Origin of the sequence: Micromonospora sp. WMMD1155, assembly GCF_029581275.1 — a bacterium.
In the GTDB taxonomy this organism is placed as follows: Bacteria; Actinomycetota; Actinomycetes; order Mycobacteriales; family Micromonosporaceae; genus Micromonospora.
This window is the reverse complement of the sequence record NZ_CP120742.1, coordinates 1,478,541-1,536,211: the sequence shown is the minus strand read 5'-3', so window position 1 is coordinate 1,536,211 and position 57,671 is coordinate 1,478,541. Positions and strand designations below refer to the sequence as shown.

49 protein-coding genes and 3 tRNA genes (2 of these 52 cut by a window edge) are annotated in these 57,671 nt (G+C 71.1%); 27 read left to right on the top strand and 25 right to left on the bottom strand.

All coding sequences use genetic code 11. The annotated features are described in order from the left end of the window. The 9 genes from O7617_RS06735 to rdgB form a co-directional block, all read left to right on the top strand. Window positions 1–127 carry the 3' portion of a DUF2017 domain-containing protein gene (locus O7617_RS06735; protein WP_197699390.1) on the top strand. The gene continues 368 nt to the left of window position 1, outside the view, so only the last 127 of its 495 coding nucleotides appear in the window; its start codon lies beyond the left edge, outside the window; the stop codon is at window positions 125–127. Between the two features lie 52 nt (window positions 128–179). Beyond that, window positions 180–668: a M67 family metallopeptidase gene (locus O7617_RS06730; protein ID WP_088991173.1), complete on the top strand. Its 489-nt coding sequence runs from the start codon at window positions 180–182 to the stop codon at window positions 666–668. Window positions 669–733: 65 nt separating this feature from the next. Next, window positions 734–1,150, top strand: coding sequence for a MoaD family protein (locus O7617_RS06725; RefSeq protein WP_282262243.1), 417 nt, complete (start codon window positions 734–736; stop codon window positions 1,148–1,150). Window positions 1,151–1,161: 11 nt separating this feature from the next. Further along, window positions 1,162–2,127: a pyridoxal-phosphate dependent enzyme gene (locus O7617_RS06720; RefSeq protein WP_282262241.1), complete on the top strand. Its 966-nt coding sequence runs from the start codon at window positions 1,162–1,164 to the stop codon at window positions 2,125–2,127. 221 nt (window positions 2,128–2,348) lie between these two features. After that, window positions 2,349–3,092, top strand: coding sequence for an MBL fold metallo-hydrolase (locus tag O7617_RS06715; protein ID WP_282262240.1), 744 nt, complete (start codon window positions 2,349–2,351; stop codon window positions 3,090–3,092). Window positions 3,093–3,203: 111 nt separating this feature from the next. Continuing rightward, window positions 3,204–4,349, top strand: coding sequence for a glycosyltransferase family 1 protein (locus O7617_RS06710; RefSeq protein ID WP_282262239.1), 1,146 nt, complete (start codon window positions 3,204–3,206; stop codon window positions 4,347–4,349). Next, window positions 4,346–5,515 carry a glycosyltransferase gene (locus O7617_RS06705; RefSeq protein ID WP_282262235.1) on the top strand — a complete coding sequence of 390 codons (1,170 nt, stop codon included), beginning with the start codon at window positions 4,346–4,348 and terminating at the stop codon, window positions 5,513–5,515. Before O7617_RS06710 ends, O7617_RS06705 begins: the two co-directional genes overlap by 4 nt. 9 nt (window positions 5,516–5,524) lie before the next feature. Continuing rightward, window positions 5,525–6,256: a ribonuclease PH gene (rph, locus tag O7617_RS06700; RefSeq protein ID WP_282262234.1), complete on the top strand. Its 732-nt coding sequence runs from the start codon at window positions 5,525–5,527 to the stop codon at window positions 6,254–6,256. 52 nt (window positions 6,257–6,308) lie between these two features. Continuing rightward, window positions 6,309–6,926 carry an RdgB/HAM1 family non-canonical purine NTP pyrophosphatase gene (gene rdgB, locus O7617_RS06695; RefSeq protein WP_282262232.1) on the top strand — a complete coding sequence of 206 codons (618 nt, stop codon included), beginning with the start codon at window positions 6,309–6,311 and terminating at the stop codon, window positions 6,924–6,926. Window positions 6,927–7,019: 93 nt separating this feature from the next. On the opposite strand, the gene hutH is transcribed toward rdgB, so the two are convergent. The 6 genes from hutH to O7617_RS06665 form a co-directional block, all read right to left on the bottom strand. Then, entirely contained in the window at window positions 7,020–8,558 is a 1,539-nt protein-coding gene (gene hutH / locus O7617_RS06690; RefSeq protein WP_282262229.1) for a histidine ammonia-lyase, read from the bottom strand. Continuing rightward, entirely contained in the window at window positions 8,555–9,739 is a 1,185-nt protein-coding gene (gene hutI, locus O7617_RS06685) for an imidazolonepropionase (RefSeq protein ID WP_282262228.1), read from the bottom strand. Before hutI ends, hutH begins: the two co-directional genes overlap by 4 nt. After that, complete coding sequence (locus tag O7617_RS06680; RefSeq protein ID WP_282262227.1) at window positions 9,736–11,097, bottom strand: formimidoylglutamate deiminase; 1,362 nt, start codon at window positions 11,095–11,097, stop codon at window positions 9,736–9,738. The genes hutI and O7617_RS06680 overlap by 4 nt, the downstream gene beginning before the upstream one ends. Before the next feature lie 280 nt (window positions 11,098–11,377). Continuing rightward, on the bottom strand, window positions 11,378–12,580 hold the full coding sequence (locus O7617_RS06675) for an allantoate amidohydrolase (RefSeq protein WP_282262226.1): 1,203 nt from the start codon (window positions 12,578–12,580) through the stop codon (window positions 11,378–11,380). After that, on the bottom strand, window positions 12,577–14,235 hold the full coding sequence (gene hutU, locus O7617_RS06670; RefSeq protein ID WP_282262224.1) for a urocanate hydratase: 1,659 nt from the start codon (window positions 14,233–14,235) through the stop codon (window positions 12,577–12,579). Before hutU ends, O7617_RS06675 begins: the two co-directional genes overlap by 4 nt. Window positions 14,236–14,252: 17 nt before the next feature. Next, window positions 14,253–15,104 (bottom strand): MurR/RpiR family transcriptional regulator, encoded by an 852-nt coding sequence (locus tag O7617_RS06665; protein WP_282262223.1) that lies wholly within the window; start codon window positions 15,102–15,104, stop codon window positions 14,253–14,255. Window positions 15,105–15,235: 131 nt separating this feature from the next. On the opposite strand from O7617_RS06665, the gene O7617_RS06660 reads away from it, so the two are divergent. Next, complete coding sequence (locus tag O7617_RS06660) at window positions 15,236–16,552, top strand: hypothetical protein (RefSeq protein ID WP_282262222.1); 1,317 nt, start codon at window positions 15,236–15,238, stop codon at window positions 16,550–16,552. Window positions 16,553–16,605: 53 nt separating this feature from the next. On the opposite strand, the gene O7617_RS06655 is transcribed toward O7617_RS06660, so the two are convergent. From O7617_RS06655 to O7617_RS06625, 7 genes are all read right to left on the bottom strand, one after another. Next, a complete protein-coding gene (locus tag O7617_RS06655) occupies window positions 16,606–17,742 on the bottom strand; it encodes a glycosyltransferase (RefSeq protein ID WP_282262221.1) in 1,137 nt (378 codons plus the stop codon). Window positions 17,743–17,752: 10 nt separating this feature from the next. Then, a complete protein-coding gene (locus tag O7617_RS06650; protein WP_282262219.1) occupies window positions 17,753–19,012 on the bottom strand; it encodes an acyltransferase in 1,260 nt (419 codons plus the stop codon). 7 nt (window positions 19,013–19,019) lie between these two features. Beyond that, complete coding sequence (locus tag O7617_RS06645; protein WP_282262217.1) at window positions 19,020–20,552, bottom strand: lipid II flippase MurJ; 1,533 nt, start codon at window positions 20,550–20,552, stop codon at window positions 19,020–19,022. A 1-nt stretch (window position 20,553) separates the two neighbouring features. Next, window positions 20,554–21,741 (bottom strand): glycosyltransferase family 4 protein, encoded by a 1,188-nt coding sequence (locus O7617_RS06640; RefSeq protein ID WP_282262215.1) that lies wholly within the window; start codon window positions 21,739–21,741, stop codon window positions 20,554–20,556. Next, window positions 21,738–22,751 carry a glycosyltransferase gene (locus O7617_RS06635; protein ID WP_282262213.1) on the bottom strand — a complete coding sequence of 338 codons (1,014 nt, stop codon included), beginning with the start codon at window positions 22,749–22,751 and terminating at the stop codon, window positions 21,738–21,740. Before O7617_RS06635 ends, O7617_RS06640 begins: the two co-directional genes overlap by 4 nt. Beyond that, window positions 22,714–24,150 (bottom strand): O-antigen ligase family protein, encoded by a 1,437-nt coding sequence (locus tag O7617_RS06630; protein WP_282262211.1) that lies wholly within the window; start codon window positions 24,148–24,150, stop codon window positions 22,714–22,716. The genes O7617_RS06635 and O7617_RS06630 overlap by 38 nt, the downstream gene beginning before the upstream one ends. 64 nt (window positions 24,151–24,214) lie before the next feature. Next, window positions 24,215–25,480: a glycosyltransferase gene (locus O7617_RS06625; RefSeq protein ID WP_282262209.1), complete on the bottom strand. Its 1,266-nt coding sequence runs from the start codon at window positions 25,478–25,480 to the stop codon at window positions 24,215–24,217. Window positions 25,481–25,906: 426 nt separating this feature from the next. On the opposite strand from O7617_RS06625, the gene O7617_RS06620 reads away from it, so the two are divergent. After that, complete coding sequence (locus O7617_RS06620; RefSeq protein ID WP_282262207.1) at window positions 25,907–27,175, top strand: DUF1800 family protein; 1,269 nt, start codon at window positions 25,907–25,909, stop codon at window positions 27,173–27,175. Window positions 27,176–27,194: 19 nt separating this feature from the next. Continuing rightward, window positions 27,195–28,463, top strand: coding sequence for a DUF1501 domain-containing protein (locus O7617_RS06615; protein ID WP_282264658.1), 1,269 nt, complete (start codon window positions 27,195–27,197; stop codon window positions 28,461–28,463). Between the two features lie 3 nt (window positions 28,464–28,466). Here O7617_RS06615 and O7617_RS06610 read toward each other — a convergent pair whose 3' ends face one another. Together O7617_RS06610 and O7617_RS06605 are read right to left on the bottom strand one after the other, a co-directional pair. Further along, entirely contained in the window at window positions 28,467–29,966 is a 1,500-nt protein-coding gene (locus tag O7617_RS06610; RefSeq protein WP_282262206.1) for a sugar transferase, read from the bottom strand. A 113-nt stretch (window positions 29,967–30,079) separates the two neighbouring features. After that, complete coding sequence (locus tag O7617_RS06605; RefSeq protein ID WP_282264657.1) at window positions 30,080–30,994, bottom strand: LCP family protein; 915 nt, start codon at window positions 30,992–30,994, stop codon at window positions 30,080–30,082. 276 nt (window positions 30,995–31,270) lie between these two features. Here O7617_RS06605 and O7617_RS06600 point away from each other — a divergent pair, with 276 nt between their 5' ends. The 5 genes from O7617_RS06600 to O7617_RS06580 all read left to right on the top strand — a co-directional run bounded on the left by O7617_RS06600 (window position 31,271) and on the right by O7617_RS06580 (window position 39,014). Next, window positions 31,271–32,104, top strand: coding sequence for a class I SAM-dependent methyltransferase (locus tag O7617_RS06600; RefSeq protein ID WP_282262205.1), 834 nt, complete (start codon window positions 31,271–31,273; stop codon window positions 32,102–32,104). A gap of 4 nt (window positions 32,105–32,108) precedes the next feature. Beyond that, window positions 32,109–32,927, top strand: coding sequence for an MOSC N-terminal beta barrel domain-containing protein (locus tag O7617_RS06595; RefSeq protein WP_282262204.1), 819 nt, complete (start codon window positions 32,109–32,111; stop codon window positions 32,925–32,927). Window positions 32,928–33,037: 110 nt separating this feature from the next. Next, window positions 33,038–34,018, top strand: a complete 981-nt coding sequence (locus O7617_RS06590) for an expansin EXLX1 family cellulose-binding protein (RefSeq protein WP_282262202.1) — start codon at window positions 33,038–33,040, stop codon at window positions 34,016–34,018. A 407-nt stretch (window positions 34,019–34,425) separates the two neighbouring features. Further along, window positions 34,426–38,514: a polymorphic toxin-type HINT domain-containing protein gene (locus O7617_RS06585; RefSeq protein ID WP_282262201.1), complete on the top strand. Its 4,089-nt coding sequence runs from the start codon at window positions 34,426–34,428 to the stop codon at window positions 38,512–38,514. Between the two features lie 62 nt (window positions 38,515–38,576). Further along, the gene (locus O7617_RS06580; protein WP_282262200.1) at window positions 38,577–39,014 is read left to right on the top strand and encodes a hypothetical protein; all 438 of its coding nucleotides are present in this window, start codon (window positions 38,577–38,579) and stop codon (window positions 39,012–39,014) included. Window positions 39,015–39,140: 126 nt separating this feature from the next. Here the strand turns inward: O7617_RS06580 and O7617_RS06575 are convergent, their stop codons facing one another. The 3 genes from O7617_RS06575 to bcp all read right to left on the bottom strand — a co-directional run bounded on the left by O7617_RS06575 (window position 39,141) and on the right by bcp (window position 40,591). Further along, complete coding sequence (locus O7617_RS06575) at window positions 39,141–39,668, bottom strand: GNAT family N-acetyltransferase (RefSeq protein WP_282262199.1); 528 nt, start codon at window positions 39,666–39,668, stop codon at window positions 39,141–39,143. 104 nt (window positions 39,669–39,772) lie between these two features. Continuing rightward, window positions 39,773–39,846: transfer RNA gene (locus tag O7617_RS06570), tRNA-Leu, on the bottom strand. Window positions 39,847–40,114: 268 nt separating this feature from the next. Then, window positions 40,115–40,591 carry a thioredoxin-dependent thiol peroxidase gene (bcp, locus tag O7617_RS06565; RefSeq protein ID WP_282262198.1) on the bottom strand — a complete coding sequence of 159 codons (477 nt, stop codon included), beginning with the start codon at window positions 40,589–40,591 and terminating at the stop codon, window positions 40,115–40,117. A gap of 184 nt (window positions 40,592–40,775) precedes the next feature. On the opposite strand from bcp, the gene O7617_RS06560 reads away from it, so the two are divergent. Genes O7617_RS06560 through O7617_RS06545 form a run of 4 tightly spaced genes read left to right on the top strand, consistent with a single transcriptional unit; the run spans window position 40,776 to window position 43,479 of the window. Next, window positions 40,776–41,492, top strand: coding sequence for an energy-coupling factor ABC transporter permease (locus O7617_RS06560; protein ID WP_282262197.1), 717 nt, complete (start codon window positions 40,776–40,778; stop codon window positions 41,490–41,492). After that, window positions 41,489–41,935 carry a PDGLE domain-containing protein gene (locus tag O7617_RS06555; RefSeq protein WP_282262196.1) on the top strand — a complete coding sequence of 149 codons (447 nt, stop codon included), beginning with the start codon at window positions 41,489–41,491 and terminating at the stop codon, window positions 41,933–41,935. The genes O7617_RS06560 and O7617_RS06555 overlap by 4 nt, the downstream gene beginning before the upstream one ends. An 18-nt stretch (window positions 41,936–41,953) precedes the next feature. Further along, entirely contained in the window at window positions 41,954–42,724 is a 771-nt protein-coding gene (gene cbiQ / locus O7617_RS06550; protein ID WP_282262195.1) for a cobalt ECF transporter T component CbiQ, read from the top strand. Next, on the top strand, window positions 42,721–43,479 hold the full coding sequence (locus tag O7617_RS06545; protein WP_282262194.1) for an ABC transporter ATP-binding protein: 759 nt from the start codon (window positions 42,721–42,723) through the stop codon (window positions 43,477–43,479). Before cbiQ ends, O7617_RS06545 begins: the two co-directional genes overlap by 4 nt. Here the strand turns inward: O7617_RS06545 and O7617_RS06540 are convergent. From O7617_RS06540 to O7617_RS06525, 4 genes are read right to left on the bottom strand one after another with little or no spacing between them, the layout of a single operon-like run. Then, window positions 43,463–44,587, bottom strand: a complete 1,125-nt coding sequence (locus tag O7617_RS06540) for a hypothetical protein (RefSeq protein WP_282262193.1) — start codon at window positions 44,585–44,587, stop codon at window positions 43,463–43,465. The genes O7617_RS06545 and O7617_RS06540 overlap by 17 nt on opposite strands. Further along, a complete protein-coding gene (locus O7617_RS06535) occupies window positions 44,584–45,300 on the bottom strand; it encodes a thioredoxin domain-containing protein (protein ID WP_282262192.1) in 717 nt (238 codons plus the stop codon). Before O7617_RS06535 ends, O7617_RS06540 begins: the two co-directional genes overlap by 4 nt. Then, window positions 45,293–45,808 (bottom strand): MauE/DoxX family redox-associated membrane protein, encoded by a 516-nt coding sequence (locus O7617_RS06530; protein WP_282262190.1) that lies wholly within the window; start codon window positions 45,806–45,808, stop codon window positions 45,293–45,295. Before O7617_RS06530 ends, O7617_RS06535 begins: the two co-directional genes overlap by 8 nt. A 32-nt stretch (window positions 45,809–45,840) precedes the next feature. Beyond that, complete coding sequence (locus O7617_RS06525; protein ID WP_282262189.1) at window positions 45,841–46,431, bottom strand: sigma-70 family RNA polymerase sigma factor; 591 nt, start codon at window positions 46,429–46,431, stop codon at window positions 45,841–45,843. 202 nt (window positions 46,432–46,633) lie between these two features. Between O7617_RS06525 and O7617_RS06520 the strand changes: the two genes are divergently transcribed. Both O7617_RS06520 and O7617_RS06515 read left to right on the top strand, forming a co-directional pair. Then, on the top strand, window positions 46,634–48,301 hold the full coding sequence (locus O7617_RS06520) for a copper resistance protein CopC (protein ID WP_282262187.1): 1,668 nt from the start codon (window positions 46,634–46,636) through the stop codon (window positions 48,299–48,301). Window positions 48,302–48,318: 17 nt separating this feature from the next. Further along, a complete protein-coding gene (locus O7617_RS06515; RefSeq protein WP_282262185.1) occupies window positions 48,319–49,053 on the top strand; it encodes a YcnI family protein in 735 nt (244 codons plus the stop codon). Window positions 49,054–49,210: 157 nt separating this feature from the next. On the opposite strand, the gene O7617_RS06510 is transcribed toward O7617_RS06515, so the two are convergent. Continuing rightward, window positions 49,211–50,494, bottom strand: a complete 1,284-nt coding sequence (locus O7617_RS06510; protein WP_282262183.1) for a glycosyltransferase 87 family protein — start codon at window positions 50,492–50,494, stop codon at window positions 49,211–49,213. 72 nt (window positions 50,495–50,566) lie between these two features. Between O7617_RS06510 and orn the strand changes: the two genes are divergently transcribed. Both orn and O7617_RS06500 read left to right on the top strand, forming a co-directional pair. Then, window positions 50,567–51,157 (top strand): oligoribonuclease, encoded by a 591-nt coding sequence (gene orn, locus O7617_RS06505; protein ID WP_282262181.1) that lies wholly within the window; start codon window positions 50,567–50,569, stop codon window positions 51,155–51,157. A 105-nt stretch (window positions 51,158–51,262) separates the two neighbouring features. After that, a tRNA-His gene (locus O7617_RS06500) sits at window positions 51,263–51,338 on the top strand. Between the two features lie 126 nt (window positions 51,339–51,464). Here O7617_RS06500 and O7617_RS06495 read toward each other — a convergent pair. Both O7617_RS06495 and O7617_RS06490 read right to left on the bottom strand, forming a co-directional pair. After that, window positions 51,465–52,754, bottom strand: coding sequence for an Ig-like domain-containing protein (locus O7617_RS06495; RefSeq protein ID WP_282264656.1), 1,290 nt, complete (start codon window positions 52,752–52,754; stop codon window positions 51,465–51,467). A gap of 249 nt (window positions 52,755–53,003) precedes the next feature. Beyond that, window positions 53,004–54,278 (bottom strand): Ig-like domain-containing protein, encoded by a 1,275-nt coding sequence (locus tag O7617_RS06490; RefSeq protein ID WP_282262180.1) that lies wholly within the window; start codon window positions 54,276–54,278, stop codon window positions 53,004–53,006. A 187-nt stretch (window positions 54,279–54,465) separates the two neighbouring features. Here O7617_RS06490 and O7617_RS06485 point away from each other — a divergent pair. After that, window positions 54,466–54,541: transfer RNA gene (locus O7617_RS06485), tRNA-Lys, on the top strand. 150 nt (window positions 54,542–54,691) lie between these two features. After that, window positions 54,692–57,671: the 5' portion of a VWD domain-containing protein gene (locus tag O7617_RS06480; protein WP_282262179.1), read on the top strand. Its footprint extends 101 nt past the window's final position; 2,980 of the gene's 3,081 nt are visible here — the first part of the coding sequence; it begins with the start codon at window positions 54,692–54,694; its stop codon lies off the right edge, out of view.

The following is a 57,671-nucleotide window of genomic DNA, read 5'->3' as shown; positions in this document are numbered from 1 at the left end:
GGATCTGGGCGAGGAGTTGGACGACGCGGTCGCCGAGGACCCGGCGTCCAGCCGGGTGTTCCAGCTTTCGGTCTACGCGTACCTCGGATATTTGCAGGAGTCGCTGCTCAACGCCTTGATCGACTAGGCGTGACCGGCACCACTTCGGTGTGTGGTCGTCAGGCGTTAGGCTGGTGCTCGTGCTGAGCATCGACCGGTCGATCATTGACGCGATCGTCGCCCACGCGCGCCGGGATCACCCCGACGAGGCGTGCGGCGTGGTCGCCGGGCCCGTCGGCAGCGACACCCCGACCCGGCACATCCCGATGGACAACGCCGCGCGGTCGATGACCTTCTACGAGTTCGACTCGATGGAGCACCTGCGGGTGTGGCGGGAGATGGACGACCGGGACGAGGAGCCCGTCGTCATCTACCACTCGCACACCGCCACCGAGGCGTACCCGTCGCGGACGGATGTCTCCTTCGCCGGCGAGCCGGGCGCGCACTACCTGCTCGTCTCGACCCGTGAGCCCGACTCGGAGGAGATCCGGTCGTTCCGGATCGTCGACGGTGTGGTCACCGAGGAGCCGGTCCAGGTCGTGGAGGCCGGCGTCGACCCGCATGCCGTCCAGTCCTACATGTTCGGGCAGAGCCCGGCGACGGTCGACTACGAGTGTTCCGGCCGCTGATCCTCAGCGTCCGCATTCGTCTCGTCCCGCCACCGTAGGCACACCCGATCGAGGAGCTCGACATCATGGCCATTGAGGTTCGCATCCCCACCATCCTGCGCAGCTACACCGGCGGCGCCAAGGTCGTCGACGGCACCGGCGACACCCTCGCCGATCTGCTCAACGACCTGGACTCCCGGCACGGCGGCCTGCGCGGCCGACTGATCACCGAGACGGGCACGTTGCACCGCTTCGTCAACGTCTACGTCAACGACGAGGACGTCCGCTTCCTCGGTGCGCTGGACGCCAAGCTGTCCGACGGCGACAGCGTCACCATCCTGCCGGCCGTGGCGGGCGGCGCGTTCGGCTTCGCCGCGGCGGCGGCGATCAGCTCGCACAGCGCCGCGGCAGCGGCGATCAGCTCGCACAGCGCCGCGGCGGCGGCGATCAGCTCGCACGGCGCCGCGGCAGCGGCGGTGCGCGGCGCCGTCGCGGCTCGCTGAGGTCGGCCGCCATGGCGCGGTACGACAGTCTGCTCGACGCGTGCGGGGGCACACCGCTGGTGGGTCTGCCCCGGCTCTCTCCGACGGTGCCCGACGGGGCGCCGCCGGTGCGGCTCTGGGCCAAGCTGGAGGACCGGAATCCGACCGGCAGCATCAAGGACCGCGCGGCGCTGTTCATGGTGCGGGCGGCCGAGGAGGCCGGTCGGCTCCGCACGGGTGACACCATCCTCGAACCGACGAGTGGCAACACCGGCATCTCGTTGGCGATGGTGGCCAAGTTGCGCGGCTACCGGTTGGTCTGCGTGATGCCGGAGAACGTCTCCACCGAGCGGGTGCAGCTGCTCCGCATGTACGGGGCCGAGATCATCTTCTCGCCGGCGGCGGGCGGGTCCAACCAGGCGGTCGCCACGGCCAAGCAGATCGCGCTGGAGCACCCCGACTGGGTGATGCTCTACCAGTACGGCAACGAGGCCAACGCTCGGGCGCACTACGAGACGACCGGGCCGGAGCTGCTGCACGACCTGCCCACCATCACGCATTTCGTGGCCGGGCTCGGCACCACCGGCACGTTGATGGGCACCGGTCGCTACCTGCGGGAGAAGGTCGACGGCATCCAGGTGGTGGCCGCCGAGCCGCGCTACGGCGAGCTGGTCTACGGCCTGCGCAACATCGACGAGGGGTACGTGCCGGAGCTGTACGACGCCTCGGTGCTGTCCCGGCGGTTCTCGGTCGGCACCCGGGACGCGGTGCTGCGGACCCGGCAGCTGGTCGAGGTGGAGGGCATCTTCGCCGGCTTCTCCACCGGTGCCATCCTGCACGCCGCGCTCGCTGTGGCGCACGAGGCGGTCCGGGACGGCCGGCGTGCCGACGTGGCCTTCGTGGTCTGCGACGGCGGGTGGAAGTACCTGTCCACCGGCGCGTACGGTGGCACGCTCGCCGACGCCGAGGACGCCCTGGAGGGGCAGCTCTGGGCCTGACCGGTGGGTTTCTCGTCACGGGCCGTCGACGTGTGTCGGCGGCCCGTACGCTGTCCGCCACGCCGTGAGCGGGTGTCACGTTCGTGACAAGTTCCGTTGGATCATTCTTGCCGCCGGGCCCCCGGGCGTAGGCTGCGCAGCGTGACGCACGCGTCGGTAGAGATCACGGCTGGAGCGTTGGCCGACATGAGTGCTACTGACAGTGACAGCGAGACGACTCGATGCGACTGACAGTCCTTGGCTGCGCCGGCAGCTTCCCCGGCCCCGAGGCACCGTGTTCGGCCTACCTCGTCGAGGCCGACGGTTTCCGGCTCCTGGTCGACTTCGGCTCGGGTTCGCTGTCCAGCCTCCAGCGGTACGCGGGCCTGCACGCCCCGGACGCGATCCTGCTGACCCACCTGCACTGCGACCACATCCTCGACGCCGTCACCTACGTGGTGGTCCGCCGGTACGCCCCGGAGGGCCCCTATCCGCCGTTGCCGGTGTACGCGCCGTCCGGCGCACCGGACCGGCTCAGCGCCGCGTACGGCGACGACGGAACCGTCGAGGACGTCTACCAGTTCTACGCACTCCAGCCCGGCACCTTCCCGATCGGCCCGTTCTCGGTCACCGTCGACCGGGTCAACCACCCGGTCGAGACGTACGGGGTGCGGCTGGAGCACGGTGGCCGGTCGCTGTGTTACTCGTCGGACACCGCGCCCTGCGACGCGTTGCTGCGGTTGGCCCAGAACGCCGACATGTTCCTCTGCGAGGCCAGCTACCTGGACGGGGTGGACAACCCACCGGACCTGCACCTGACCGGCCGGGAGGCCGGCGAGACGGCGACCAAGGCCGCGGTGGGTCGGTTGCTGCTCACCCATCTGGTCGCGGCGTGGGGCAGCGAGGCGCACACGTTGGAGTCGGCGGCAGCGGCGTACGCCGGGCCCATCGACGTGGTTCGTCCCGGCGCCAGTTACGACGTCTGACCCACCCCGTCCCGGTCAGGGTGGGCCGGGCCGCGGTGTTGTGCCGTACTGTTCGCCAACCGGTCAGCGGACGGTCGTCTGACGCACCAGTGGCACCCGCACGGTGTGGGCATGCGGATCGCCATCGTGACCGAGTCGTTCCCACCGGACGTGAACGGCGTCGCGCACTCAGTGGTGCGCACGGCGGAGCACCTGCTCGACCGGGGGCACGAGCCGGTCGTCATCGCGCCCGCCCCGCCCGGTGCCGGTCGGCAGAACACCGACCGTCTGCCGTACCCGGTGGTGCGCATCCCCAGCGTGCCGCTGCCCCGATACCAGGGTTTCCGGTTGGGCGTGCCGACCACCACCCGGCTGACCGGCGCGTTGCTGTCGGCCGAGCCGGACGTGGTCCACCTGGCCAGTCCGTTCGTCCTCGGCGCACGGGCGGCCACGCTGGCCGGCCGGCACGGGCTGCCCATGGTGGCGGTCTACCAGACCGATGTGGCCGCGTACGCGCGGGCGTACCGGGTGAGCTGGGGCGAGGCGGCGGCCTGGCGGCGGATCCGGGAGATCCACAATTCGGCGCAGCGCACCCTCGCCCCGTCCACCCGGGCCGCGGCCGACCTGATCGCGAACGGGGTGCAGCGGATCTGGCTGTGGCGTCGTGGCGTGGACGCCGTGCGCTTCGACCCGGCCAAACGGTGTGCGGCGCTGCGGGAGCGGCTGGCGCCCGACGGTGAGCTGCTGATCGGCTACGTCGGCCGGCTCGCCCCGGAGAAGCGCGTGGAGCTGTTGGCGGCGACGTCGCGGCTGCCCGGTGTGCGGGTGGTGGTGGCCGGTGACGGCCCGGCCCGCCGGCAGTTGGCCCGGGAGTTGCCCGGGGTGACCTTCCTCGGCGTGCAGCAGGGCGACGACCTGGCCCGGCTCTACGCCAGCCTGGATCTGTTCGTGCACACCGGACCGCACGAGACCTTCGGTCAGACCATCCAGGAGGCGTTGGCCTCCGGGGTGCCGGTGGTGGCACCGGCCAGCGGGGGCCCGGTCGACCTCATCGACCCGGGCGTGACCGGGTCGTTGGTGCCGCCGAACGACGGCGCCGCGCTCGCCGCGGCGGTGGCCGACCTGGCCGGCGACGCCGACCGGCGGCGGGCCTACGGGGTGGCCGCCCGCGTCGCGGTCAGTCGCCGTAGCTGGTCGGCCGTCGGCGACGAGTTGATCGGGCACTACCACGCGGTACGCGCCGTGGCCGCCACCGTCGGCCTGCCGGCCGCCTCGTGAACGGGGCTGCGGGCGGTCTGCGGATCGTGCGGCTCGCCAACTTCGTGACCGCCCGCTCGGGTGGTCTGCGGACCGCGCTGCGACACCTCGGCGAGGGCTACCGGGCGGCGGGACACGATCCGGTGCTGGTGATCCCCGGCAGGCGTGCCGCCGACGAGTCGTACCCGTGGGGGCGGGTGATCACCCTGCCGGGCCCGGAGATGCCGGGCAGCGGCGGTTACCGGCTGCTCGCCGGCCGGCGTCGGCTGGCCCGGCTCCTCGCCGATCTGGCACCGGACCGGTTGGAGGTGTCCGACCGGTCGTCGCTGCGTTGGACGGGCCGGTGGGCGCGGGCGCACGGGGTGCCGTCGGTGATGGTCTCGCACGAGTCGCTGACCGGGCTGCTCGGCCAGTGGGGTGTGCCCCACCCGCTGCGCAGGTCGACCGCCGACCGGCTCAACCGGGCGACCGGCCAGGCGTACGACCGGATCGTCTGCACGACCCGCTGGGCGGCCGAGGAGTTCGACCGCATCGGTGCCGGCAACGTCGAGCTGGTGCCACTCGGGGTTGACCTGGACACCTTCTCGCCGGACCGGGCCGACCCGGGGTTGCGCGCCCGGTACGCCGACCCGGGCGAGTTGCTGGTGGTGCACTGCGCTCGGCTGTCCCCGGAGAAGCGGCCGGAGTTGGCCGTCCAGGCCCTCGCCGAGTTGCGTCGGTCCGGCGTACCGGCGGTGCTGGTGATGGTCGGCGACGGCCCGCTGCGCGGCGCGCTCGCCCGGCGGGCGGAAGGTCTGCCGGTCACCTTCACCGGCTTCCTGCCGGACCGTGCCGCGGTGGCCGCGTTGCTCGCGAGCGCCGACGTCGTGCTCGCGCCCGGCCCGGTGGAGACGTTCGGTCTCGCCGGGCTGGAGGCGTTGGCCTGCGGCACCCCGGTCGTCGTCAACGCGGCAAGCGCCCTGCCCGAGGTGATCGGAGCCGCCGGTCTGGCCGCGTACGGCTCGGGGGAGTCGATGGCCGCGGCGGTGACCCGCCTGGCGGGCCGACCGGAGGCGCAGCGGCGACTGGCCGCCCGGGCGCGGGCCGAGGAGTTCGGGTGGCCGGCCGCCGTCGCCGGGTTCCTCCGCGTGCACCGCGCGAACGCGCCCGTGGGCACCCCGAGCGAGGTGGATCCCCGCACCGCATAGGGTGCAGGCATGGCGCGACCTGACGGGCGAGGGCCCTCTCAACTCCGACCGGTGACTCTGACCCGAGGCTGGAGCACCCATCCGGAGGGCTCGGTGCTCGTCGAGTTCGGCAACACCCGGGTGCTCTGCACGGCGAGCGTCACCGAGGGGGTGCCGCGCTGGCGCAAGGGCTCCGGGCTCGGGTGGGTGACCGCCGAGTACGCGATGCTGCCCCGCGCCACCAACACCCGCTCGGACCGGGAGAGCGTCAAGGGCCGCGTCGGTGGACGCACCCACGAGATCTCCCGGCTGATCGGCCGTAGCCTGCGGGCCGGCATCGACCTCAAGGCGCTCGGCGAGAACTCGATCGTGCTCGACTGCGATGTGCTCCAGGCCGACGGTGGCACCCGCACCGCCGCGATCACCGGCGCGTACGTCGCCCTGCACGACGCGGTGGGCTGGCTCGCCGCCCGCAAGGCGTTGGCCGGCAAGCCGGAGAAGGTGATGCACCGGTCGGTGGCCGCGGTGAGCGTCGGGATCGTCGCCGGTGAGGCCCGTCTGGATCTCTGCTACGAGGAGGACGTCGCCGCCGAGGTCGACATGAACGTGGTGTGCACCGGCACGGGTGACTTCGTCGAGGTGCAGGGCACCGGGGAGGCGGGCGTGTTCGCCCGGGACCAGCTCGACAGTCTGCTCGACCTGGCCGTCGCGGGTTGCACCGAATTGGCCGAAGCCCAGCGGAAGGCACTTTTCCTCCCGTGAGCGCGAGGAGTGAGCTTGCGAGCCCCGCAGTCGCGAACAAAGGTGATTCAGCATGAACAAGGTCCTGCTCGCCACCCGTAACCGGAAGAAGCTGGTGGAGCTTCAGCGGATCCTGGACGGCGCGCTCGGCGCGCACCGGATCGCCCTGCTCGGCCTGGACGACGTCGAGCAGTACGCGGAACTGCCGGAGACCGGCCTGACCTTCGGTGAGAACGCCCTGATCAAGGCGCGGGAGGGGTGCCGGCAGACCGGTCTGCCGACCATCGCCGACGACTCCGGGCTGGCGGTGGACGCGCTCAACGGGATGCCGGGGGTGTTCAGCGCCCGCTGGTCCGGTCGGCACGGCGACGACCAGGCCAACCTCCAGCTGGTGCTGGACCAGATCGCCGACGTGCCGGACGAGCAGCGGGCGGCGTCGTTCGTCTGCACCGTGGCGCTGGTCCTGCCCGGCGGCAAGGAGCACCTGGTCGACGGCCGGCAGTCCGGGCAGGTGCTGCGCGCTCCGCGCGGCGACGGCGGGTTCGGCTACGACCCGATCTTCCTGGGTGACGGGCAGGACCGGACCAACGCCGAGCTGACCCCGGCGGAGAAGGACGCGATCAGCCACCGGGGCAAGGCGCTGCGCGAGCTGGCGAAGCTGGTCGCCAAGGTCCTGCCGCCCGCCGCCTGACGGGCGCGAGGTCCTGCCGCCCGCCGCCTGACGGGCGCGAGGTGCTGCCGCCCGCCACCTGACCCGTGGCGGGCGACAGCGACCCGATCCGGGTCAGCCCAGCGGGCCGACCTCCCGTTCGATGGCGGCGCGCAACCCACCTCCGGCGACGACCGCACGGGCCGCCTCCATCACCGGGGCGAGGAACACGTCCGGGCCGGGCTCACCGGCCGCCGGGCCGAGCGCGGTGACGGCGGCACGGCCGGCCGGCGACGGTTGCAGGGGCGCACGCAGTTGCAGACCGCGTACGCCGGCCAGCAACTCCACCGCGAGCAGGCTGGTGAGGTTGTCCAGCACGGTGCGCAGCTTCTTCGCCGCCGCCCAACCCATCGACACGTGGTCCTCCTGCATGCCGCTGGTGGGCAGCGAGTCCACCGAGGCGGGGGCGGCCAGGCGACGGTTCTCGGCGACGATGCCCGCAGCCGTGTACTGGGCGATCATCAGCCCGGAGTTGACCCCGGCGTCGGGGGAGAGGAACGCCGGCAGTTCCCGGGAACGGGTGACGTCGAGCAGCCGGTCCACCCGCCGCTCGGCGATGGCGCCCACCTCGGCGGCGGCGATGGCGAGGAAGTCCGCCGCGAAGCCCAGCGGCGCGCCGTGGAAGTTACCCGTCGACTCGACCCGGCCGTCCGGCAGCACGACCGGGTTGTCCACCACGGACACCAACTCCCGGGCGGCGACGGTGCGGACGAAGTCCAGGGTGTCGCGGGCGGCGCCGGCCACCTGCGGGGCGCAGCGCATCGAGTACGCGTCCTGCACGGCGTGCGCCAGGTCGTCGCGGTGCGAGTCCATCACCCGGGAGTCCTGCAACAGGCGGTGGATGTTCGCCGCCGAGGCGGCCTGGCCGGGGTGCGGCCGGATCGCGTGCAGCTCGGGCAGGAACGGCCGCTCGGAGCCGAGCATCGCCTCGATGGCCAGCGCGGCGGTCACGTCGGCCATGGCGAACAGGTGCTCCGCGTCGTCGATCGCCAGCAACAGCATGCCGAGCATGCCGTCGGTGCCGTTGATCAGCGCGAGCCCCTCCTTGGCGGCCAGCTCGATCGGCTTGAGCCCGGCGGCGGTCAGCGCGTCGGCGGCGTCCAGCCGCTCACCTGCCGGGCCGAGGACCCAGCCCTCACCGAGCAAGGTCAGCGCGCAGTGTGCCAGCGGAGCCAGGTCACCGGAGGCGCCCAGCGAGCCGTGCTCCGGCACCCACGGGGTGATGTCGTTGTTGAGCAGGTCGACCAGGGCCCCGGCGACCAGCGGCCGGACCCCGGAGCGGCCCAGGGCGAGGGACCGGACCCGCAGCAGCATCATGGCCCGGACCACCTCGCGCGGCATCGGGGAACCCACCCCGGCGGCGTGCGAACGGATCAACGCGTGTTGCAGCTCGGCGCGCCGCTCCGGAGCGACGAAGGTGTTGGCCAGCGCCCCGAACCCGGTGGACACCCCATAGACCGGACGGCCGGACGACTCGATGCCGTCCACGATGGCCCGGCTGGTCGCCATCGCGTCGATGGTGGCCGGGTCGAGGACGACAGTGGCGGTGCCGCGGGCCACCGCGAGGACGTCGTCGGCGGAGATTCCGGTGGGCTGGATGGTCACTGTCGTCATGGCGTTACTCCGTTGCGCATTACCTGGCGGATCAAGGGGACACCGGGCCGGTAGGCCAGGTGGAGGTACGACGGCGCGTCCAGGACGACGAGGTCGGCCCGCGCGCCGGGGGCGAGGACACCGATGTCGTCGCGACGCAGCGCCCGCGCGCCACCGGCAGTGGCGGCCCAGACCGCCTCCGCCGGGGTCATCCGCATCTCGCGGACCGCGAGGGCGACGCAGAAGGGCATCGACGAGGTGTACGAAGAGCCGGGGTTGCAGTCCGTCGCCAGCGCCACCGTGACACCGGCGTCGAGCAGCCGGCGCGCGTCCGGGTACGGCGATCGGGTGGAGAACTCCGCGCCCGGCAGCAGGGTCGCCACCGTGCGGGTCCCCGACCCGTCGCTGTGGGCCGTGCCGGCCAGCGCGTCCACGTCGGCGTCGCCCAGGTGGGTGCAGTGGTCGACGCTCGCCGCGTCCAGCTCCACGCCGAGCCGCACCCCCGCTCCGGGGCCGAGTTGGTTCGCGTGGATACGGACGCCCAGCCCGGCAGCCTGCCCGCAGGCCAGGATGGCCCGGGCGTGGTCGACGTCGAAGGCACCCCGCTCGCAGAACACGTCGACCCACTTCGCGTACGGCGTGGCGGCGGCCAGCATCGGGCCGCACACCAGGCTCACGTAGTCGTCGGGGCGGTCGGCGTACTCGGCGGGCACCACGTGCGCCCCGAGGAAGGTGGTCTCGGTGCTGCTCTCGGCGGCGATCCGCAGCGAGCGGGCCTCGTCGGCGACGGTCAGCCCGTACCCACTCTTGATCTCCATGGTCGTGGTGCCCTGGCGCAGCGCCTCCCCGCGCAGCCGGCGCACGGTGGCCCGCAACTCGTTGTCGGTGGCGGCCCGGGTGGCGCCGACGGTGGTCCGGATGCCGCCGCCGGTGTAGGGCTGACCGGCCATCCGGGCGGCGAACTCGGTGGCGCGGTCCCCGGCGAAGACCAGGTGGGCGTGGCTGTCCACGAAGCCGGGCAGCACCGCCGCCCCACCGGCGTCGAGCCGCCGGTCGGCGGCCGGCGCGTACGCGGACGGCCCGACCCAGGCCACCCGACCCTCCTCGACCAGGACGGCCGCGTCGCGGCGGATGCCCAGCGGGCCCTCGCCCGCACCGTTGGTGACCAGCTCTCCGATGTTGTCGACGAGCAGGCTGCTCATGAGGGCGTCACCGCCTCGATGGCCGCCGACAACTCGGCCGACACGTCGACCCTCAGGTGCCGGCCCTCGGCCACCACCAGCCGACCGTCCACCACGACCTGCGTGACGTCCGCGGCGGAGGCCGCGAAGAACGCGCCCACCGGCGGCACCCCGGCGGTACGGGCGCTGTCCAGCCGTACCGTGACCAGGTCGGCACGTTCGCCGACGGCGATCCTCCCGGCGTCGGCCCAGCCCAGCGCGGCGTGCCCGGCGGCGGTGGCCGCCGTCACCAGGTCCACCGGCGTGAAGTGGCCGCGTCGGCGGGTACGCAGCCGCTCGTCCAGCTCCATCGCCCGGGCCTCCTCGAACAGGTCGACCACCGCGTGACTGTCGCTGCCGAGGCTCAGCCGGATGCCCGCGTCGGCCATCAGCCGGGCCGGGCCGATGCCGTCGGCGAGGTCCCGCTCGGTGGTCGGGCAGAGGCACACCCCGGTCCCGCTGTCGGCGAGCACTGTCAGGTCGGCGCTGGTCGGGTGGGTGGTGTGCACGGCTGTGGTGTTGGGACCGAGCACGCCGTGCTCGGCGAGCAGCCCGGTGGGCGAGCGCCCGTGCACGGCCCGGCACTCGTCGTTCTCGGCGGGCTGCTCGGAGAGGTGCACGTGCAGCGGCGCCCGCCGCTGCCCGGCCCACTCGGCCACCGTGCTGAGCTGGTCGGCCGGGACCGCGCGTACCGAGTGCACCGCCGCGCCGACCCGGACGTGCGAGTCCGTCGGCTGGAACGCCTCCGCCCGCTGCGCCCAGCGGGTCGCGTCGCCGTCGCCGAAGCGGCGCTGCGGGCCGGTGAGCGCCTGTCCGTCCACGGTGGACGTCAGATAGCAGGTGTCCAGCAGGGTGAGCCGGATCCCGGCGTATGCGGCGGCCTCGACCAGCGCCGCGCCCATCTCGTTCGGGTCGTCGTACGCGCCGCCGCCGGGGCGGTGGTGCAGGTAGTGGAACTCGCCCACACAGGTGACCCCGGCGAGCGCCATCTCCGCGTACACCGCCCGGGCCAGAGCCAGGTAGGTGTCCGGGTCCAGCCGGTCCGCGACGCCGTACATCTGGTCCCGCCAGGTCCAGAAGTCACCCCGGCCGCCGTGGGTGCGCCCCCGCAGCGCCCGGTGGAAGGCGTGCGAGTGCACGTTGGCCAGACCCGGCAGGGTCAGGCCGGGCAGTGCCACGGCGTCCGCGTACACCTCGACCCCGGCGTCCGGCCCGTGCGCTCCCAGCAGCGGCGTCACCGCGGTGATCCGGCCGTCCTCGACCTCGATCAGCACGTCGGGCGTGGGCTCGGCGTGCTCGGGCAACCAGGCGTACTCCGCCAGCCAGCGGGTGGTGGTCATGCCGCTCGCCTCCTTTGGAGCTGAATCGTCTGCGACATCAGCGGCAGCGTCGGCGCGGGCGTCGGCCCGGGCGCGGTCGTCGGCGCGGGCGCTGGCGTCGGCCCGAGCGCGGGCGCGGGCGCGGTCGTCGGCCCGAAGTCGGGCGTCGGTGCCGAGTCGGGCGTCGGCCCGGGCGTGGGCGTCGGTGCCGGGCCTCGGTCTGATTCGTTTGCGACATCAGCTCCAAAGGACGGCACCACCAGGGGTCGACCCCCGCCGCGTCGGAGCCGCCGTACCTCGCCTACCGGCATGTCAGTTCCTCCAGCACCCGGGCCAGTGCCCGTACCCCGGCGGCGCAGTCGTCGTCGCTCGCGGCCTCGGCGGGGGAGTGCGAGACCCCGGTCGGGTTGCGCACGAAGAGCATCGCGGTGGGCAGATGCCCGGCGAGCACCCCGGCGTCGTGCCCCGCACCGGTCGGCAGCACCGGCGCGTCCAGCAGCGTGGCCAGGCGCTCGGCCAGCCCACCGTCGAAGGCGACCAGCTCGGTGGCCGACTCCTCGGTGACCGTCACCGCCGTGCCGTCGCGGCGGGCCCGCTCGGTGAGCTTGCCGCGTACCGTGTCGACCAGGCCGGCCAGCGTCTCCGGGTCGGCGGCGCGGGCGTCCAGCCAACCGGTCACTTTCGACGGGATGGCGTTGGTGGCGTTGGGTTCGACGGCGACGCGACCCACTGTGGCGTGCGCGCCGCGCAGCCGGGCCTCCTTGTTGGCCGCCAGCACCGCGAACGCGTAGGTGAGCATCGGGTCGCGGCGGTCGGCCATCCGGGTCGTACCCGCGTGGTTGCCCTCCCCGACCACGTCGAAGCGCCACCGGCCGTGCGGCCAGATCGCGCTGGCCACCGCGACCGGCGCGTCGGTGTCGACGAGCGCGCGGCCCTGCTCGACGTGCAGCTCCACGAAGGCGCCGAATCGGCCCAGCACCTCCGGGCGGGCGCCCGCCGGTCGGTCGCCGAGCGCGTCGGCGAAGCTCACCCCGGCCGCGTCCCGCAGGCCGGCCGCGCGCTCCGGCGGCAGCGCCCCGGTGAGCAGCCGAGACCCCAGGCAGGGTACGCCGAAGCGCGCCCCCTCCTCCTCCACGAACGCGCCCAGCACCAGCGGCCGGTCCGGGGTGACCCCGGCGGCGCGTAGTTTGTCCACGGCGAGGAAGGCGCTCACGATGCCGAGAGGACCGTCGTACGCCCCGCCGTGCGGCACCGAGTCGAAGTGGCTGCCGGTCAGCACGGCGTCGGCGCCCTCGGGGTCACCCCAGTGGGCGAAGAGGTTGCCGTTGCCGTCCTCGGTCACCGGCATCGCCCGACGGTCGGCCTGCGCGCGGAACCAGGTCCGCAGCTCCAGCTCCGGCGCTGTCAACGCGTACCGCAGATAGCCACCGCTGTCGGCGTCCCGGCCGATCGGCGCGATCTCGTCCCACAGGGCCCGGAACCGGGCGGAGAGGTCGGCCGTCACGAGTCGACACCCTCGGCCATCGGGACGCGGACCCCGGTGCGCTCGGCGACCTCGCGGGCGCTGTCGTAACCCGCGTCGACGTGCCGGATCACGCCCATCGCCGGGTCGTTGGTGAGCACCCGCTCGATTTTCTGACCGGCCAGGGCGGTGCCGTCGGCCACGCAGACCTGCCCGGCGTGGATCGACCGGCCGATGCCGACGCCACCGCCGTGGTGGATGGACACCCAGGACGCCCCGCTGGCCGTGTTGACCAGGGCGTTGAGCAGCGGCCAGTCGGCGATCGCGTCGGAGCCGTCGGCCATGCCCTCGGTCTCCCGGTACGGGCTGGCGACGCTGCCGGTGTCCAGGTGGTCCCGGCCGATCACCACCGGCGCGGAGAGTTCACCGGAGGCGACCATGTCGTTGAACCGCACCCCCGCCCGGTCCCGTTCGCCCTGGCCGAGCCAGCAGATCCGGGCCGGCAGGCCCTGGAAGGCGACTCGCTCACCGGCGAGCTTGATCCAGCGGGCCAGCGACTCGTTCTCCGGGAACAGGTCCAGGATCGCCCGGTCGGTGGCCGCGATGTCCGCCGGGTCGCCGGAGAGCGCCGCCCACCGGAACGGGCCCCTGCCCTCGCAGAACAACGGCCTGATGTACGCCGGCACGAAGCCGGGGAAGTCGAACGCCCGCTGGTAGCCGCCGAGCTGTGCCTCACCCCGGATCGAGTTGCCGTAGTCGAACACCTCGGCCCCGGCGTCGAGGAAGCCGACCATCGCCTCGACGTGCTTCGCCATCGACGCCCGGGCCCGGTCGGTGAACTCGGTCGGCTTCGCCGCCGCGTAGTCGCGGGCGTCGGCGAGCTCCACCCCCACCGGCAGGTACGCCAGCGGGTCGTGCGCGCTGGTCTGGTCGGTGACGATGTCGATCTCGACGCCCCGACGGAGCAGCTCCGGGAAGACCTCGGCGGCGTTGCCGACCACCCCGACGCTGAGCGCCCGGCGGTCCCGCTTCGCGGCGAGGACCCGCGCGACCGCGTCGTCCAGCGAGTCGGCGACCTCGTCGAGGTAGCGGTCGTGCACCCGGCGGTCGAGCCGGGTGCGGTCCACGTCCACGATCAGGCAGACGCCGTCGTTCATGGTGACCGCCAGGGGTTGCGCGCCACCCATCCCGCCGCAGCCTGCGGTCAACGTCAACGTGCCGGCGAGGGTGCCGGCGAACCGTTTTGCGGCCACCGCCGCGAACGTCTCGTAGGTGCCCTGGAGGATGCCCTGGGTGCCGATGTAGATCCACGAACCGGCGGTCATCTGCCCGTACATGGTCAGGCCGAGCTGTTCCAGGCGGCGGAACTCCGGCCAGGTCGCCCAGTCGCCGACCAGGTTGGAGTTGGCCAGCAGCACCCGGGGCGCCCACTCGTGGGTGCGCATCACCCCGACCGGGCGGCCCGACTGCACCAGCATCGTCTCGTCCTCGCGCAGGTCGGTGAGCGTGCGGACCAACGCGTGGTACGACGGCCAGTCCCGCGCCGCCTTCCCGGTGCCGCCGTAGACCACCAGGTCGTCGGGGCGCTCGGCCACCTCGGGATCGAGGTTGTTCATCAGCATGCGCAGAGCGGCCTCCTGCTGCCACCCGCGGGTGGTGAGCCGGCTGCCCCGTGCGGCACGGATGGGCTTGGTCATCTCTGCTTCTCCTCCGGTCATCTGAGGAACAACTGTCGGCGGGCCGCGGAGGCTTCGAACGCCTCCAGCCGGCGTTGGGTGTCGGCCGGCGCGGCGTCGCAGATCGCCTGCAACAGCACCATGGCCAGGGTCATCGGTGCGGTGTGCAGGTCGAACACGAGCTGCGCGCCGACCGCGGCGGGCAGCACCACGTGGGCGTGCTCGGTGGCCGGGCTGACCGGTGAGTCGGTGATCGCCACCACGGTCAGCCCGGCGGCGCGCGCGTCACGCAGCGCGTCCAGGGTCTCCCGGGGATAGCGGGGCAGGACGAACGCCAGCAGGGCGGACGCTCCGGCCTCGGCCGCCTGCTCCAGCCGGTCGGTGAGCAGGCTGCCGCCGTCGTCGAGCACGCGGACGTCCGGGTGCACCTTCGCCGCGAAATAGGCGAAGTACGCGGCCAGCGGCGCGGCGGCACGCAGACCGAGCACCGGCAGCGGGCGGCTCTCGGCGAGCAGCCGCCCGGTCTCGGCGATCCGGTCCCGGTCGGCGAGCTGACCGGCGAGCCGGTCCAGGTTGCCCATCTCCGCGCGTACCGCCTGCTGGAGTTCGTTGCCGGCGTCCGTCGACCCGCCGGGTGTCCCGGCGGTGAGATCACGCAGCCGACGGCGTAGGGCCGGGTAACCGTCGTGCCCGAGCGCGACGGCGAACCGGGTGACCGACGGCTGGCTGACCCCGGCGAGATCGGCGACCTCGGCGGCCGACAGGTACGCCACGGCGGGGGCGTGCTGCACGAGGCAGTGCGCGATCCGGCGCTGCGTGGGGGTGAGCCGCACACCCTGGAACAGGTCGAGCACCCGGTCAGCGGGTGCCTCGACAGCTCCTTCATTCATGAGCTGACTCTATGCATAGAAACTTTCACGAGGCAAGCAGTGGTCCCCCGCATCGAAGGGTGCCAACCGGGGCCGGGAGCGCTGGACGGCGGTCGGTACTATCCGCACGGCGGTTCAACGGAGGAGTGCGCATGCAGCCGGAAGGCCCCTACAGGTTCACCCACGCTCTCGGCGGGTCACCAGTGGGCAAGGCATGGGCAGCCATCGACGAGCAGGGCCGGTTCGTCACGGTGGCGGTGCTCGACGCCACCGTCGCCGCCACCGCCGGATGGCGCGAAGCCTTCTCCGGGGCAGCCGACCTGCTGGCGCGCTCGGCCGACCCGACCCCCTACACGTACGCCGACTTCTCCGCCGCCGCCCCCTGGGTGGCCTATGCGGCGGACGTCGGCCCCGGCGCGGAGAAGCTGTTCCGGGCCCTCGGTGTCGACTACACCCCCGCCCCGACGACGGCCCCGCCGACCTCCGCCCCACCGTCCTCCGCGCCGCCGTCGTCCGGCCCACCGTTCTCCGCGCCGCCTGCGGTGTCCGCGCCTCCCGTGTCGGCCCCGCCGCAGCCCGTCTCCGGTGGACCGCCTGCCCCGTGGGCGGTGCAGGCCGCGCCGATCCCCAGCCAACTGGTATCCGCAGCCCCGCACCCGGTCTCCGGCGCACCCACCTCACCAGGTGCGGTGACCTCCGCGCCGCCGGCCATCCCCGTTCCGACGAGTGGGCCGGGCGGCGACGCGTTCACCTCACCGGTCCGCCGCATCGCCCCGTCCGCGCCCAAGCCCCAGCGGACCGGCCTCTGGATCGGGATCGCCGCGCTGGTCCTGGTGGTGCTCGCCGGTGCCGGCGGCCTGGCACTGTGGAGGGGCTCGGGCGACAAGCCCACGGACGTTGCCGGCGGCAGCAGCAGCCCCGCACCGCCGCCGATGCCCGCCACGCCACCACAGTCACCCGGCATCGAACCGCCGCAGGGCGGTAAGTGGCCGACCCAGTGGCCGACGTTCACCGAGCGGGACAACGTACGCACGTTGGCGAACCTCGACGGGCTCGGCTTCCCGGTCAAGGTTCCGCTGGACTGGAACTGCACCATCGCCGGTCAGGCCGAGGGCTTCGCCAAGTACAACTGCGGCCGGGCGGCCTCGGGGGAATCCACGATGGGCGGTGAGCTGATCGTCCGGAACTGTCCTCAGCCGTGCGACGAGCGCCGCCAGACCGCCATGCGGATGGCTGAGGAGGCGTGGGGCGCGCGGTGGATCCGCACCGGTCAGTCCACCACCCTCGGCGAGACGTTGCTCAACGTCGACGGTGAGCAGCGACACGCTCTGGTCGTCGTCGCCTACTACCGTGGTGGCCCGGACGGCGTCGTCGATCGACAGATCGTCCTGCGGCTGACCGGTCCGATGCAGGAGGCGAATCAGCTGCGTCGCATCGCCACCTACCTGCGGGGCGTGCTCGTCTTCTAGGCCCGGCGCGGATGTGCGTGCCCTGCGGCACGCACATCCGTCGCCGGTGACGCTCAGACTCCGGCGTCGGCGATCCAGGCCGTCATCCGCGCCGCGAACTGCTGTTCCGAGAACCCGTTGGCGTGTGACCGGACACGGTCCTGCGACAGCTCCGTCAACCGGTGCACCAGCGGAACGAAGCTACGCGGCTCCCGGGAGTCGATGAGGAAGCCGGTCTCCCCGTCGACGACGGTCTCCAGCAGGCCACCTCGGCGCAGACCCACGACCGGGGTCCCGCACGCCTGAGCCTCGACCGGGATGATGCCGAAGTCCTCGTGCACGGGGAACAACAGCGCCCTCGCACCCCAGTAGAGCTGGCGCAGACGCTCCTTCGACGGACGCACCTCGAACGTCACCGGCACCCTGACCCGCTCGGCCGCACGTCGCAGAGCGGCCTCTTCCGGACCGGAACCGGCGATCACCACCGGCAGCCCGGCCTCCTCGGCGATCTGGATGATCAGGTCGAAGTTCTTGTACGGGATCCACCGCCCCACCCCGAGCAGGTAGTCGCGCGACTGGCTCTGGTCCGCAGCCGGCGCGGCCGCGAAGTAGTCGACGTCCACCGGCGGGTTGATGACGACCGCGTCCCTGCGCCAGAAACGGGCGATGCGGGCCCGCACCTCCTCCGAGTTCGCGGCATAGCTGTTCACATGACGGCTGAGCCGGACGTCGGCGGTCTGCAACACGCGTCGCGGCAACGTCAGCATCGGGTTGGAGCCACGCCCGTCGAAGTCCGGGCTCCAGATGTACCGCGCGGGGGAGTGCACGTAGCTGAGGTAGCGGGTGCTCTCCGACGTACCGAGCCGGACGGTGTGCGCGAACGCGTGGCTGGACGAGATCACCAGGTCGAACCGCTCCTGGCTGAGGGTCCGCCACACCAGTGGCATCACCGGCAGCGCCCCTGCCTTCGTCCGGCGCAGCGGTGTCCGCGCCATCCACGACTCCCGCAGGTTGGGCTCGACGGCGTCGTGGTCCTTCCAGAGCACGAAACGCTCGGCATCCGGCAGCAGGTTGCTGATCTGTCGGAAGACGTTCTCCGAACCGCCGGTCGCCCCGAACCACTCGTGGACGAGCGCGACACGGGCGCTCGCCAGGGCGTCGAGTGGGCCTGTCGCGCCGGCTTGGGGGATCGCGGAAAGGTTGTCTACCACTGGTTGCTCCTCATGCCACGGGACTTGCGGCGCCCGACGAATCCGAGCCGCCATAGTGATCACTGTTCGCCGTCCGGCGATCGGCGGAGGTTCCGCTCGCCGATTTCGTACTGATCTCCGCGAAACCCTTGCGCAACTGTCGGCGGAGCATCGCGGCGAGTGGCCGTTCCACGAACCGGTTCGTCAGGTACGCGAGCAGAAGCACCCCGGCCACGAAAGCGGTAACCAACAGCCATGGCGTCACCGAGTCGTGGAACCGGATAACCACGATCCGGCTGAACTGCATGTGCAGCAGGTACACCGGATAGGTCAGCGCCCCGATGACAGTCAGGCCGCGCCACGTGAACCAGGAGAACCAGCCCAGCGCCACCGCCACCATCAGGGCGAAGAACAGGAACATCACGGGAAGCGCGACCTCGAACGACACGACGGGCTGGTCGGCGTTCTGTCCATCCACCCGGCGCCCGAGGGTGATCAGACCGATCACCATCGACGTGCCGAGAATTCCCCAGGCCACCAGGTTCGGACCGAACCGATAGATCAGGTATAGCGCGATACCGGCGACGAAATACGGGGCGAAGCCTGCCTCGACAAACTGGATCAGGGGCTTGACCTGCGAGTACTCGGCGTAGAGGGCGGCGGTCATCCACAACACGCAGAAGAGCACGCCCCGCTTGTAGGTCAGCCCGAACCACACGACGACAGCGAAGAGGAGGTAGAACTTCAGCTCGACGAAGAGGGTCCAGTAGACCGAGTCGATGTTCGGTATGCCGAGGAAGGTCTGCAGCATCGTCGCGTTGATGAGGACGTGTGACGGCTGCGGGGGACCGTTCTCGAGCGGCCACAGCGTGAGGGCCGCCGAGGTGGCCAGTACCGCGAAGACGTATGCGGGCATGAGGCGGGTGACCCGCGAGATCGCGAAGTCGGCAACGGACCGACCCCAGCAGCTCATACAGATCACGAACCCGCTGATGACGAAGAAGAACTCCACACCCATCCAGCCGTACCGGAACACGGTGACGACCGGCTCACCGAAGATCTCGACCACGTTCCTACCCCAGGCACCGCGGTTGTCGTTGTCGACGAACACGTGGAAGCCGAGTACCGCGATGGCGGCGCAGAAGCGCAGCAGGTCGAGGATGTAGAGGCGGTCGCCGCGTGCGCGCTGCGCAGGCGCGGAGGCCGTCACGTCGGGGGTAGCCGAGGGCGGTGGGGCCGGACGGTCCGGCGCTCCCTCCACCCCGGTCATCAAACCGGCCTGCCCAGTCATGGTCTCCTCATTTGATCGCCACCAGGTCGTCCTGCGGAGTCTCGTCGACTCCGCGACCGAGCTTCTTCAGGACGAACGACAGGAACGTACGGCGCAGCTGGGGCACGGCCGCCACGTAGCCGATCCAGACCAGCAGGATCGCCACGCACGATGCGACGAGGTGCAGCAGCCCGGAGCCGGCCAACAGATATCCGGCGACGGCCGCGGCAGCCGCACCGGGCAGCGCGATCGCGATCAGCCGCATGCTGAAGCCCAGTACCGACAGCAACCGGGCCGAGATGAGGAACATCAGGATGCCGCTGAGGGATGAAGCGGCGCCGATCGTGAAAGCACCCCAGTGCTTGTACAGCAGCAGGTTGAAGGCGATCGGAACGCCGAAGGAGACCGCCATCACGATCGCGACCTTGAAGTTCGCCCCCCGGGCGTTCAACACCTTCACGAAGGTGTAGCCGAGCACGTGCGCCCAGATCCCGAGCGCGAAGCCCAGCAACAGCACCGAGGAGACGTCCACCGCTCGGCTGTCGAACTCGCCCCGGGCGTACAGCAGGGTGACGATTCCCCTGCTGTTGAGAGAGAGGACCAGGGCGAGGGGGATGGCCACCAGGATCACCGGTGGGATCAGGCGGCGGAGCCCGTCACCCACCTCGTGCGTCTTCATGCGGGCGAACGAGGCCAGGCCGGCCAGGCCCAGCGGCGCGGCGAGCAGGGCCATCACCGAGTCGACCACGAACCGTGCGTACTCGGTGGCCGCGACCACCTCCACACCGAGCAGCGACCCGACGGCCCGCTCGACGCCGATCGACCCCTGGAGGATCACCGGAATCAGCAGCAACGGCCGCAGCCGTCGCCAGAACATCCGCAGAGCCAGCTTGGTGGCGGTCCGGTCCGGGCGGTGGGGACCCGACCCGTCAGCCTCGCGCAGATAGCCCTGACGTCGAAGCCAGTAGCTGCCCACACACCACAGCACGATGTACGGGAGGGTGAACCCCCAGGCCAGCACCGACACGTGGCCGGTCATCCAGGCGATGACCGTGGCGAGGATCAGCCCGATGCTCTGGCACGAGGGGCGCAGGTTGATCAGTCTGACGTCGTCGTTGGCGAGGCCGACCAGGGTGTACAGGTTGTAGAGAACATAGAACGGTACGCCCAGCGCGGCGATGCCGAGCATCGTCGCGGCGATGTCCGCCGTGTGGGGGTCGAGGCCCGGTCCGAGCAGCCCCACCCACAGGTCCCGACCGAAGATGAGCGCCACCGCCAGGACCACGGAGAACACACCCAGCAGCAGGTGCACGGCGCGATAGAGCACCTGCGCCATCGAGGGCCGCTCCTGGCGGTACTGCACGTAGAGCGGCAGGAACCCGGCGGAGAGCGCGTCGGCGGTGAAGAAGTTGATCGGGATCAACGTCGCCGTCAACGCGATGCGGTTGGCAGCGACCACCCGCCCCGCTCCGAAGAGCGCGGCCAACAGGACCTCGCGGAGCAGGCCGAGGATCTTCCCGGCGATGCCACCGAGAACCAGACGGAAGAAGACCTTGCCCATGTCAGGCCTGACGCTGTGTGATCAGCTGCGCGAAGTCGGCGAGGTAGTCCCGTGCGCAGTGGTCGAGAAGGAAGGTGGGCGGAAGCAGGTTGACGCGCGGCCCCCGCTCCGCCGTCACCTTCTGCACCACGTCGGCGAGCGCGTCGGAGTCAGCCGTGTCGACTTCGTGCAACACCCGGCTCAGCGCCTCGGATCGGATCGAACCGGCGGTGACGACGCACGGCAGGCCGGAGGCCAACGCCTCCAGAACCGCCATCGGGAGCCCTTCCAGACGTGCCGTGGTGAGCAGTGACACGTCCGCCGCGGAGTAGTAGTCGCGCACCACGTCCGCGTCGACGCGTCCGGTGAACCGGACCATCTCCTCCAACTGGAGCTTGCGGACCAGACCCTGCAACCGCCCCTCGTCCGGGCCGTCGCCGACGACCACGAAGCGGAACCGGCTGCCGAGGCCGCGGTCGCGCAGGATCGCCGCCGCCTGCAGCGCCCGATCCACCCTCTTCTGCACGTGCAGGCGGCCCACGCAGCCGACCAGCACGGTCTCCTCGTCGACTCCCAGCTCGCGCCGGATCCGGTCCCGGGCGACGCCGTCGAACGCGTGATCCTCGGCTCGGACGCCGTTGGGGATCAGACGCACCTTGTCGGGCGAGGCGGACCAGTTCTGCGGTGCTGCCGTCAGCGACTCGACCACGTTCTCGCCGACCGCGACGAGGCGGTCGAAGTCGCGGTAGCGGGCCAGGTCGCGCACCAGGCCGAGGGCGTTCTTGGGCGTGCCGGCCAGGGAGCGCGCGGTCGGTGCCCGCAGCTTCGAGCCCAACTCCATGGCGGACGTACCGTGTACCTGGAGCACGAACGGCGTACGAGGGTGCTGGGCCCGCTCGCGGACCACCGCGTAGGAGCCGGCGCTCACCGAGAAGACCACGCTCGGGGCCGCGCTCGTCGCCACCCAGTGCGCCCGGGACTCCTCCCACCAGGCATGGGAGTAGCGGCCGGGCCGGGTGCCGGCCAACGGCGTCACCTGCACGCCGTCCTCGGTGAAGGTGCCGGAACGGCCGGGGATCGCGGTGGTGACGATCTGCACCCGCGGTACGTGCAATGCCCATTCGGCGGCCAGCCGCCAGGCGAGGGTCTCCATTCCACCGGTGTGGTGGTGCGGCGTCGACCGGGAATGGATGAGAATCGACTCGATCACAGCAGGTCCCTATACAACGATTCGAGTTTGCCGGTCTGTCGGCTCAGGTTGAACCGGTCTTCGACGTTCTGCCGTCCCACCTTGCCGAACCTGTCACAGAGGTCCTGGTCGCGTAGTAGCTCGATCAGCCGGTCCGCGAGCGCGGTGGCGTCTCGTTCGGGCACCAGGAAGCCGTTCGCCCCGTCCGTGACCGCCTCGGGGATGCCGCCGTGGTGGGTTCCGACCACGGGTTTGCCGGAGGCGGCCGCCTCCAACAGGACCATCCCCAGACCTTCCTGGTCACCGTCCTGGGCCGTCACGCTCGGCAGGCACAGCAGCGTCGACCGGCTCAGCCAGCGGAGGGTGTCACTGTGTTTCTGCGCGCCCAGGAAACGCACGCCGGCCTCGACCCCGACCTCCCGGGCGAGCGCACCGAGGGAGTCGCGTAGCGGCCCCTCGCCGATCAGTACCAGCTCGGCGGCGGGAACGGCCTTGCGCACCTCGGCGAACGCCCGCAGCAGGTACTGCGTCCCCTTCTTCTCCACCAACCGCGCGACGTGCAGGATCCGGGGCGTCTCCACGGGACCGGACGGTTCGATGGCGTCCACGTCCACCCCGATGGGCAGAACGTGACACTTCTCGGCGGGGTAACCCCACTCCACCGCGCGCCGACGGATGTGCTCGGACACACAGATGAACACGGCACCCTCGGAGAAGAGGGACTGACGCCAGGTCACGTAGTTCATCCACGAGGGCTTCTTCGACGTCATCATCTTCGTCCGACTGACCGTCACGTCGAAGCCGTGCAGGGTGGTGACCAGTGGCACTCCCAGCGCCTTCGCGGTGGGGACGGCGTACACCCCCTCCACGCCGAAGTGGGCGTGCAGCAGTGCGGTGCCCCGCTTCCCGAGGGCACCGGCGAGTGCCTCCGAGCGGCGGGTGAACGTGTACGACAGGACAGCGGGTTTGCCGAACTCGGCGACGCTTACCGAATCAGTTCCCGGTCGGGCCGGGACCGGGTCGCGGCCCACGAACAAGGGATGGAAGCTGCGCATCGCCAAGGCCTGGTTCGGAATGAACGTCTCGGACGGCAGGAATTGTTGATGTCTCAGGATCCCGACGGTGGGGAGTTGCATGGGGGTTCGACTCCTTGCGGTCGCCCACGACGAGGTAGGCCACCAGCAGCGAAAGAATGGGAATGAGATGGATGTCGCCGAAGATCTCGGTGTTGTCGCCCAAACCGTGGATCAGCGTCCACGCGACCGCGGCGGTGGCCCAGAGCGCGAAGGTCCGATGCCGGTGACCACCGGTGTTCACGGCCCGGACGGCGAGCCGCAGGGTGAGCGCGAAGAACACCGCGATCAGCACCAGGCCGGCCAGACCGGTCGCGGCCCATCCCGCCAGGAGGACGTTGTGGGGCGGGAAGCTGCGGTAGATGCCGTGCTCACGCGCGTACGCCGCGAAGCCGGCGTCCCAGCCCCCGTAACCGAGGCCGAGGAGGGGATCCCGCAGGAACGCCTCGGCCCCGAAGCCCCAGATGGCTGTCCGGTCACCGAAGGACTTCGCCAACGCCTGGAGGAAGCCGAGTTCGGCGGCGAGCACCACCGCCCCGACGACGCCGAGCACACCGGTGCCCACGAGCCCGAGCGCCAGTCTGCGCCCCACCGGGCGTCGGTGGCTGCCGTGCCGGGACGGGAGCGGCTCTCCCGACCCCGCCCGGCGTGCCCGGGTGAGCCGCCGAACGGCGAGTACTGACGCGGGCAGGGCGACCGCGAGGAGCGTGGCCGATTTGGAACCGGTGACCGGCACCGCCGCCAGCGCTACGAAGCCCACCATGCGCGTCCAGCGGCTTCCGGTGATCGTCGCGATGGCGAAGGCGGCGACCGCGTTCACCCCGAGGAAGAGCCCGGCGACGTTCGCGTTGACGAACACCCCACCGGATTTGGCCTCGTCGAAGACGTTGTTCGGACTTCCGGTGAAGAGAGCGGCGACGGTGTTCTGCCCGCTGACGAGCCCGGCGATCGACCGCAGGAAGGCGTCCTCCACCCCGGGCAGGACGCGGAAGACGAGTACGAGCAGCGCCTCGACCACGATCCAGGGCCAGTACCAGGGTTCGATCCGGCGCAGCAGGCCGTCGTCCTGACGGACCGCCTGGACCATCAGCGTCAGCGTGACGACGAACTGGCCGAGCAGGGCGATCAGTGGCAGACCGGCTCGCGGGTCCGGGGACCAGGCCAGTGCGAGCAGCCGCACCACCAGCAGGGCGATCAGGACGCGGAACAGGCCGAGGCGGAACAGTTCGACACCTGAGCCGCGCCGGGCCGCCAACAGCACGCCCGGCACCAGCAGGATGGTGACCACCGTCGACGCCGCCACGTCGGTGCTGCCCTCGGGCAACAGATAGAACTGTGGCACCGCGAGGAAGAGCACGAGGCACGCTGCGGCCCACGGCGCCGATCCGATCGTGATCGCCCAAGCGATGGCTGAGCGGGCCCTAGCCACGAGGCCTTCCGGCACCGCCCGCCGGCCGCGTCACCACCTCGTCGGTGCGCCGTGGCATCCGGGCCGCGATGTCGCGCAGGAGGCCACCCCGGGAACTCCAGCCGAAGTCGCCGGCGTACCGCACACGGGCCGCGAGTACGTCGTCCGACGCGGGGTCGATCGCGGCCAGTACGTGGTCGACGAAGTCGTCGGTCGAGGTCGCCGCCGTGATGTGGTCGGTCGCCCGAGCGGCCTGCACGACGTCGGGGATGGGGGTGCTGACCACCTTCAGGCCCGAGGAGAGGTATTCGTAGCACTTGAGTGGGCTGACACCCGCGGTGTAGTCGTTCAGCGCGTACGGGATCAATCCCACTGTGCACGTGCCCGCCGCGGAAGCGAGTTCGTTGAGCGGAAGCATCCCGAGGTATCGAGCCCCGAGCCGTTCGAGTTCGGCCAATTCCCGGTCGTATCCGCCCCCGCCCGCCGCGATCGGGCCCGCGAGGAGCAGTTCGCCACGGCCCTTCAGCGCGGTGGCCAGCGTGCGCAGCAGCTCGAAGTCCAGCTTGTGCGGCGTGAGGTTGCCGGCGAACAACGCGGCGGGCCGCCGCTGGGCCGCCGGTTGGCTGTCGGCGGCGAAGACGTCGACTTCGGCGACGTTCGGCAGGGTCAGGACATCGGTGAACCCGACGTCGTTGAGATGGGCCGTGACGGCGCCGCTGGTGCCGATGGTCAGGTCGGCACGGTTCGCGAGGGTCCGCTCACCAGCGGACACGGCCGAGCCGTCGATGCCGGGGAATGCCTGGAAGATGTCCACGCAGTGGTAGAGGGTGTAGTCCGCGTACTGTTCGAGACCGTACGTGACGGGCGTGAAGGTCCAGAGGACCCGCGGGCTGGGGCTGCGTCGCCACTCGGCCACCGCCCGCTCCAACAGCAGCCGGTTCGGCAACCGCGTGGGTGCCTGGTGAATCGGCACGATGAGCGGCGAGATGACAGTGACCCGATCCGGAATCGGACGGTAGGTGGCAGTCTTCTCATGGCCGACGACCGAGTGGCGCAGCCGCTTCGCGATACGGGTGACGTCCTTCGCGTCGAGCCGCACCCGCCGCAGACCCAGGGACTCCACGAAGTAGGTGTCGAAGTCACGGGCCAGTTCCCGTACGACGTAGTGCTGGTTCGTGGCGATCGGAGAGTTCCACTCGGCGGTGCCCAGGACCAGAATCGTCGGCGCTGTCGACCCGGTTCCGGGAAGGGGGTCCGGGGGCGAAGGTGGTGTCGTCACGTATCTCTTCCGGATTCGTCCGGCCGCGTGTTCCCGCTGCGGCCGCAGGTGTGCAGACCGCGGGGCAGCGTTGGTGCGTGCATGACGGGACGCACCCCCGTTGCCTTACGATCCCCGTTTGGTGTGGCGCGCTTCGCCAGCCCGAACGGGCTGTATCGGGCGCACCCGCAGACGCGCAGCAGTGCAGGCTGCCCGTCAAGCCCGGGTTAATAGACCTCAACGCCGACCCTCCTGTCAATGGTGGCCCGGCGCCGGACCGGGCGGGCGCCGCCGCGGGCCACGAAAGGCCGCACGGAATGTGCAGATTTGGGGGCGTGTGGGAGGGCGAGTAACGCAAAGGAAATGGCTTTTCGGTCAGACTGTGCCGACGAGGGACTGACTACCGCCCGTGTGCGGCGAACGCCACTGCTCCCTTACTGTGGACGTATGACCGACGACATCGTGCTCCTGCTTCGGCGGGCCGGCTTCGGTCCCACCGTGGCGGAGATAGGTGCCGCTCGTCGGCTCGGCTACGCATCGACACTGTCCGGGGTGTTGGCCCCGACCGGCCCGGACGTCGGCGCGACCAGCGCGCCCACACCCGACCTGGGGCCGGATCCGGTCACGCTCCTGCCCACTGCCACCGAGGCCCAGCGAGCCGAGGTCGCCCGTCGTCGCACGGAGCAGACCGTCTCGCTGGCACGGTGGTGGCTCGACCGGATGACCGTGGCCGACCACCAGGCGGTCGAGAAGCTCCTGTTCTTCTGGCACGGCCACTGGGCCACGTCGGTGGCGAAGGTCCGCAGCCCTCAGCTCATGTTCGGGCAGCTGCGCGCGTTCCGAGAGGCGCGCGACTTCGCCGACCTGGCGCACCGGATGGTGCTCGACCGCGCGCTGGTCTACTGGCTGGACGGGCAACACAACAAGAAGTCGGCACCGAACGAGAACCTGGCCCGGGAGCTGTTCGAGCTGTTCATGCTCGGCGTCGGGCAATACACGGAACGGGACATCAAGGAGGCCGGTCGGGCTCTGGCGGGCTGGCGGGTCATCCTCGATCGCGAGATGCCCGTTTCCGAGCCCCAGCACCGCGATACCGGCCGAAAGACGATCCTCGGCGTCACCGAGAACTTCGACGCCCGAAGCCTCGTCGACCTCCTGCTCCGGCAGCCGGCCTGCAGCCGGTTCATCGCATCCCGACTGTGGTTCCGGTACGCCTCCAGCAACCGACCGATCCCCGAGCGCACCCGGGAGGCGATGGCTGCGGCGTTCCCGGCCCCGATGGCGATGCTCAAGGTGCTCTTCGCCGACGAGGCATTCCAGCAGACCCGCGGGACGCTGGTCCAGCAGCCGGTCGAGTGGCTCGTCGGTGCCATGCGTCATCTGGGGCTCCGGCCGGCGGCGATGTCCGACAAGGTGTTCACGCAGCTCTACTGGGCGATGGAGGCGTTGGGTCAGCGTCCACTCGCCCCACCCAGTGTCGGCGGGTGGCCGGCGGGCACCGCCTGGTTGACGTCGGCCGCCGCGCAGACCCGGCTGACGATCGCCGGCATGCTCGTCGACATGGTGCGACCCGGTCCCTTGACCCCAGAGGCCGTCGCCCATCTGCTCTGCGTCGACCGGTGGACCGACCGGACGTACGCGGTGCTGCGCGATGCCCGCAGCGACCGACTGAAGCTGACCTTCGGGCTGGTCAGCCCCGAGTATCTGGTGACCTGACCAGAGTGGGTGGGTGGACATGGATGCATTGACCCGACGGCGCTTCCTCATCTCCTCCGGGGTGGTCGGCGGCAGCGCGTTGGCGGCCGGGGCAGGTGTGCTGGGCTTTCAGGAGCTGCTTCAGACCGCCGAGAAGGCCACCGCCGGCGACGTCGAGGACGGCCTGCCGACGCTCGTCCTGGTCACCCTCTACGGCGGTAACGACGGGCTCAACACCGTCGTGCCGTACGCGGACCCGGCCTACCACCAGGCCCGACCGGAGCTGGCGTACGCGCCGGAGCGGGTGCTGCGACTCGACCAGACGCTGGGCCTCAATCCGATGCTGCGCGGGATGAAGCGGCTGTGGGATGCCAAGCGGTTGGCGATCGTTCTCGGGGCCGGTTACCCCAACCCGGACCGGAGCCACTTCAAGTCGATGGACATCTGGCAGACCGCATCCCCCGGCACTCCCGCTCCCACGGGTTGGGTCGGGCGGTGGCTGGACGGGACGAAGGCCGCCACCGAGGCGGCCGTGAGCTTCGAGCCGGTCCTGCCGCCGCTGCTCGTGGGCAAGTCCCGCATCGGCGTCTGCGTGAGCTATCGGGGGCTCGTGCTGCCGCCGGGGGTCACCCCCGACGCGGTCTCGGCCCTCGGTCAGGTCCAGCCCGGCGAGTCGGAGATGCAGGCGCGAGCCGCCACCTCCTACGCGGACCTCATCACCATGAACCGGGTGGTGGCGAAATCCGCGGGCAGCGGCTCCGACGAGCAGGGCCACAGCGGCGGCGAGGCCGTCCCGGCTACCGGAACGGGTGGTGACAACGCGCTGACGGCCCAGTTGGCGCTCGTCGCCCGATGCGTCGAGTCCCGGGTCCCCACCCGCGTCTACTCGGTGAGCCTCGGTGGCTTCGACACCCACGCCGGTGAGCGCGTGTGGCAGGAGACGCTGTTGCGGCACCTGGATGACGCGCTGAGCGGATTCGTGGACCGGATGGCGCGTACCGAGGCCGGCCGCCGGGTCACCGTCGTCGTCTACAGCGAGTTCGGCCGGCGGGTCCGGGCGAACGCATCCGACGGCACCGACCACGGCACGGCCGGCCCGGTATTCGTGCTGGGGCACGCCGTGGCCGGTGGGTTCTACGGCGAGCAGCCGAGCCTGACGGATCTGGACGACGGTGACCTGAAGGCGACGACGGACTTTCGGGACGTCTTCGGCACCGTCCTCGCCCATGTGTTGGCCGGGGACCCGGACCGCTACCTCGGCGGTTACCGGGCCCGCCTGCTGCCTCTGCTCAGCTCACCGGGACGCTGACCCTCATCGGCCACCGCCGCGGAAGACCTCGGCGACCGTGCGCAGCACGACCTTGACGTCCAGCCAGAGCGACCAGTTCTCGATGTAGTAGTTGTCGAACCGCGCCCGGTCGGAGATCGGCGTGTCGCCACGCAGACCGCTGACCTGCGCGAGCCCGGTGAGGCCCACCGGCACCCGGTGCCGCATCGCGTAGTTCGGGTACTCCGCCGAGAACTTCTCCACGAAGTACGGCCGCTCCGGCCGTGGCCCGACCACGCTCATGTCGCCGCGCAGGATGTTCCACAGCTGGGGAAGCTCGTCCAGCGAGGTGCGACGCATGAACCGACCGATCGGGCCGACCCGCCGATCGTTCGCGATCGACCAGTTCGTCTGCGACTCGGTCTCGTCGACCGGGCGCATCGACCGGAACTTGACCACGTTGAACGGCTTGCCGAACCGGCCGATCCGCTCCTGGTAGAAGAAGATGCCCCGCCCACCGTCGATGAAGGTGGCGAGCGCGCACAGCAGCAGGACCGGGCTGAGCAGGAGCAGGGCGAGGCCGGAGAACACCACGTCGGAAGCCCGCTTGATCGCCCAGCGCGGACCGGAGAGCGAGATGTCACCGACCTTCACGATCGGGATCGCCCCGATGTGGTCGGGGTAGCCGCCCTGCGAGCGGGACCCCCACAGACGCGGCACCTCCCACAGGTCGCAGCGGGAGCTGCCGGGTCGCAGCAGGGTGTCCATCAAATCCGACTCCGGGCAGTCGGGGTCGGCGATGACCAGGACCTCGACCTTCAGCACCCGGACGAGCTTCTCCAGGTCGTTGAGGCTGCCGAGAAGGGGTAGCACCGCGGAGTCCTGCTGCGCGGTCACGTCCACGCAGCCGACGAACCGCAACCCGTACCGCGGGTAGCGGCGCAGCAACCGAGCCAACTCCAGGGCGATCGGGCCGCTGCCGATGATGATGGCGTTGTGCTCCACCCAGCGACGCTTGCGCACCAGGATGGTGAGCGCCCGGCTGAGTGCCCGACCGACGATCACCAGACCGGCGGAGATGGCGACGCCACGCATGAAACCGCCGACGTACTCGACCGACGCGTGGCGTTCCGCGGCGATGATGGCCACCACCGCGGCCGACGCCAGCAGCCGTCCGACGATGCTGGGCAGCTCGTCCAGGATGCTCACGTGCCGGCGGGCCTGGTAGAGCCCGCCGGCCGCGAAGATGGCCATGGTGAGCCCGGCGTTGACGAGCGTGCCACGCCAGTAGTTCTGCGAGATCGCCAGCGGGGCGAGCAGCGCCACGACGTCGATCGGAATCGTCATCATCCAGGCCCGCAGCAGGCGCGTCCGGGACGACGTCCGGGACCCGGCGTACGGCAGGACCGCAGTGGTCTCCAGGCCCGGCTGTGGCGTCGGCGCGGTTCTCGGTGCCGGCGAGACCGGGCGCTGGGCCGGGCCCGGCTGCTCGCCGGTCCATTGTGCCGGTACGTCTGATCGGCTTGTTGTCGAATGACCCGACATGGTCAACCTTTCCCCGTTAGTCCTTCGGAATTCACGCCTCGACCCGAAGGGCGAAGGAAGGTTACGGCCAGGTCAGGTCGGCCGGTATTGGACGAAGGGCCGATATCCGCTGGCTACTTCGCCGCCGCGGCTGCGATTTCCTCCACCGAGTCCCGGCGAACCGCGTCGAAGACCCGCTCCGCCTTCGGCTTGTCCACCAGGACGACGCTCTCGGTGCCCATCCGGCCGGTGCCCGTGGTGGGGCAGGTCAGGAAGCTGAGCTGCCCGCTGCGCAGGTGCCGCATCTGCATCGCCAGGTCGACCAGGGACATCGACTCGTCGACCGCGACGGCGTCGGCGGTGGCCCGGACGAACGAGTTCAACTTGGTGGGGCTGCCCAGCGTGCCACCGGAGGCGGCCTTGTCCAGGATCGCCTTGATGACCTGCTGCTGGTGCTTGATCCGGGTGAAGTCGCCCTCGGCGAACGCGTACCGTTCGCGGGCGTAGTCCAGTGCGGCGCCGCCGTCCATGGTCTGCCGGCCCGCGACGAACTCGCGCCGACCGTCCGGGTTCAACGAGTGCTTCGACGTGAAGCCCTTGTCCACCGTGATGTCGATGCCGCCCAGGGCGTCCACGATCTCCTTGAAACCGGCGAAGTCGACCATCGCCACGTTGTCGATGCGGACGCCGGTGAACTTCTCGATGGTCTGCACCATGAGCGGAACGCCACCCCAGGCGAACGCTGCGTTGATCTTCGCGTCCCGGCCACCCCGGCCCTGCGGCGACTCCGGAACGCTGACCCAGCTGTCCCGGGGGATCGAGATGAGCTGTGCGCTCTGCCGGTCCTTCGGAAGGTGGGCCAGGATGATCGTGTCGGTCCGGGAGCCGGAGCTGTTCTCCGGGTCGCGCGAGTCGCTGCCGAGAATCATGATGTTCAGGGCGCCCTTGGCGACGACCTGGGGCCGGGACTCCTCCGGCACGTCGGCGAAGGCGTCGACCCGTTCGATGCCCGAATTGATCGAACGGAAGTAGAGGCCTCCGGCGACCATGCCACCACCAGCGAGTAACGCGACGACCACAAAGGTGATCAGCGCGATCTTCCGCCACCGGCGACGCCGCGGACGCGTCGGCTCAGTCGGCTCCGGTGGTTGCTGCGCTGCAATGAACTGGGTTTCGGGCTCCGCGTACTCCTGGCGATACTGCATGCCGCGATGCTACTGATTGCGGGTTACGCTCACGTGCCCCCGTCTGGGCCGTCCGGTTTCACATCCTGACCAAAAAAACTTTCCGCCCAGACGTTCGCCCGACTCTGGTATGAAGCAGCGGTGGACGCTACGCAGCTGCGCCGAGCCATCGCCCGTACCCCACTCGCACCCGTCGCCGCGTTTCCCAAGCGGCTTGCCCGGGTCGCCCGCCACGACGCCAAGGTGCTGCGCATCTCGGCCCGGTGGCTGGTCACCTCCCGAGAGCACCACAACTACACGTACGAGTTGACCAAACTCAGCCGGAACCACCTGGCCTGGTTCGTCAGCGTGGTCTGCGACCGACCGGTCAAGGAGGTCCGGGGCTGGCTCGACGAGATCGAGTCCGACCAGGCGCTGCGCGACCACATCGAACGGGCCACCGCCGGGGCGGCCCGCCGTGGCCTCGCCGACAAGAAGGTCCACTACGCCCGCCGCGTCGGCTGGTACGCGATCGTCCGGGCCACCCGCCCCGCACACGTCGTGGAGACCGGTGTCGACAAGGGGCTGGGCACCTGCGTCCTGGCCTCCGCCCTGCTGCGCAACGCCCAGGAGGGGCACCCCGGTCGGGTCACCTCGCTGGACATCAACCCCGAAGCCGGTTACCTCGCCGCCAGCGAACCCTGGTCGGAGGTCGTCGACCTGGTGATCGGCGACTCGATCGCCTCGATCGGCGCACTGGACCGCCCGGTCGACCTGTTCCTGCACGACAGTGACCACAGCCGCGCCCACGAGAAGCGCGAGTTCGACGCCGTGGAGTCGAAGCTCGCCCCCGGTGCTCTCCTGCTCACCGACAACGTCACCAGCACCAACGTGCTCGCCGAGCACGCCGAGCGCACCGGCCGCCGGTTCCTCGCCTACCGGGAGAGCCCCGCCAACCACTGGTACCCGGGCGACGGCATCGGCGTGGCATGGTGAGCGGGTGCGGCTGACCTCGATCCACACGTACCCCGTCAAGGGTTGTCACCGGCTCGACCACGACGGCGCGTTCGTGCATCAATGGGGCCTGGCCGGCGACCGGCGGTGGATGGTCGTGGACGCCGACGGTGTCGGCGTCACCCAGCGGGACACCACCCGGTTGGTCGGCCTGCGCGCCACCGTGCGTCCCGGCGGGCTGACGTTGCGTGCCGACGGGCAGCCCGACCTCGACGTGCCCGAACCGGCCGACGGCGAACCGGTCCCGGTGCGGACCTTCCGCAGCCGCACCTTCCCGGTCCCGGCGCTGTCGGCCGGTCCGGCGGCCGACGACTGGCTCGGGGTGCTGCTCGGCCGGCCGGTCCGGCTGGTCTGGCTGGCCCAGCCGACCCGCCACCTGGCCGCCGGAACCCGCGAACACGACACCGGTGACCAGGTCACCTTCGCCGACGCCTATCCGCTGCTGCTGGCGAACACCGCCTCCCTCGACGCCCTGAACGACTGGTTGGCCGAGGCGGCCCAGGAGCCGGTGCCGATGACCCGGTTCCGGCCCAACCTGGTCGTCGACGGGGCGTCGGCCTGGGCCGAGGACGAATGGGTGGGCCGGACGCTGCGCATCGGTGACCTGCTCTTGCGGGCCGCCGGGCCGTGCGACAGGTGCGTGGTCACCACGACCGACCAGGAGACCGGGGTACGCACCAAGGAGCCACTGCGCACCCTCGGGCGACACCGCAACGTCAAGCAGAAGCTCCTCTTCGGACTCAACCTGGTGCCGATCGACACTGGGCGGGTGACAGTGGGCGACCAGGTCGTCGTCACGCCCTGACCGGCCCACCACCCCCGATCGAAACAATCCGATCACCGTCCGTCGATGCTGTCTTAGCTTTGGCTTAGCCGGCTTGTCCCTCCGCGTCCAGGTCCGGCAGCATCGCCGACGTGACGGACGTCAGCGCGGTCGACATCGACATCGACCTGGACCACGCTCCCCGGGAGCCGCAGGCGTCGTCGCCCCGCCCGACGCCGTGGCTGGTCGCCGCCGGCGTCACAGTCGTCGCGGCGGCGCTCGGGCTGACCCTGACCATGCGGTCCGGCGCCGCACCGGCCTGCGCCGCCGGGCCGGCCCTCGCCGCCGCCCCGCCCACCGGCAACGCCACCCACAACGGCAAGGCGACCTTCTACGACTCGAAGGGCGCCGGCGGCAACTGCTCGAACCCGGCGGCCCCGGCCAACCGGCTCTACGTCGCGCTCGGCCCGACCGAATACTCCGCCGGCGCCGCCTGCGGCGGATTCCTCGACGTGACCGGCCCGAAGGGCACCGTCCGCGTGCTGATCATGGATCAGTGCCCGGAGTGCGCGCCCGGCCACCTCGACCTGTCCCGCGAGGCGTTCACCCGGATCGCCGAACCGGTCCAGGGCCTCGTCCCGGTCACCTACCGCGCGGTGGTCAACCCGCCACTGCCCGGACCACTCACCTTCCGGATGAAGGAGGGCTCGTCGCAGTGGTGGTTCGCCGTCCGCGTCGGGAACCACGGCAACCCGCTGCGGTCCGTCGAGGTCCGGCAGGGTGACAGCGGGGCGTGGAAGTCGGCCGCCCGGCAGGACTACAACTACTGGTTGCTCGCCTCCGGCGCCGGGCCGGGGCCGTTCAGCATCCGCGTCAGCGACGTCTACGGAAACCGGGCCACCGTCGGCGGCATCCGGATGGCACCGGGTCAGGTCCAGAACAGCACGATCCGGATGTACGGGCGCAGCGCCGTCGCGGCCACCCCACGGGCGTCCGTGACGCCCCGCCCACCCGGGAACCGGCCCGCCGGCACGCCGACACCGACCCGCCGGCCGGTCGAGGTGGCGACCGCGCCACCGGCTGACCGGATCTCCACCCCACCGGCGGGAGCCGTCGCTCGCTGGTGCGGCTGACCGGTCAGTCGATCGCCGTCAGGTGGAGCCGCATCAGGATCTCGTCCCGGTCGTCTCCCGCCCAGCCGGGCGGCTCTGTGTGCCCGTCCGTGATGCTGCCATCGGCTGGTGTTCATCCGCGCTACCCAGAGCCCGGCGGCTTCGAGGAAAGTAGTCACCGGCAGGCCGTCGGGCTCACCCGGAGACGCCGCTGTCCGCTGTGGATCGCGAACGTGTCGGTGGCTGATGGGACGGGTCGGCAGACGCCCATGGCTCGGTGACAGTCCGGCCACCCCTTGTCAGCAGTGCCAGCCATCTATACGGTTCAGCTGCCTTGTCTTGCTTCCACGGGGGTTGCTTTGACTGCACAGTCGTTCCGTGCTGCCATTTTCCGATCACATCGCCTCGCCGCCGCCTGGGTGCGGCGCGTGGCGGCCATCGTCGTCGTCGTCCTGATCGCGGCGCTCCTGAACCCGGGGACGCCTGCCCAAGCTGCCTACGAGCCGGTGGATCGGGGCTGGACAGTCTCCTGGTTGGCTTCGGGCGGGCCGTCGGTCCGACGAGCTGCGGAGGCCGCATTGCTCGGCTCGGACGACGACGTCTGGGCCTTCGTGAACTCCGGGCGGTCCAACGCCCAACAGGCGGACGACCGAGCAGCGGCGCAGGCGCTGGCGAGCATGGACGGTCCGGCGATGCGCGCGGCTGCGTTGCAGGCGCTGGCCGGGTCGCCGGAGGCGGTGCGGACGTTCGTCAACAGCGGTTGGAAGTCCGCCTGGGCGGCGGATGAGCGGGTGCGAGCGTACCGGCTGTTCGAGTCGGGCGGCCAGACGATGCGGGCTGCGGCGCAGCAGGCGTTGGCCGGGACGCCGGAGGAGTTGACGCAGTTCCTGGCTGGCGGCCGGGACGCCGCGCAGCATGCTGATGACCGGCTCGCGGCGACGCGAATGCTCACCAATGCCCCGAACAACAGTGGTCCGGTGTTGAACACGGCAGCGTCTCAGGCGTTGGCGGGCTCGGCGGCGGAGTTGCGGGAGTTCCTGGAGTCGGGTCAGTTCGTGGCGCGGGCTAGGGACAAGGAATTGGCGTCGATCTCCGGGTTGACGGAGCAGGCGAAGGCAGCGAGTGAGACGACGTCTCTCGAGGCACTGGCGGCGACGGAGGCATCGAACAAGGCAGCGGCTGCTGCGGAGGAGGCCAAGAAGGCAGCGCAGACCGCTGCCGCGGAGACGGCGGCCGCAGGCGGTGCGGCGGCGAAGGCGTCGGCAGCGGCAGGGCGGGCAGCGGACGCGGCGGAGGGCGCGGCGGACGCGGCGCGGGATGCGGTCAGTGCGTCGAACGCGGCGATGCGCGCTGCGCGAGTGGCGGCGGATGCGGCGCGTAAGGCGACGACCGCGGCGTCCCTGACGGCGCAGGCGGCATCGCGGGCGCAGCGGGCGGCGGCAGATGCGCGGACGGATGCGGGTAAGGCCTCTGCGGCTCGGCAGGCGGCGCAGGCGGCTCGTACCGCAGCGGCGAAGGCGCGGGAGTTGGACGCCGTCAAAGCTGAGCGGGATCGGGCGTTGGCGCAGGCGAAGGCAGCGGCCGTCGCGGCGAGTAGCGCAAGTGGTAACGCGGACATCGCGGCTGCGGCCGCCGGCACTGCCAGCAATCAGGCGGGAGTGTCCCAGGCGCAGGCCAAGCGGGCACGGGATGCCGCGGCGCGGGCGCAGGGGTTGGCCGCGGCGGCGGCACGGGCGGCGGACCGGGCCTACGGGTTCGCGTTGTCCGCGGCGAAGGCCTCGGATGAGGCGTTCGCGTTCGCGAAGCGGGCCGCGGACCACGCGGATGCCGCTGCCGCGGCGGCCGAAGCCGCTGCTGCCGCCGCGGGCGTGGCTGCGGTGGCAGCAGCCGAATCGGCGAAGCACGCGGCGGCGGCCGTCGAGGCGGCCAACACCGCGGTGGAAGCCGCGAACGCAGCCGTGGCATTGGAGCGCCAGGCCCGCGAGGAGGACGACGCGCGGCTGGCCGAGGCGACCGATCAGGGTGTGCTTGCAGCTCAGGCGGCACTGGCCGGGGAGCAGGCCGCGAACGCTGATGCGGGTGCTGTGGTTGCCTGGAACCGAAAGTTGCTCTGGGACAGCGCCGAGGAGGACCGGATCGATCCGGCCACCCGGCAGTTGCTGAGTGAAGCAACCGCCTCGGACGCTCCCACCGCCGTTGTCCTCGACAGGGGCCGCCGCGCCGCGCTCGCATTGGTCACCACTGGTGGCGAGTGGACTCGCGAAGCGGCCAGGGAGGCGCTGTCCGGCGGTGAACTCGAGCTGCGGTCATGGCTGACCGAGAAGCGTCGGTTCGCAGTGGGTCAGGATGACCGGGCACGGCTGTGGCATCTGATCGACACGCTGCCGGACGGTAACGAGAAGACCGCGGCACGCACCGCGTTGACCGGTGATGACGCAACGGTGCAGCAGTTTCTACGGACCCGTAACTACGGGGGCAAGTTCACCGCGGACCGGCAGGCGATCTACCGAATTCTGGAGACTGCCGGCCCGTCCCTGAAGGCAGCCGCAGAGCGGGCCCTGACCGGCACGGGCGCGGACATGCACAAGTTCCTGCGGGAGGGGCAGTACCCGGCCCGCAGCGCGGACGAGCGCCTTGAGGTGTACCGGGTGATGGACGCCGGCGGGCCGCAGGTCAAGGCCGCCGGGCAGGTGGCGTTGGCGGGCCCGGCGTCCTACATCTCCTACTTCCTGACCACGTCGCGTTACCAGGCGGCGCAGCGGGACAACGAGCAGAACGCGCACGTCGCCGCCGTGCAGGCGCTGATCACCGAGGCGCAGCAGTATGCGCAGACTGCGTTGGCTGACGCCGCCGAGGCTCGTCGAGTCGCAGCGGTAGCTGCCGGCAAGGCTGCCGAGGCGCAGACGTATGCCGAGCAGGCGGCGGCCGCCGCACAGAAGGCGGCCAGCCACGCGGCGAGCGCCGCTCAGTCGGCGACTGCCGCCAAGTCTTCGGCCGACCAGGCGGCCCAGTCGGCAGCCACCGCTCGTAGCGCGGCGAACTCGGCGCAGGCCAGCGCTGACCAGGCGGCCCAGTCGGCCGCCACGGCCACCGCCGCGTCCCGGCGCGCTGCGGCCGACTCGGCGGCAGCCTCGGAGGCGGCGCGGCAGGCGCGGCAATCGGCGGTCGAGGCGGGTAAGGACGCGGTCGAAGCCAACAAGGCGGCCCAGGAGGCTGCCAACATCTATGCCGGGCGGCTGCTGGCAGAAGAGAGCGCGCGTCGTAACACCGATCCGGGTAGCGGCCCCGGTGGTGTCGGAACGGCGGCCGACCAGCACATGACCTGGTCCTGCCTCCTGCCGGCCCTGGGGAGTTCCAAGGACTGCGTCTACGTCAAGGGTGACTTCGCCTGGGCGTTGGTCAACCCGGTCAAGTGCGCCACCCCCGCCAACTCGGGCACACCTGGCTGTCAAATGCTCGACGACATCCACCAATTCGTCGAGGAAAATCCGGAGCTCGTGCTGGACATGATCCAGATGCTCCTGATGTCGTGTGGTCTTGCGCCAGGCGTCGGTGAGCCCTGCGATGGCGTCGATGCGGCGATATCTTTCGCCCGCGGTGACTGGAGCGGAGGGTTTATCTCGATCGGCTCGATGTTCCCCATCGCGGGGTGGATCGGGTTCGGCATGAAGGGCGAACGTTCCGCCGACAAGCTTCGCAAGCTCGTCGTCGTCGTCGAGGCTTTGGCGAAGTGCAAGAAGCGCAACAGCTTCACGGCGGGCACGCTGGTGCAGTTGGCTGACGGGTCGCGGCGGCCGATCGAGCAGCTCCGGGTGGGCGAGACGGTGCTGGCGACCTCTCCCGTGAATGGCCAGACCACCGGGAAGGTGGTCACCGACGTCATCCGTGGCGTTGGCATGAAGCAATTGGTCGACATCGGGGTTGCCGCCAGTGGGGCTCGGCCCGCCAACAAGATCACTGCGACCGACAAGCATCCATTCTGGGTCGTCGGTAGCCAGGCTTGGAAAGATGCGGACGATCTGGTTCCGGGAGATCTGCTCCGTACTCCCGAGGGGCGGCAGGCGCAGGTCAAGTCGATCTCCAAGCGTGAGCAGTGGGCTCAGGTCTACAACTTGACGGTCGCCGAGTACCACAGCTACTACGTGGCTGCGGGCAAGGCGTCGGTGCTCGTGCACAACGACGGCGGCGGCATGGACCTGAGCAACGCCACGCCCTGGGAGAATGGCAAGTTCCCGGTGGGTGGGGCGATGGATAAGGGTGGCCCTCCCGGCGGGATCCTTTATCGCATGAATAATGGTCAGATCACGAACTATGCGGTATATGGGCCGGACGGGATGATCCTCCGACGAGTCGATCTCGTCGGTGAGGCCCATGTCGGTGTCGATGGGCAGAAGGTGCCCACGCCTCATGTCCAGGAGTGGAGTTACAACGAGACACCCGATGGCCGCAAGTATCCGAAGCAGTCCAAGTACGCGATACCGGCCGGGCCGGGTGACCTGCCGAGCGGAGCATGCTAGAGCTGGCCTAGGCTGGTGAATCCATCAACGGGGCAGGTGCTGGGCGGGTGAGGTGTGGAACGATGTTGAGCGATTATCGGCAGCTGGCGCAGTGGGTGGACGAGAATGGTGAATTCGACATTCGTTCATTCCTTCTGCTTAACGAGACTGTCCCGAATGCCGCCGTTCTGGCAGAGCTCTTCTGGCCTCACTTCGTCGAGTATCGAGGCGGTGTCTTCCTCGCCTTCCTCTTTGAGGAGAAGGGGGTCGACATGTGGCTTGAGAATCTCAAGGGTGATGTCGTGTCGGTTGAGTCCGTGCTGAACCACGTCCACTTGTGGGACTTCTTCTCGCCCAAGTCGAAGGACGAATACGCTGGCCTGTCCAAGCTGACCGAGCGGATCGGTACGATGTGGCGAGAAGCGTTGCGCGTATCGTTCCCGGACCGATCCTTCGTCGTCACGTTCACCGATGATCCGGCCGACTACGGACCGACGCTGAAGTTCACGCAGGGCACGTAGTGATTCTGTCAGCCAGAGACCCGAGGGCTGATACGCCGTGACCGATATCGAAAGGGGTTCCGCCAATCGTCGGCGGAACCCCTTTCCACTCACAGTCCCCGGACCGTCCGCGGTATGGCTGACCCGTCAGTCGATCGCCGTCAGGTCCAACCACATCAGGATCTCGTCCCGGTCGTCGTCAGGTGCCACCCGCAACGCGCCCGGCAGGCGGCCGATCTCCCGGTACCCGAGACGGTCGTAGAACTTGTCCAACCCCAGCCCGTCGCGCACCGTGACGTGCAACGCCTCGTGGCCGAACTCCCGGGCCAACCGGGCCGCCTCCACCATCAGCGCCGAGCCGTAGCCGGTGCCCTGGGTGCCCGGGTGGACCATCACCCGCTTCAACACACACCAGTGCGCCTTCAACGGGAAGCGGTTGTCAGTGAAGACCAGCATCGCCACGAGCCGGTCGCCGGAGTAACCCACCAGCAGCCGGTCCGGCCCGTCGACGATCCCGGCGAAGGTCGGATCGGCGAGGACGTGCACGTCGGCCGCGGTGACCGGCGGCACGAAACCGACCGCGCCGCCGGCGTTGCTGACGTCCGCCCAGAGGTCGACGATCTCGGCGCGCAGCCGCGGGGTCAGGTCGGGGTCGAGGACGAAGCGCACACTCACGCCCGCCATCCTGACCCGACGACCAGGTCCGTGACCCCCGACAGTGACGCGGCCGACAGTTGTCGACTGTCGGCCGCGCCACAAGTGTCGGGCCAATACTGAGGTAGGGCCGACGGGATTCGAACCCGCACTGGTGCGGACCTAAACCGCATGCCTCCTGCCGTTGGGCTACGGCCCCTTGAAGCTGAACTCCACCAGCGTCCACGGCCACTCCTGCCGAGGCAGTCGCCTGCCTATCGGGTAGCCGGTCGGAGTAACCGCATCAGGATCGTAGACCACATCCGGTTCGACGCGAGCAGGCCGCCGCTGACCAGCGAAGGTGGAGGTCTGGCTGTGACAGTTGGGCAGAGCAGCCGGAGGTTGCATGGTCGGTTGTCGAGGAAGTCGCCATTGATGTGGTCGACCTGCAGAATGAGCACCAGACCGTGATGGCCCCGTGTGACAGGTTAGTCCAGGCCGAGGTCGCGGCGGAGCTTGGCGACGTGCCCGGTGGCCTTGACGTTGTAGAAAGCGCGCTCGATCTTGCCGTCGGCGTCGATCACGAACGTCGAGCGGATCACGCCGGTGACGGTCTTGCCGTACATCTGCTTCTCGCCGTACGCGCCGTAGGCGGTCAGCACCGACCGGTCCTGGTCCGACACCAGCGGGAAGGTGATCGCGTCGCGCTCGCGGAACTTCGCCAGCTTCTCCGGCTTGTCCGGGGAGATGCCGACCACCTCGTAGCCGGCGGCCTGGAGCGAGGCGAGGGAGTCACGGAAGTCGCAGGCCTGCTTGGTGCAGCCGGGGGTCATCGCGGCCGGGTATGCGTACAGGACGACCTTGCGGCCTCGCAGGTCGGCGAGGGAGAGCTGGTCGCCGGTGTCGGTGGCGAGGGTGAACTCGGGTGCGGGGTCGCCGGGGGAGAGGCGGTCGGGCGCGGTCATGGCCCGACCCTACCGCCGAGGTGCGACGTGCTGTCGCCGCAAGGGGGCCTGAGCTGCACGTCCGTCACCTGCCGTAAAGGTGATCATCACCTCGCGTTGTTGCCAGACTATGGCAACAACGAGGCTTGAGAAATAGGCTGACCCACGCTGGCCCGCTCGGGCTCGCTGACGCGTGGGAGGTCGCGTGGAGACACTGGCGATGCACATCTCGAACGGGATCATCGACGGTCCCGTCGCAGCGATCTTCGCTGCGCTCGCACTGGCCGGGCTCACCGCCTGCGTTCTGCGCGGCCGGCGTGACCTGGACGACCGGCTGGCCCCGATGGCCGGCCTGGTGGCGGCGTTCATCTTCGCCGTCCAGATGCTCAACTTCCCGATCTTCACCGCCGGTGTGAGTGGGCACCTACTCGGTGGCGCGCTCGCCGCCATGCTGGTCGGCCCCTGGGTCGGCGCGCTCTGCGTGTCGGTGGTGCTGGTCGTGCAGGCGCTGGTCTTCGGCGACGGCGGCGTGGCGATGCTCGGCCTCAACATCACCAACATGGCGCTCCTCGGCACCGCCGCGGCGTACCTGCTGATCGCCCTGCTGCTGCGGGTCCTGCCCCGCACCCGGGCCGGTCTGGCGGTGACCGCGTTCGTCGCGGCCATGCTCAGTGTGGTCGTCGCGTCCCAGGGCTTCGTCCTGCAGTACTGGCTGGGCGGCACGACCGACCTGGGCGGCAACCTCGCCGGCCTGGCCGGCACGATGGCCGGCACCCACCTGCTCATCGGCATCGGTGAGGGGCTGATCACCGCGACCACCGTGCTGACCGTCGCGAAGGTGCGCCCCGACCTGGTGTACGCGCTGCGCTCCCTGCGTACGCCCACCGCCCCCGCTGTCCCGGTCGCCGGAGGTGTCCGATGAAGAACCGTTCCTGGGCGTTCCTGGCCGGCGGCCTGCTGGTCGCCCTGCTGCTCGCCGGTGTGGTCAGCAACTACGCCTCGTCCCACCCGGACGGGTTGGACTCCTCACTGCTCAAGGGCTGCACCGTCGACGCCGACGACAACATCGTCGGCGGGAACTGCCCGGCCCAGCAGGCGAAGGACCACGAGCTCGGGGACAGCCCGCTCGCGGACTACGGCGTGCGCGGCATCGAGAACAGCTTCGTCTCCACCGGTCTGTCCGGGGTCCTCGGCGTGCTGGTCACCTTCGCGGTCGGCGCCGGCGGCTTCTGGCTGCTGCGCCGCCGGGACGGCACCCCGACCGACGGCGCCGCGACGACGTCCGAGGGCGGCACCCCGACCGACGGGGACGGCACGACGACCGCCGACGACGACACCCGACGCCGCGCCGACGCGGCCAGCTGAACGAAGGAGTACGCGGAGATGGGTGCCGGTCACGGGCATGTGCTGTACCGCGAGTCCGACTCGCCGGTGCACCGGCTCCCGCCCGAGGTCAAGATCGCGGCGATGGTGGTCTTCACCATCGCCGTGGTGGCCACCCCGCGCGAGGCGTTCTGGGCCTTCGGCGCGTACGCCCTGCTGGTGGCCGTGGTGGCGGCGCTGGCCCGGGTCGGGCCGCGGTGGTTGCTCAGCCGGGCGCTGATCGAGGTGCCGTTCGTGCTGTTCGCCGTCGCGCTGCCGTTCCTCGGCAGCGGTGACCGGGTCGAGGTGCTGGGTCTGCGGCTGTCCGAGGACGGGCTGCACGGGGCGTGGAACATCCTGGCCAAGGGCACCCTGGGTGTGCTCGCCTCGCTGCTGCTCGCCGCGACCACCACCACCCGGAACCTGATCGTGGGACTGGACCGGCTGCACTGCCCTCAGGTGCTCACCCAGATCGCCACGTTCATGCTGCGCTACCTGGACGTGCTGGTCGGCGAGGCGCGACGGATGCGGGTGGCCCGGATGTCCCGGGGTGACGACCCGCGCTTCCTGTGGCAGTTGCGCGGCTTCGCCGCCGGGATCGGGGCGTTGTTCCTGCGCGCCTTCGAGCGCGGCGAGCGGGTCTACCTGGCGATGCTGTCCCGGGGCTACAACGGGCGGATGCCTGCCGTGTGGCAGGGCGAGGGCGCGGCGAGCGTCGGTCAGTGGTTGCTCGCGGCGACCGTGCCGGTGCTGGCGGCCTCCATCGCCGCCACCGCCGTCGTCCTGTCATGATCGGTGTCGTGCAGACCGCTGTCTCGCTGGACGTTCGTGGTGTCCGGTACGCGTACCCGGACGGGCACGTCGCCCTGCACGGGGTGGACCTGACCGTGCCGCGCGGGGATCGGGTGGCGCTGCTCGGGCCCAACGGCGCCGGCAAGACCACGTTGGTGCTGCACCTCAACGGCATCCTCACCCCGACCGAGGGCAGCGTGAGCGTCGGCGGGCTGACCGTCACGCCGGATCGGGCCACCCTGGCCGAGGTACGTCGGCGGGTGGGCATCGTCTTCCAGGACCCGGACGACCAGTTGTTCCTGCCCACGGTGGCGGAGGACGTGGCGTTCGGGCCGGCGAACCTGGGCCTGCGCGGGGCGGAGTTGACCGCCCGGGTGGACGAGGCGCTCGCCGCGGTGGGGATGAGCGAGCACCGGGACCGCTCGCCGCAGCACCTCTCCTTCGGGCAGCGCCGCCGGGTGGCGGTGGCCACCGTGCTCGCCATGCACCCGGAGATCCTGGTGCTCGACGAACCGTCCTCGAACCTGGACCCGGCGGCCCGCCGTGAGCTGGCCGAGATCCTGCGCGACCTGCCGGTGACGCTGTTGATGGTCACGCACGACCTGCCGTACGCGGCGGAACTGTGCGACCGTTCGGTGATCCTCGACGGCGGTCGGATCGTCGCCGACGCCCCCACCCTGGATCTGCTGACCGACCCGGCCCTGCTGGCCCGCCACCGCCTCGAACTCCCCTACGGCTTCAGCCCGCGGCCGTAGCGCCCCGATCAGTAGCTCCCTGCTCGGCGTCCTCGACGCGCGGCGCTCGGGCGGCCCGCGAGGCGGCGTGCAAACGCAGGACTCCGGCGGCTGTCGCTCCGCCGCCGGTGATCAGCACCGACGCCACCATGACGCGGGCGATCCCGGGCGACCACGGCACCGGCGCGATGGACCGGGCGAAGACGGCGGCGTTCGCCGCGCCCGCGAACAGCGCCAGGCAGGCCCCGGCCAACGCCACCGCGAAGTCGGCGGCCGGGCGGCGGGCCGACGCGTACCACCCGGCGGCGATCGCGCCGAGCCCGGTGAGCAGCGACCAGATCTGCCCGGACAGCAACCCCAGCAGCACACCGCCCACGCCCTGCGCGCCGGCGTCCAACTCCCGACCCACCGGATACACCACCGCGACCGCGCCGCCGACGATCAGCAGCGCGCCCACCGCGGACAGCGCTCGCCCGCCGACCGCCGAGGCGGCGGCGACCAGACCGAGCGCGCCCACCGCGAGGAGCCCCACGATGGTCACCGTCCACCAGGTGTACGCGTCGGGCGGCGGCACCCAGTCGAGCGTGCCGCCGATCACGACGGGGTCCGCGCCGTCGCGCAGCGGGACCGTCCAGTCCCGCACCCGGTGTTCGCGGTCGGGTGCGGCGCGTACCGCCGCCGGAGGGCCGGACTCCTGCCACAGCGCCCGCTGGTCGTGCCAGCGCACCGTGGGCCCGTCGGCGACCCGCCGCCAGGACGGCGGTGCGGCCGGGTCGGCCTCGGCCGGCAGCGCGGTGTCCCCGGCGAGGGTGCGGTTCAGGTAGGTGGCGGGGGAGCGGCGGTTCTCGAAGACACCGTCCGGGCCGACCCGCAGGTACGGCTCACCGGAGTAACCGATCACCTCGACGGCGCGGCCGGTGCGGTTGGTCAGTTCCAGTCGGGCGCCCGCCTCGACGACGCGTACCTCCAGCCCGGGCCGCGCCGGCGCGACCCCGGTGGTCCGGGTCCGGTAGTCGGTGCCGTCCGGGGCGTCCGCGCCGTGCGCGGCGGCCGGCGCCGCCGTGAGCACCGTGGCTGCGCCGGCCGCGGCGACGACGACCGCGGCGCGGGTCAGCAGGGTACGGATCACTTGCCGGCCGCCGCCACGGCGGCGCTGAGGCCCTGCGGGCTGCGGTCGGCGAGCGGCTCGCCGTTGACCAGGATCGTCGGTGTGCCGGTGACGTTGCTCCGGCTGGCCTCGTCGGTGACGTGCTCGGTCCAGGTCCGGTACGTGCCGTCCTTGACGCAGCCGGCGAACGAACCCCGGTCGAGGCCCACCCCGACACCGATGTCGATCAGCTCGTCGTTGTCCAGACCGGCGCTGCCCTCCGGCGGCTGCTTGGCGAAGAGCGCGGACGCGTACTCCCGGAACTTGCCGCCGGCCGCCGCGCAGCCGGAGGCGGCCGAGGAGCGGCTGGAGTACTCGGTGGTGGAGAAGCGGTTGAGGTACGCCACCGGGTGGTACACCACCTTCGCCTTGTTGTCGGCCGCCAGCTGGGTGAGCGTCTCGCCGCTGGTCTGCTCGAACTGGTTGCAGGCCGGGCAGAGGAAGTCCTCGTAGACGTCGACGGTGACCGGCCCGCCGCCGGTGACGATGCCGGTGCCGTCGGCGTTCGCGCCGGGCGGGGTGTTGAAGCTGTCCGACCGCTGGCTGGACCAGATGGCCCAACCGGCGACGCCGGCGACGACCAGGACGACGACCGCGGCGGCGGAGACCCAGATCGTGCGCCGACGCCGCCGCTCGCGGGCGAGCTGTTCGCGGACCACCCGGGCGGCGTCCCGCTGCCCCTTGCGACTACTCATCCTCGTCCTCCACAACGGGCTCGCCGGCCAACCACCCGTCCACCGACACCGGCGTACGTGGCCAGATCAGCAGAAATCCGGCCAATACCAAGAATCCCAGGTCCCGGAGGATCTCCGGGAGATAACTGGGGGCCTGTCCCTCGGCCAACTGCCCGCCGCTGCCGAAGCATCCGCAGTCGATGGCCAGCCCGCGTGCCCAGGCCGAGGCGATCCCCGCGATGAAGACCACCAGCAGCGCGGCGGACACCCCGGCGACGAGCCGGGTGGCCAGCCCCACCAGCAGCAGCACGCCGAGCGCCAGCTCGACGAAGGGCAGGGCCGCGCCGATCACGGTCGCCACGTCGTAGGGCATCACCTGGTACGCGTTGACCGCCCGCCCGGAGGCGGCCAGGTCACCGACCTTCGACGCGCCGGCGACGAGCCAGACGGCGGCGAGGCCGAGCCGGGCCGCCGTGCCGAGCCAGGGCCGGAGCGCCGGCCAACGGCCGGGAGGTGCAGTCACGCTCATTTGTCGTTCCGTCTCCGCCGGAAGTTCCGGGATCAGCCGGCCAGGGCGTCGCCGACGGCCTCGACCAGCTCGTCGCGGGCCCGGGCCACCCGGGACCGGATGGTGCCCACCGGCACCCCCTCCACGGCTGCCGCCTCGGCGTACGACAGGCCGAGCAGTTGGGTGAGCACGAACGCGGCGCGTCGCTCGGCGCTGAGCCGGCGGACCAGGTCGGTGGCGCCGAGCTGCCCGGACGGGTCCGGGTGCGGGCGGTCGGTGTACGCGTTCGCGGTCAGGCGCTCGTCGAGCCGACGGCGACGGATCACCGTGCGCAGGTGGTCGGCGCAGGCCCGGCGCGCGATGCCGAGCAGCCAGGTGCGGGCGCTGGAGCGGCCCTCGAACGCGGGCAGCGCCCGGAACGCCCGCAGGTACGTCTCCTGGGTCAGGTCGTCGGCGCTGTCCGGGTCGACCAGGGCGGCGGCGAAACGCCAGACCTCGGCCTGGGTCAGCCGGACGAACGCCGACTGGGCGGTCGGGTCGCCGTGTCGCGCGCTCAGCGCCCACTCGGTGGCCGGGTCCCGGGCGACGTCGTCGGCCGGTTCGGCCGGACCGGCGGAACCGGTGTCACGCGGGACGGGGATCACGACAAACCACGATACGCGCCGCTCGGCTGAGCGACCGGGGCCTTCGGCCGGTGGATGTTCTGCGCCACCCCGGGAACTTTCTCCCACCGCGGACCGACTACCTCCTCATGACACGCGATCCCTCACGCGCGGCGCCGACGGCTGAGCAGAGTTGAGCCCTCTGCCCGACTCGGGTCGCCGAGATCCACACCTGTCGGCGACCATGGCTGGCATGACTGTCGCCCCCCGCCGCTGGCTCGCCCGGCTGGCTGTCGCCGCCGGCCTGCTGGTCACCCTCGGCGCACTGCTGATCGCGCCGGCCACCTCCGCGAGCGCCCACGCGGTGCTGCAGAGCAGCAGCCCGGCTGCCTCCTCGGTCGTGCCGAGCGGGCCGTCCGAGGTGGTCCTCACGTTCAGCGAGTCGGTCCGCAAGGTGCCCGGCAAGATCAGGGTCATCGCTCCGGACGGCTCCCGGGCCGACCGGGGTGAGCCGGCCTTCGACAACACCGTCGTGACGATCCCGGTGAGCCCGGACGCCGGACGTGGCACCTACCTGGTCAGCTTCCGGGTGATCTCCGCCGACAGTCACCCGGTGTCCGGCGCGTTCACGTACTCGGTGGGTGCGCCCTCGACGCCGCCGGCCGACTCCGGTGGGGACGACAGCCGCGCCGACCCGGTGGTGAGCACCGCCGTGAAGGTGGCCCGGTTCCTCGGCTACGCGGGCCTGGTGCTGCTGGTCGGGCCGGTGCTGGTGCTCGCCGCGCTGTGGCCGAAGCGGCTCTCCCGGCGGGGGCCGACCCGGCTGGCCTGGACCGGCCTCGGCCTGGTCACCGTCGCCACGCTCGCCGACCTGTGGTTGCAGGTGCCGTACACGGGCGGCGGTGGTCTCTTCGAGGTGTCCGGCGAGGGGTTCGCCACCGTCTTCGGTAGCCCCTTCGGTGCCGCCCACCTGGTCCGGCTGGGCCTGCTGGCGGCCTCCGTCTTCCTGCTCCGGCCGCTGCTGGCCCGCCCGGCCGGCCGCACCGACGCGATCATCCTGGCCGTGCTGGGCGTCGCCGCCCTGCTGACCTGGCCGCTGGCCGGGCACCCGGCGGCCTCCCCGGCACCGGCGGTCTCCGTGGTGGTCGACGCGGTCCACCTCGGCAGCATGGCGGTCTGGCTGGGTGGTCTGCTCATGCTCGCCGTCTTCCTGCTGCGCCAGGCCGACGAGCGGGAGTTGACCGCGATCCTGCCGATCTGGTCCCGCTGGGCGGCGCTCGCCGTCTCGGCCCTGCTGCTCGGCGGCACCGTGCAGGCGCTGATCGAGGTGGCCACCCCGCAGGCGCTGGTCGGCACCACCTACGGTCGACTGCTGCTGGCCAAGATCGCGCTGTTCGCGGTGGTGATCGGCGTGGCCGCGTACTCCCGGCAGTTGGTGCGCAGTCGGGTCGCGGCGCAGCGTCCCGTCCCGGTCCGCCGGGCGGTCTGGGTGGAGTTGGCCGTGACGGCGGTGGTGCTGGGCCTGTCCGCGACCCTCGTGCAGACGCCGCCCGCGCGGACCGCCGCCGCCGAGTCGTCCGATGTCTCGGCCGGCCTGTTCAGCACCACGCTGACCAGCACGCTCTTCAGCATGCAGGTCGAGCTGAGCCCGGCCGAGCGGGGCAACAACTCCATCCACCTGTACGCGTACAGCAAGGACAACCTGCCGCTGCCGGTCAAGGAGTGGCGGGCGACAGTGGCGTTGCCCTCGGCCGGGATCGAGCCGATCGAGGTTCCGCTGCTGCCGTTGACCGACAACCACGCCTACGGCGACATCAGCCTGCCGGCCGCCGGCGAGTGGCAACTGAAGATCACCGCCCGTACGACCGACATCGACCAGGCCACGGTGACCGCCACCGTGCCCATCCGTTAGAGAGGTCCGCGAAACCCATGACCCGATTCCGGCGTACCGCAACCGCCGCTGCCGCCCTGGCGATCACCGCCGCCGCCACCGCTGTGCTCGGCTTCGCCGGACCGGCGTCCGCCCACGTCACGGTGAACCCGAAGGAGGCGACCCAGGGCGGCTACGCGCGGGTGGCGTTCCGGGTGCCCAACGAGAGCGACACCGCCTCGACCAACAAGCTGGAGGTGGTGTTGCCGGAGAACGCCCCGGTCGGCTCGGTGTCGACGATGCCGGTGCCCGGCTGGACGGTGGCCACCGAGAAGCGCAAGGTGGACCCGCCGATTGAGGTGCACGGCAGCCAGCTCACCGAGGCGGTCTCCAAGATCACCTGGACGGCCACCGGCGACGCGGCCGTGAAGCCGGGTCAGTTCCAGGAGTTCCCCGTCTCGATGGGGCCGCTGCCGAAGGTCGACACGATGGTCTTCAAGGTCCTGCAGACCTACTCGGACGGCAACATCTCGCGGTGGATCGACGACCCGGCGCCGGGCGGCGAGGAGCCGGAGCACCCCGCGCCGGTGCTCACCCTGGCCGCCGCCGCGCCGGAGGGCGCGGCCACCACGCCGACCGCCGCCGTCGCGGCTCCCGACGACGCCGATGACGACGAGGGTAACGGCCTGGCTGTCGGCCTCGGTGTCGCCGGTCTCGTCGCCGGTCTGGCCGGCCTGGTGCTGGGCGGCCTGGCCTTCACGCGGACCCGTCGGGAGCCGGTCGTCAAGGCCTGACCCCCGACGCGCCCGCCGGCCCGCCCGAACCATCGGGCGGGCCGGCGCGTTTCCGGAGCCGCAACGGCGGGTGGCCCTCCGCGCTGCCGACGCGGAGGGCCACCTTCACCGGGGGAGCGGTGCTACCCGAGCGACGCTTGGGGTAGATGAGGTCAGATTAGCGTTGATCGCGGCTAGTCGAGAGGTCTGTCCATTTGGTGCGATTTTCCGTCGCGTGTCCCGAACGGATCGGCAGGGCCGCCAACAGCAGCACGCTGAGCAGCACGTACGTGTTCTGCGCGACGAAGTCCACCGGGTCATGAGTACGGATCACGCCCGCGCCCCACTTCTGGAACGTCACCACCCCGTAGACGATCACGACTGTGGTGACCAGCGCGAGTGCGGCCGACCACCAGCGCCGACCCGCCTGCTCCGGCCGATCGGCGCTCAGCGCCGCGTCGACGAGCAGCACCACAGCCGGCACGAACCAGTAGATGTGGTGGGTCCAGCTGATCGGGCTCGCCAGAGCCCCCACCAGGCCGGCCAGTGTCAGACCCGTCAACGCGTCACCGGCCCGGGCGGCGCGGGTGGCCCGCCACAGCCCGTAGACCGCGACCGCCGTGACCAGCAGCAGCCAGAGCAGCCGGTCCGGCTTCTCCGGTGCGGTGAACCTGCTGAGCAGCCCGAACAGCGACTGGTTGCCGACGATGTCGGTGCGTCCGACCCGCTCGGTGTCCCACAGCTCCTGCGTCCAGAACCGCCACGAGTCGCTGGGGGCGATCGCGGCCGCGAGCAGGGTCGCCGCCGCAGCGGTCGCACTGGCCACCGCTGCGGCCCGCCACCGCCGGGTGGCCAGCAGGTACACGATGAAGATGCCGGGAAAGAGCTTGAGCGCCGTCGCCAGCCCCACACCCACCCCGGCCCAACGTCGCGCCTGCGGCACGGCGAACAGCAGGTCGGCCAGGATCAGCACGACCAGCAGCATGTTGATCTGGCCGAAGGTGATCGTCTCGCGGATGCTCTCCACAGCCAGCACCAGGAGCACGGCGGCGACCAGTGTGAACGTCCGCGGCAGGCCGTGCCGGGCGATCACCGGCAGCACCAGCCAGCGGGTGGTGAGCACCACGGCCAGCACGGTGAGCACCGTGAAGATCGCCACGGTGGCGCCCAGCCTCAGCAGACCGAACGGCCACAGCAGCAGCGCGCTGAACGGCGGATAGGTGAAGTACAGCTCGCCCTGCACACGGTCCGGCTGGACGTAGTCGTAGAGGGGATGACCGACGCGCCACCAGTCCATGGCCGACATATAGATCTTGAGATCGAAGAAGTTGTGCACCAGGCCGGGCAGGTAGAGCGCCGGCAGCACGGCGAGAAGAGCCACCACCGCGACCAGGCGACGGACCGTACGGCCGCCGGGATCGTCGTCCGTGACGGCGGGCGGTGCGACGGGTTCTGCTGGCACCCCGAAACCCTAGCGGGCCGGTCCGCCGAGAGCGCGCAGCCGCGGGGCGTGGGCTGCGCGTAGGCTGTCCCGGTGGCTGAACTCCTCGTCTGGATCGACTGTGAGATGACCGGGTTGGACCTCGGCAGGGACAAACTGATCGAGGTCGCGGCACTGGTCACCGATCCGGAACTCAACGTGCTGGGTGACGGTGTCGATGTGGTGATCCACGCCGACGAGGCGGCGTTGGAGGCGATGCCGGAGATCGTCCAGACGATGCACGCCAAGTCCGGCCTGACCGACGAGGTCCGTCGTTCGGCGGTCACCCTCGCGGAGGCCGAGGACCGGGTGATGGAGTACGTGACCAGCTTCGTCAAGGATCCGCGTACGGCCCCGCTGTGCGGCAACTCGATCGCCACCGATCGGGGCTTCATCGCCCGGGACATGCCTCGCCTCGACGCGCACCTGCACTACCGGATGATCGACGTGTCGTCGATCAAGGAACTCTGCCGCCGCTGGTATCCGCGGGTGTACTTCGGCCAGCCGCAGAAGGGGCTCGCCCACCGGGCGCTGGCCGACATCCGGGAGAGCATCAGGGAGTTGGAGTACTACCGGCGGACGCTCTTCGTCCCGCTGCCCGGCCCCGACGTGGAGACCGCCAAGGCGATCGCCGCCGAACTCTGACCCCGGCCGCGGTGGGCGGGGAACCCGCTGGACGGGGCCGGCGGCGGTGCCGCTATTATTGGTCCGCACCCCGCCCGGGGCGATCGACCGGGCGACGGCGGCGTGGTGGCTGTAGCTCAGTTGGCAGAGCACCGGGTTGTGGTCCCGGTTGTCGTGGGTTCAATTCCCATCAGTCACCCCACGAGAAGGCCCCCTCTTCGGAGGGGGCCTTCGTCGTTGTCGGGCGTGATCCACTCCGGTTACCGGAAAACCGGGGCATCCCCTCGCTGGGATACCCCGGTTTCCGGTAACGCGAGTCGACCGTGGCTCAGGCGGTGGGCGTCGCCGACGGGGTCGCGCCGTCCGGCGTCGTCGGGGTGGTGTCCGGGTCGGCGGGAGGCTCGTACGGCAGGGCGCTGCCCTTGACGTACTCGTCCCAGCTCATGTTCCAGTCGGTCCAGCCGTTGCCGTTCTGCAGCTTGCGCTCGGTGCCCTTGACCGTGATCGGGTCACCGATCTGGGTGTTCTTGAACAGCCAGTCGCCGTTGGCCATCGACACGTTCACGCAGCCGTGCGAGACGTTCGTGGTGCCCTGCTGCCCCTCCGACCAGGGCGCGGCGTGGATGAACTCCCCGCCCCAGGTGAGACGCTGCGCAAAGTCGATCTTGGTGCGGTAGCCCTCCTCCGGGCCCAGCTCCTCGAACGTGTCGAAGACCGTCTTGCGCAGCTTCTCGATCACGACCATGGTGCCGCTCGACGACGGGGTGCTCTTCTTGCCGAGGCTGACCGGAATGGTCTTGATCACAGAGCCGTTGCGGGTGACGGTCATCCGCTTGGTCTTGTTGTCCACCGTCATGACCACCGCAGGGCCGATCTTGATGTCCACGTTCAGGTCGGCGCGGCCGTACCAACCGTCACCCATCGGCAGACCGCCGGCCTGCACCCGGTAGGAGACCTTGCTGTCGGTCTTCCAGAACTCCTTCGGCCGGTACCGGATCTCGGTGGGGCTGACCCAGTGCCAGATGCCCTCCTGCGCCGGCGTCGACGTCACCGTCATCCGGCGCTGCACGTCGTCGCGGTAGTCCTCCGGGATGCTCCGGCTGAACTTCACGATCAACGGCATGCCGACCCCGACGACCTGGTTGTCACCGAGGAAGCTGGTCACCCGTACCTGGTTGGCCGGCTTGGCCATCGTGGTGAAGGTGCTGGTGGCGGTGGCCGGACGGCCGTCGTCGCCGGTGGCGGTCACGGTCGCGGTGTAGGCGGTGCCGTAGTCCAGCGCGCCGGACGGCAGCCAGGACTTGCCGTCCGCGGCGAGGGTGCCCTCCACCGCCTTGCCCGCCGCGTCCTTGAGCTCGACGGTCGTCTCCTTGGCGTCCTTCGTGGTGAAGGTGATGCCGGTGGAGGCCGGCACGTCCTTGGCGTCGGCCGCCGGCTCGCTGATGGTCGCCGCCGCCTTCGGCGCCGCGTCCTCGCCACCGCCGTGCCACGAGGACGGCTTGCCGCCGTCGCCGTCGGTGCACGCCGAGGTGAAGGCCAACGCCACGGCGAGGAGACCTGCCGCGAACATGCGGCCTCGCCCGCCTCGCCTGATCAGCCGATCCTGGCTAGCTCGCATGATTCCCTCACAGTCGTGGTCGCTGCCCCATCGTCTCCTACTGACGCGCCAGAGCCGCCCCCGGTTGCCGAGGGTGAACGAAAACACGCCGACCAGGGTGCCGGATTCTTGCTACTATCCGGCGTTTCGTGAGCGTGCTTCGTCTCCGTGCCGGGCTGAGGGGTCGCCGCGGCGTCGTCGCGGCGCGGGACTGCAAGAGTACGCGCCGGCCCGGCCATCGGCCGGACCGGCACATAGACGTCGGGCGCCTCAGAGCGCCGGGCCGGCCCCACCACTGGGTACGGGTAGCGCGCTGCCCTTGACGAACGCGGACCAGCTCAGGCTCCACGCCGTCCAGCCGTTGCCGGCAGCGATCTTGCGCTCGGTGCCCTTGATGGTGATCGGGTCACCGATGCGGGTCTTCTCGAACAGCCACCGGGCGTTGACCATCGACACGTTCACGCAGCCGTGCGACACGTTCTGCCGCCCCTGCACGTGCTCCGACCAGGGCGCGGCGTGGATGTACTCGCCGCCCCAGGTGAGCCGCTGGGCGAACTGGATGTCGGTGACGTAGCGGTTGGCCGGGTCCGGGTCGTCGCGCGTGTCGAAGACCGTGGCCTCCTTCTTCTCCATCACGACCATGGTCCCGCTCGACGACGGGGTGCTCTTCTTGCCCAGGCTCACTGGGATGGTGCGCACGACCGCGCCGTTCTCGTACACGGTCATCTTCTTGGTGGCGTTGTCGACCTTCATCTCGAACGACCGGCCGATCTTCGCGGTGGCCTTGCGGTCCACGTCACCGTACTTGCCGTTGCTCAGCGGTATCCCCGCGATGGCGATCCGCACGGTGATGGTCGTGCCCGGCTTCCAGTACTCCGGGGCCCGGTAGTAGGCCTGCGTACCGTTGTCGACCCAGTGCCACGCGCCCGGCTGCGGCGGGTTGGTACGGACGAACATCCGCTTCTGCACCGCGGCCCGGTCCTTCTTCGGGATGCCCGGGTGGAACTCGGTGACCACCGGCATGGCCACCCCGTAGCTCTTGTCGTCGAAGAGGTACAGGCCGGAGCCGATCGTCGACTTGGGCTTGGCCATCGTGGTGAAGGTGCTGGTGCCCTGACTGCTCGTGCCGTCGGACCCGCTCGCCGTCAGCGTGGCGGTGTAGCGGGTGCCCCACTTCAGCGGGGCGGACGGCACCCACGCGGAACCGTCGGTACGCAGCTTGCCCTCGACGGTGCCCCCGCCGTCCGCCGTCAGGGTGACCGCTGACACCTTCCCGCCGTCCGGGAGCTTCGCACTGATCTCCGTGCTCACCGGCCGGTTCTTCGTGCCGTCGGCCGGGCTCAGGGTGAGCGTCGGCCCGCTCGGTGTGCTCGGCGCGTTCGGGTCCGGACTCGCCGACGAGCCCGGCGCGGCTCCCGGGTCGGCCGCCGACGTGCCGCCGACGAATTCCGGCTTCTTCTGCTCGTCGCCGCACCCGGTCAGTGCCAGCGACGCCGCCAGAGTCAGCGCGCCCACCACCGCTCCGGCTCGCGTGAACCGTGCCATGCCCACCTCTGTTCTCGCGTACCTGGCGGACATCGTGCCCCATCGACGCCGCAACTCAAGTCCCCGTCGTGTGCGGCTGCGGCGGTTTGGGGCATTTTGTCGGCAAAGCTCGACCGAAGGGGGGAGCCGGGCAACCGAATTGGAGCCCGGGTTGGAGGGGTGCTAATGTTCTCTCCGTTGCCGACGAGCGCCGCTAGCTCAACTGGCAGAGCAGCGGACTCTTAATCCGCGGGTTCGGGGTTCGAGTCCCTGGCGGCGCACCAACGATCAAGGCCCTGACCTGGTGGTTCACACTGGTCGGGGCCTTTTTCGCTTACGGACCGTGGTTCGGCCTAGTTGGCACCCGGACTCGCTGGGACCGGTCCCCGACAGAGCGTGCGGAGACCGGCCGTCGCGCCCCTACAGTCCGCACCATGAGGTGGACGGTGCGACTCGCGGCCACGGTTTCCGTACTGCTGACCGCCCTGGCGGCCGGAGCGGTGAGCGCCGCCGCGGCGCCCGCCGACGGCGGCCTCGGTCTGGCCCTGCGGCCCGGCCAGGCCGACTACCGGTCCGGCGACCAGGTCCGCCTCGACCTCACTGTCACGAACACCGGCGGCGCGGCGTGCGCGCTGCCGACCAGCGCCGTCGGCACCGTCCAGGTGGCCGGGGTACGCCTCGACGGGCGGGACCTCGCGCCGACGCTGGCCCGCAGCTTCCACGACGACGGCATCGGTGCTGCCGCCACCGCCGGCCTCACCACTGTGGAACCCGGTGCGACCGCGACGGTGAGCCTGACCGGCGTACGCCTGCACGACGGTGACACGCCCGACGCGGTGCTGCTCCGCTCGGTGGCGGCGACCCCGGACGGCGGTGGCCTGGACACGCTGTGGCCGGTCGGTGCTCCCGGCCGGTACGAGGTGACCGCCGGCTACCTGCCACTGCCGGTGACCGGCGCGACCAGCCAATGCGCGGGCGGGACCACGCTGCGGACGACCACCTTCACCGTCGGTGACGGCGGCGGCGTGACCGATCGGCGCTGGGTGTCGCTTGCCGGCGGAGCGTTGCTGCTGGTGCTGCTCATCGCCGCCCTGGTGGTGGTCCTTCGTCGGAGACGCCGTCGGCCGACCGCCGCCGCGGTGGCCCTGCTGCTGGTGTCGGTCGGCGCACTGGTCGTCGGCGGGTCCCGACCGGCCCGGGCCGACTACGCGGTGGATCCGACCGGTGGCGTGCCGGTCAGCGGCGTCGACTTCCAGGGCGCTGTCGACAACTGCCTCAAGGGGTTCGCCGCGCCCGGCGGGGACCCGTCCGGCCTGCTCCCGAGGCTGCGGGACAAGAAGTCCCCCCGGGTGCGGATCATCCCGACCACCGGCGGCTCGGGCGCGTTCGAGACCCCGGACAGCCCCGACGGGAAGGGATCCTCGACGGTCACCTGGAATCCCACCTCCGTCGACCCGTACGGCGACGGTGTGGCCCGGGACCCCTGCGCCGCGCTCTACCACGAGCTGAACCACGCCGACGACATCTCCCAGAACAAGGTTCCGCAGGGCGACTGCGGCAGCACCGAGATCCGTACCGCCGAGGTGAAGGCGACTCTCGCGGAGAACCGTTATCGGGCGGCGAAGGGCCTGCCACCGCGCACCGAGTACGACGGGAAGCCGCTGCCGAAGAGCCTCGACGAGTGCAAGAAACCGGCGAAGAAGAAACCCCCACAGAAGGGCCCGGTGAAGCTCTGCGAGGAGGGCGCCGACTGCGGCGGCAGCAACGGCGACCCGCACCTGGTCACGTTCGACCGGGTCGCCTACGACTTCCAGGCCGTGGGCGAGTTCACGCTGGTCACCGCCACCGGCGGCGATCCGCTGGAGGTGCAGGTCCGGCAGGCGCCGATGGTCGGCACCCGAACCGCCTCGGTCAACTCGGCTGTCGCGTTCCGGGTGGGTGCCCACCGGGTCGCGCTCACGCTCACCGACGGCGGCACCCGCGTACACGTCGACGGCGCGTCGCTGGCCGCGCCACCGGAACGCACCGACCTGCCCGGCGGCGGCACCCTCACCCGCCGCCCCTCCGACACCGGACCCACCGACGGGTACGACGTGACGTGGCCGGACGGCTCCGCGGCGGCGGTGGACCAGATCGGCCACTACGGCTACCGGGTGCTGGTCAGGCTCGCCGACGGCCGGGCCGGGAAGGTACGCGGCCTGCTCGGCGACTTCGACGGCGACCCCGCCGACGACATCGCACCGTCCTCCGGGACAGCGCTCACCCAGCCGGTGCCGTTCGCGCAGCTCTACCCGGCGTACGCGGACAGTTGGCGGATCACCCCGGACCGCTCGCTGCTGCACTACGACGACGGGCAGGACACCGGCACGTTCACCGACCGCGCCTTCCCCGAACGGGAGGTCACCGTCGACGACCTCGACCCGGCCCGCCGCGCCGCGGCCGAGCAGATCTGCCGGTGGGCCGGCATCACCGCCCCCGCCCAGCTCGCCGAGTGCGTCTTCGACGTCGCGGTCAGCGGTCGCCCCGAGTTCGCGGTGGCCGGCGCCACCACCGAACGGGTCGCCCCGCCCGCCGCCACGCCGATCACCGCCGTAGCCGTGGCGACCGCCAGCCTTACCCCCGGCGGGCCGCCACTGACGTTCCCCGGTCGGGCCGGGGACGCCGTCTTCGTCGACGCCACCGCGCCCGGGATCGCCGACCGCTGCTCGCCGTACGCGCTCACCGACCCGACCGGCCACTACGTCGGGGGCGGCTGCGCCATCAACGGCGTCGGATACATCGACCGCGTCGACCTCACCACCACCGGCACGTACGCCGTGCGGGTCACCGCCGCCCCCGGCGACACCGGACGAGCAGCCGTCCGGGTGTACGTGGCTCGGGACGTCGACGGCACGCTGCAGGCGAACGGCCCGGCGGTCACCGCGACGCTGGATCAGCCCGGCGCGCGGGCCCGGTACCGGTTCACCGGGCAGAAGGGTGAACGCGTCTACGTCGAGGTGCCCACGAGCACACTGCCCAACCAGTGCTCCCCGCTGGAACTGCGCGGCGCCGAGGACCGGCTGCTGAGCAGCGGCTGCGTGATCAACGGCGTCGGCGAGATCGACGGTACCCTGCTGCCCGCCGACGGGACGTACACAGTGGTGGTCGACCCCACCGGGCGCAGCACCGGCGCGACCACACTGCGGCTGGTCAGCAGCCGCGACCAGGCGGCGACGATCACCGTCGGCGGTCCACCGATCGTCGCCACCGTCGACCGACCCGGCGCCGTCACCACCTACCGTTTCACCGCCGGCGCCGGTACGTCGGTGAGTCTGACCGCGACCGCCTCCGACCTACCCGACCAGTGCGGCGTGGTGGAGCTACGCAGCCCCGACGGCAGCCCGATCACCAGCGGCTGCGTGATCAACGGGGCCG

Coding starts and splice junctions, on each gene's coding strand:
- O7617_RS06725 (WP_282262243.1), top strand. CDS start 734: ATGGCCATTGAGGTTCGCATCCCCACCATCCTGCGCAGCTACACCGGC.
- O7617_RS06720 (WP_282262241.1), top strand. CDS start 1,162: ATGGCGCGGTACGACAGTCTGCTCGACGCGTGCGGGGGCACACCGCTG.
- O7617_RS06715 (WP_282262240.1), top strand. CDS start 2,349: ATGCGACTGACAGTCCTTGGCTGCGCCGGCAGCTTCCCCGGCCCCGAG.
- O7617_RS06710 (WP_282262239.1), top strand. CDS start 3,204: ATGCGGATCGCCATCGTGACCGAGTCGTTCCCACCGGACGTGAACGGC.
- rph (WP_282262234.1), top strand. CDS start 5,525: ATGGCGCGACCTGACGGGCGAGGGCCCTCTCAACTCCGACCGGTGACT.
- rdgB (WP_282262232.1), top strand. CDS start 6,309: ATGAACAAGGTCCTGCTCGCCACCCGTAACCGGAAGAAGCTGGTGGAG.
- hutH (WP_282262229.1), bottom strand. CDS start 8,558: ATGACGACAGTGACCATCCAGCCCACCGGAATCTCCGCCGACGACGTC.
- hutI (WP_282262228.1), bottom strand. CDS start 9,739: ATGAGCAGCCTGCTCGTCGACAACATCGGAGAGCTGGTCACCAACGGT.
- O7617_RS06680 (WP_282262227.1), bottom strand. CDS start 11,097: ATGACCACCACCCGCTGGCTGGCGGAGTACGCCTGGTTGCCCGAGCAC.
- hutU (WP_282262224.1), bottom strand. CDS start 14,235: ATGACCAAGCCCATCCGTGCCGCACGGGGCAGCCGGCTCACCACCCGC.
- O7617_RS06665 (WP_282262223.1), bottom strand. CDS start 15,104: ATGAATGAAGGAGCTGTCGAGGCACCCGCTGACCGGGTGCTCGACCTG.
- O7617_RS06660 (WP_282262222.1), top strand. CDS start 15,236: ATGCAGCCGGAAGGCCCCTACAGGTTCACCCACGCTCTCGGCGGGTCA.
- O7617_RS06650 (WP_282262219.1), bottom strand. CDS start 19,012: ATGACTGGGCAGGCCGGTTTGATGACCGGGGTGGAGGGAGCGCCGGAC.
- O7617_RS06645 (WP_282262217.1), bottom strand. CDS start 20,552: ATGGGCAAGGTCTTCTTCCGTCTGGTTCTCGGTGGCATCGCCGGGAAG.
- O7617_RS06620 (WP_282262207.1), top strand. CDS start 25,907: ATGACCGACGACATCGTGCTCCTGCTTCGGCGGGCCGGCTTCGGTCCC.
- O7617_RS06615 (WP_282264658.1), top strand. CDS start 27,195: ATGGATGCATTGACCCGACGGCGCTTCCTCATCTCCTCCGGGGTGGTC.
- O7617_RS06610 (WP_282262206.1), bottom strand. CDS start 29,966: ATGTCGGGTCATTCGACAACAAGCCGATCAGACGTACCGGCACAATGG.
- O7617_RS06605 (WP_282264657.1), bottom strand. CDS start 30,994: ATGGTCGCCGGAGGCCTCTACTTCCGTTCGATCAATTCGGGCATCGAA.
- O7617_RS06580 (WP_282262200.1), top strand. CDS start 38,577: ATGTTGAGCGATTATCGGCAGCTGGCGCAGTGGGTGGACGAGAATGGT.
- bcp (WP_282262198.1), bottom strand. CDS start 40,591: ATGACCGCGCCCGACCGCCTCTCCCCCGGCGACCCCGCACCCGAGTTC.
- O7617_RS06555 (WP_282262196.1), top strand. CDS start 41,489: ATGAAGAACCGTTCCTGGGCGTTCCTGGCCGGCGGCCTGCTGGTCGCC.
- cbiQ (WP_282262195.1), top strand. CDS start 41,954: ATGGGTGCCGGTCACGGGCATGTGCTGTACCGCGAGTCCGACTCGCCG.
- O7617_RS06545 (WP_282262194.1), top strand. CDS start 42,721: ATGATCGGTGTCGTGCAGACCGCTGTCTCGCTGGACGTTCGTGGTGTC.
- O7617_RS06535 (WP_282262192.1), bottom strand. CDS start 45,300: ATGAGTAGTCGCAAGGGGCAGCGGGACGCCGCCCGGGTGGTCCGCGAA.
- O7617_RS06530 (WP_282262190.1), bottom strand. CDS start 45,808: ATGAGCGTGACTGCACCTCCCGGCCGTTGGCCGGCGCTCCGGCCCTGG.
- O7617_RS06520 (WP_282262187.1), top strand. CDS start 46,634: ATGGCTGGCATGACTGTCGCCCCCCGCCGCTGGCTCGCCCGGCTGGCT.
- O7617_RS06515 (WP_282262185.1), top strand. CDS start 48,319: ATGACCCGATTCCGGCGTACCGCAACCGCCGCTGCCGCCCTGGCGATC.
- O7617_RS06495 (WP_282264656.1), bottom strand. CDS start 52,754: ATGCGAGCTAGCCAGGATCGGCTGATCAGGCGAGGCGGGCGAGGCCGC.
- O7617_RS06490 (WP_282262180.1), bottom strand. CDS start 54,278: ATGGCACGGTTCACGCGAGCCGGAGCGGTGGTGGGCGCGCTGACTCTG.